Consider the following 57,671-nt stretch of genomic DNA (forward strand, 5'->3'; position numbering starts at 1 on the left):
TGCACACCTACATAAATAGTTTGCATGTTTGGTACAACGTTAGTATACGGACTCACTAATGGGTTTGCTTGTGCATCAGCATCGGCTTGTGTGAAATAATACGTTACAGCGTATGCTGGATTACCGCCTGAAATTTCGTTGTTTTTTAGGGTTAAATCTATTTCTGTTATTCCATCTGGTGTACCGTCGTCACAAACTTCTAGTGGTGTTGGTACGACTATGGTTGGTAGTGGATTAATTATAACTGTATTTGAATCAGTTAAAGCACTAGTACAAGTTGTTGTTGGATTATTTATAGACTCTAAAGTCATCGTTTGATCTACAGTTGGAGCTACTATTGTAATAACAGATTCTCCTGCAGCATCAAGTGTAGTTTGTAAAGTTCCTCCTCCATTAATATTATAATCTACAATATTACCAGAAACTCCTGTAATAGTAAATACAGCATCTTCACCTATACAAACAGCTGTATTACTAGTAAGTGTTACTGTTGGATTTGCAAGCACTGTAACGGTTGCAGTATCTGTTAAAGTTCCAAAACAAGAAGTAACCGGATTAGTTACTGTTTCCAACAGAATAGTTTGATCTACTGTTGCAGCCGTAATTGTTACAATCGCTTGACCTGTTGCATCAATAGTTACTTGTTGCGTAGCACCTCCATTAATTGTATAGTCTACAACATCATCTGTAGTACCATTAATAGTAAAAATTGCATCTGCTCCTGAACATATATCTGTATTTGTTGTTAAAGATGTTATAACTGGATTAGCTCCTATAGTTACAGTGTTAGTTTCGGTTAAAACACTTGAACATGTAGTCGCTGGATTAACAATAGATTCTAAAGTAATAGTCTGATCAACTGTTGCTCCTGCAACAGTTACCACTCCTTCTCCAGCGGCATCTAATGTTACCTGCAATGTTCCTCCTGCATTAATATTATAATCTACAACATTACCAGCATCTCCAGTAATTGTAAATATTGCATCTCCTCCAGAACAAACACTTGTATTACTTGTCAATACAACTGTTGGATTTGCATTAACTACAACAGTTTCCGTATCTGTTAAAGCAGCAGTACATGTTGTAACTGTATCTACAACAGATTCTAATGTTATTACTTGATTTGTAGTTACTCCTGTAACAGTTATTACCGCCTGTCCAGCAGCATCAAGAGTTACTTGTTGCGTAGCTCCTCCATTTATATTATAATCTACAACATGATTAGCTGTACCAGTAATTGTAAATATAGCATCCTCACCAGAACAGATATCAGAGTTCGTTGTTAAAGATGTAACCTCCGGACTTGGGTTTACAATAAGATCAAATTCTCCTAAAGGATCTGTAGTTACATTAACGCATGTAGCATCTGCTGTTAAGGCCACTCTAACAAAAATAGGCTGCGGATTACTTGTGTTATCATATAAACTTACTAAAGCATTTACACCAGCAGCTGCGTCTGCTAGAGATGCATAATAAGTTACTGTATAATCTGAAGCTGATTGCGTTCCTAATATTATTAAGTTTTGAGATTCTAAATCAAAAGACTCAACACCATCATTAGAAATATCATCACAAAGCACCATATCCAATGCTGGATTGATTACTGGCTGTGCAGTAATGTTTAATGTAAACGAATCTGTTTCAAAACAACCCGAAGTTAAATATTCTATTCTAACAAATATTGTTTGAGGCGTTCCTATTATAGCTGTTGAAGAATAAGTTGTTGGATTAGGAATCTCATTATTTTCACTATCTGCATCCGCCTGGGTCTCATAATATGTAATAATTTGGTCTGCAGGATTAACCGCTGGTCCATTTATTACAGCATCATTTTCTGTTAAATCGAAAATATAAGGTGGAGCTCCTGGGTTACATAAAAATAAATTATCAGGTGCTGCTGTTATAATTTCTGGCAACACATCAATACAAACTGTTTCTTCGTATTCACATCCAAAATCATCTGTAGTTCTATAAGTATAACAATATTGTCCGGCTGCTGGAGGAGCTACCGTAATAGTATTTCCTGTAGTAACAGTTATTGTTGGATCAGCATCCCATCCTTCTGTTACAGTTGTTGGTGTAAAAGATAATTCTGGTGGTTGTAAGTTTGGATCAAACTGTATACTCCAAGAAAAGATAAAACCATTATCTGCTCCTAAATTATCAATAATTTGAATACACCAATCACCATTTAACGGGCTACCTAAAAGTGTATTTAAACTACCTTCTGGTAAATATGTTCCTGGTGCTATAGAGTTACCTGCCGGATTACTACCTGCATTTATTGTTGGTCCGTTTTCTAAAGTTACCGTTCCTGCTGTAGAAAAACAATAATCTGCTCCAACTCCTGGTGTATTAGTACCATCATCATTGGCTCCACCAAGATAAGTACCTCCACCTCCTGGGTATTGTTTTAAAACGGCTACTGCTCCAGTAGGACTAATAATATTAATATCTAAATCTCCTAAATAAGAGTGTTCCATGTTAACACATATACCTACAATTTGATTTATGTCTGTTAACGTTTGAGCAGAATCGTAACAATCTACAGTAACACATGTTGAATAAGAAGCACCATTTCCATCTGGTAAAAATGTTGTCCCACTAACTGGCGGTGTACAATCATTTATAAACTCGGTTGGAGTCACAACTCCTGTTATAGTTGTAGTGTCACCATAACACAACACATCACTCACTGCTTGAGTACCAGTAAAATCTGGTTCTGTACCAACTTGAATAACTTGATTAATTAAGTTTGTATTTGAACAACCTGTTCCAGGTGCTGGATCTGTATTGGTATCCGTAATATTTAAATTTACAATATAAACTCCAGGATTAGGATAAGAAAATGTTGCTGTTTGTCCAGCCATAGTATTACCATCTCCTAAATCCCACTCGTAAGTAGCTCCTGTTCCATCTACAGAAAAATCCCCACTACCACTAAGTGTAACGTCTTCACCCGGACAAACCCAAATGTAACCGTCTCCATTTGGAGCTGGTGTAGAACTATCTAATTGAGAAACTATTGTTTGACAAGGTTCAAAACAAGAAATAGTTGCTGCCCAACCTGTAGTTGTAGCAGTACCGTCTGAAGTAAACACTATAGTTATACAACCTGTTGCATTATTAGGGGTTGCAGATACAAAACCTGGATTATTTGCTGCTCCTGCTCCAGAATAAGTTCCAAAGTTATTAGCAGTAATATCATCTCCATCATAAAAAGTAATTGTATCACTTCCTGTTTGTGTACTAAATGCTGTAAAATCAAGTTGAACTAGATTTCCAGCAACATCAGGACAGATAGTAAGTGTAAAATTCTCACCATCACCATAGTTTGCTGCTGCTCCTCCAGAATCATATAAAGTACCAGAGCATTGTGTTATTGTTCCTGTTTGCATCAAAACATCTTGAGCCAATGCAACAGTCGAAATAAATAAAAATGTAATTAATAAAGTAAACTTATTCATTGTTGTTTTTTTTATTGGTGTTGAGATAGTATTACGATGAAAAAATCAGTGTTCAGAATCCTATAAATTCTTGAGCCTCTTCCGTGAATCTCAAGATTATATTTTAAAATATTAAAGGTGTTTTTATTATAAGAAGTATCGAAAACTAATTCTGAATTATAAGCATTAAATAATCCTGCATCGGTTAAAGTTTTATACTTTTCAGTATTACCTACTAATTCTGGCATTTCTTTAATAACAATTCTATTTCTAAGTAAGTTTTTTAAATCTTTCAATTTTTGTGGCCTATCTAACACATAAGCATCTAATTTATCTGCATAAACTTCTTTAAGAAAAGAAAGTTCTTGTGATGTTAATGGTGCCTTAACATTGTCATTATATTTAACCAACTTAAGTGGTTGCATTTTTGAGGATTGTGCAGTTACACTAAAGATGCTAATTGCAAACAATAAGGCAAAGCTGTAAAGTAGTTTGATTTTCATATATAAATACCGTTTTTAAGATGCTAAAAATAGCAAAAAATAATTAACTTTTTGTTAATATTCAATGTTCTAAAATTATAACAACTTAAATATAAAAACTCCTACCTTGTTGCACTCATTTTTTTATTACTTATCTTTGCAGACTTAATGAAATTTGGCTTATACACTCCACGTTTTATTAAAATAGTATCATTAAAATGAAGCCCTTTTAGTCTACTTTATTTTAGTGTATTAAATATGACTATAGCTAGAATTTGAACAGATGAAAATTGAGAATACTACAAACGACGAGTTAGGAGAAAACCATGTAGGAACATCTACAGATACTCCAATGGCGGCTGATGCCTTTAAGCTTTCGGACAAAGAAAAAATAGAAATAATAAAAGGCGATGTTCGTCATATTATGGAAACGTTAGGACTAGACTTAACAGACGACAGTTTAAATGGCACACCAAATCGTGTTGCTAAAATGTTTGTTAATGAAATTTTTGGAGGTCTAGACCCAGAAAAAAAACCAACAGCATCGGTTTTCGATAATAAATATAAGTACGGAGAAATGCTTGTAGAAAAAAACATTACAGTTTACTCTACTTGCGAGCATCATTTATTACCAATTGTTGGTAGAGCACATATTGCTTACATATCTAACGGTACTGTTGTTGGCTTATCTAAAATGAATAGAATTGTAGATTATTTCTCAAAACGTCCTCAAGTACAAGAACGTTTAACTATTCAAGTAGTAAAAGAACTTCAAAAAGTATTAAATACAGATGATGTTGCTTGTGTTATAGATGCTAAACATCTATGCGTAAACTCTCGTGGTATTCGCGATATTGAAAGTAGTACAGTAACTTCAGAATTTGGTGGACAGTTTAAAAACAAAGAAACTAAACGTGAGTTTTTAGATTACATTAAATTAGAAACTAAATTCTAAAAAGCAAAATAATTAGAACTTCTTTTAAAAGAAAACTATAAAATTATTAGCTTAGACGTCGAAATCTATAACTAATAAATTAACGCATTCGAAAATCACTTTTTAAACAAAGTCTTTTTCAGCTTTATATTATACAACATGCAACTTTACAAGAATCAACACATAAAAGTCTATAATTCTTTAACCGGAAAAAAAGAACCTTTCGAAACTATTACAGAAGGAAATGTTGGTATGTATGTTTGCGGACCTACAGTTTATAGTAATGTACACTTAGGAAATGTAAGAACATTTATGTCTTTCGATATGGTGTTTCGTTACCTAAAACATTTAGGTTATAAAGTACGTTACGTTAGAAACATTACAGATGCTGGACATTTAGAAAATGATGCAGATGCTGGAGAAGATAAAATTACTAAAAAGGCTCGTTTAGAAGAAATTGAACCTATGGAGATTGTACAGCGTTATACTGTAGATTTTCATAATGTATTAAACCAATTTAACTTCTTACCTCCTAGTATCGAACCTACTGCAACTGGTCATATTATAGAGCAGATTGAACTTATTAGCACTATTATAGATAATGGTTTTGGTTACGAAGTAAATGGATCTGTTTATTTCGATGTTCATAAATACAACGAGACTAACAATTACGGTATTTTAAGTAAACGTAAGCTTGAAGATTTAATACACAATACACGTGCTCTGGACGGACAAAGTGATAAAAAAAATCCACAAGATTTTGCACTTTGGAAAAAAGCAGAGCCTACACATATTATGCGTTGGCCATCGCCTTGGAGCGACGGTTTCCCAGGTTGGCATTTAGAATGTACAGCCATGAGTACAAAATACTTAGGCGAACAATTCGATATTCATGGTGGTGGAATGGATTTAAAATTCCCTCATCACGAATGTGAAATTGCACAAAACCAAGCTGCAAAAGGAAAATCACCAGTAAATTACTGGATGCATGCAAACATGTTAGAACTTAACGGTTCTCGCATGAGTAAATCTACAGGGAACTATATTAATCCTGCCGAATTACTTTCTGGCAAAAACGACATTCTATCTAAAGCCTACAATCCAAATGTAGTACGCTTTTTCATGATGCAATCTGCATATAGAAGTGTTTTAGATTTAACAGACAATGGATTATTGGCCAGCGAAAAAGGTTTTAATCGTCTAATGAATGCTGTTGATGATTTAGATAATTTAAAAACTTTAAACGCTTCTTCTTTCGATGTTAAAGCATGGAAACAGACTTGTTACGATGCCATGAACGACGATTTTAATACTCCTATTTTAATCGCCAACTTATTCGAAGCCGTAAACCATATTAACGCTGTAAAAGAAGGAAGCAAAACCATTTCTAGCGAAGATTTAGAAGTATTTAAAAGCGCATTACACACATTTGTTTTCGAACTATTAGGCTTAAACAATGCAAAAGATTCAGCCGAAGGCACAGAAAAACTTTCTGGAGCGGTAGAATTACTTATAAAATTAAGACAAGAAGCTAGAGCGAATAAAGATTTCGCTTTGTCCGATCAAATTCGCGACGAACTAGCCGAAGTTGGCATAACTTTAAACGACAGCAGAGAAGGCACAACCTTTTCTACAAACTAGTCCGTAGACTGTCATTCCTGCGAAGGCAGGAATCCAAAAAAAAAAAAAGGTTCCTACCTTCGTAGGAATGACAAATATTGTGAAAAAAATATTAATAGCACCTTTTCTATTTATAATAAAAGTATATCAAACTTTTATATCTCCATTTACACCAGCCACGTGTAGATACCAACCAACCTGCTCTCATTACACAAAAGAAGCTCTAGAAAAGCATGGTTTTTTAAAAGGCATGACATTGAGCATAAAACGTATTTTTAGTTGTCATCCTTGGGGAGGCAAAGGCTATGACCCAGTTCCGTAATTATTTTTAGGGCGTTCCTTTTTACTTATAACTTACAAGGTGAAAAACCTTGAAAGCTAGCAAAAAGTCAGGCTCTCAAGGCTCGCTTTTTTTCGAAAATAAAAAAAGAGCTCAAACAAACCTTTCCATCCTTAACGCGCATACCAATGGTTTTGTTTAAAATAAACATTGTGGTTTTGTTAATGATTTGTGATATACTAAAATAAATAGAGCATAAATACTATATTTACAATCACAAAAAACAATCTATGTATTTATTAGAATTCAACTGGAATCCTATAACAGGAATTGATATTATTGGGAATTTCAAAATTCATTTTTATAGTCTAATGTGGGTTTCTGCATTTGTTGTAGGATGGCATATAATGAAACGCATTTTTAATAGAGAAAATGTAAACATCGAATATCTTGATCCTTTATTTATCTACACCGTTTTAGCAACTATGCTAGGCGCACGTTTAGGTCATGTTATTTTCTATCAACCAGAATTATTTTCTCAAGATTTCTTTAGCGTTTTCTTACCATTCCATTTTAATCCAAGATTTGAATTTTCAGGATTTTCAGGACTCGCAAGTCATGGTGCTGCAATAGGTATTATTGTTGCCATGTATTTATACAGAAGAAAGTATAATTACAAATCTTTAATGTGGATTTTAGACCGCATTGTAATTCCAGTAGCTTCGGGTGCTGTATTTATTAGAATTGGAAACTTTATTAATTCTGAAATAGTAGGTAAATTATCTGGAGATTTTCCATTAGGAGTTCGTTTTATACAAGAAGAATACACTAAAGGTGAAATTGTAAAACTAACAGGAATTGCAGACTATAAAGAAGCATATCGTGCCGTTTCTAACGACCCTAAATTTATAGACTTATTACAAGCTGTTCCTTATAGACATCCTGCACAATTGTACGAGTCGTTTTGCTACATTTTTGTATTCTTAATTCTATTGTACTTCTACTTAAAAACTAACAAAAACAATCAACCAGGTTTCTTATTTGGTCTCTTTTTAGTATTACTATGGACGGTTCGTTTCTTTGTCGAATTTGTAAAAATTGCACAAGTAGATGGACGAGATGATTATATTTGGTTTATGAATACTGGACAAGTATTAAGTATTCCTTTTATATTAATTGGTTTATACTTTATGTTTATTTACAAACAAAAATCTAACTACAACTAATGAAGACATTTAAAATAGCAATACTATTATTAAGTTTTAGCTTAACTATTATAGCTTGTAAAAGCGAACCAAAATCTATTAAGCAACCCGAAGTTACTTTTACTAAAGAAGGTGAGCTTACATTATACAAAACTACAGCAGATACTATTATAGCCAAGCTAGACATTGAAATTGCAAAGACACCTTTTGAAATTGAAACAGGTTTAATGTATCGCGAATCGATGAAAAAGAACCAAGCGATGTTGTTTGTTTTTAACGAAATTAGAGAGCGTAATTTTTACATGAAAAACACACGTTTTCCTATTGACCTTATCTTTTTAGACCATAACAAAAAGGTGGTTAGTTTTCAAGAAAACGCACAACCATTTAACGAAGCTTCTTTACCATCTAATGCTTTAGCACAGTTTGTACTAGAGGTTAATGCTGGTTTAGCCGAAGAATGGCTATTAGAAGTTGGTGACAGAATGGACTATTTTGTATTTAAGATTGAAGAGTAATGGAACAAAAAGTTGTAGAAATAGAACAGTCTAATAAACACTCTATTTTTACAACTCAATTTATACCTAAAAATTCTAACGCTAAAAGTATTGTAATATCATCTGCAACAGGTGTTTTACAATCTTACTACGCTAATTTTGCCGAATATTTTTGCGCTCTAGGTTTTACAGTTTATACTTTTGATTATTCTGGTATTGGATTATCTCATGGTAAAGGCGTAAAAAATAACACTTCTAACTTATACGATTGGGCTTCTAATCAAGCATCAATTTTACGTTTTGCAAAGTCGAAAAATCCTGAACATAAGATTACACTAATTACGCATAGTATTGGTGGGCAACTTATTGCTTTTAACAAAAATATTAAGCTTGCCGATTTTATTATTACTGTTGCTTCGCAATCTGGTTATTGGAATCTTTTTAAGGGTTTAGAAAAACCAAAGATGTTCTTATTCTGGAATGCTGTTATCCCAATTGCAAATTCTTTATACGGATATTTTCCTGCAAGAAAACTAAAGCTTTTCGAAAACCTTCCAAAGCGTGTTGCTTACCAATGGCGGGTTTGGGGAAATAGAAAAAACTACTTTTTATATACTGCTAAAAAAGAAGATTTACACCTAGACTCTATTACTTGCTCTATTAAAGTTTTAAGTTTTCCCAATGATGCATTTGCGCCAAAACAAACGGTAGATTGGTTATCTAAGCTTTTTACTAATGCTAAAGTAGAGCGATTACATTTAGAACCCGAAGTATTAAATGTACCAGATATTGGACATTTTGGCTTTTTTAGAGAGCGTTTTAAAACCTCTCTTTGGCTAATAACAAAAGAATGGATTGAAAGCAATACTTAGGCTAATGCGTTAAGGATGGAGCAATTGTTGGAGCTCCTTGAAAAGAGCGACTTGCGAGAGCCTGACCTTGCTTTTCGCAAGGGAACGCCCAAAAGAAAACCATTGAATTCTATTGTACGTTTGTTATAAATAAAAAAAAGCCTTTCAGTATAAAACTGAAAGGCTTTTTAATATTAAGGAATTTAAGAATTATGCTTTCGCTCCTTCTTCTAATTCTTCTTCTTTTACTTTGTCTCTTAATGCATCTGCAGCATCTCCTTTAACTGAATCGAACATAACTGGTGTTGCGATAAATAAAGATGAGTATGTACCTACAACCACACCTACAATTAAAGCAAACATGAATCCTCTAATAGATTCTCCACCAAATATAAAGATGGCTAATAATACTACTAAAGTAGTTAAAGAGGTGTTTAATGTTCTACTTAATGTAGAGCTTAAAGACTTGTCGATAACTTTACCGAATTCCCAATCTGAATGTTCGTTAAAGTACTCACGAATTCTATCGAATACTACAACCGTATCATTTAACGAGTAACCAATTACGGTAAGAATCGCTGCTATAAAGGCTTGATCGATTTCTAATGAGAATGGCATAAACTTGTATGTAATAGAGAATACTCCTAATACGATTAATACATCGTGGAATACTGCTGCTACTGCACCAAGTGAGAATTGCCATCTTTTAAAACGGAATAAGATATAAAGGAATACTACAATTAATGATCCTAAAACAGCCCAGAAAGACTCTTGCTTGATATCATCTGCAATTGTTGGACTTACTTTATACTTCTTCATTAAACCTGCTGTTTTACCTTCTTTATTAGAGATAAAATCGGCATAGCTCATTCCATTTAAATGTGGTTGTAAAGCATTGAATAAGATTTCTCTCATTTCATTATCTGCTTCTTCTGATGCTTCGTCAATTCTAAATTTAGTTGTAATTTTTAACTGGTTATCGTCACCAAAAGTTTTAGCATCTGCACTACCAAAAATCGCTGGATCTGATAATGTAGCACTTATTTCTGAAGAACTTACTGGCTGATCGAAACGTACTTGGTAAGTTCTACCACCTTTAAAATCTACACCTTGATCTAATCCGTTAGTAAATAATGATGCTAAACTTCCAAGAATTAATACTCCTGAAATGATGTAAGCTAATTTACGTTTCTTTAAAAACTCAATATTGATGTTTCTAAATAGGTTTTTAGTAATTCCTGTAGAGAAATCTAATTTACCACCTCTGTTAACATACCAATCTACAAGTAATCTTGTAATAAAGATTGCTGTAAATAAAGAAGTACCAATACCTACTAATAAAGTAGTTGCGAAACCTTTAATTGGTCCTGTACCAAATAAGAATAAAATTAAAGCAGTTAAACCTGTTGTAATGTTGGCATCCAAAATAGAAGACAATGCATTACTAAATCCGTCTTTTACAGCAGATTTTTGGTCTTTACCTTTTCCTAATTCTTCTCTAATACGTTCGAAAATAAGTACGTTTGCATCTACAGACATACCTATTGTTAATACAATACCTGCAATTCCAGGTAACGTTAATACAGCTCCTAATCCTGATAAGATACCAAAGATTAATAAAATGTTTAATGCCATTGCAACATCTGCAAATGCACCTGCTTTACCATAGTAGAAAAACATCCATATTAATACTAATGCTAATGCAATTAAAAATGACATTGTACCACTATCGATAGCTTCTTGACCTAAAGTTGGTCCAACCTCATCACTCTGGATAATACTTGCTCTTGCTGGTAATTTACCTGCACGTAAAACGTTAGATAAATCGATCGCTTCGTTAATTGTAAAGTCTCCAGAAATCTCTGAACGACCTCCTGCAATTTTACCTCTACTAATTCCTGGAGCAGAATACACAACATTATCTAAAACAATAGCAATGTTACTTCCTTCTTTGTATGCACGATCAGTCATTTCTTCCCAAGTTTTAGATCCCGCAGCATCCATTTGCATGTTTACAACTACTCTATTTGCTGAATCGTAACCTTCTCTTGCATCATCAATACTACCATGTAATGGTGGTACATTATCTCTGTTACCTTCTAAAACGTGTAAAGTTGTTACTTCACTATCTTTTTTAGGCTTTTCGAATACAAATTTTATATTCTTTGCAGCTGCTGGACGCATTGCGATAGCCTCTTTAGAATTTAACATTTCTAATACTTTCTTCTGGTCTGTAAGTTTTACTAAACCAGCTCCAGAATAATATCCTGTAGAGTTTACTGCAACTAAATCGTAAAACGGATTAACAACTACTGCTGTTTCGTCTTCTGCTCCAGTTAAATCTCCAATAATATCATCTGCAGTTTCTTCTCCTGCTTCTTGAGTAGCATCTGCTTCAGTATCTACTGCAGCAGTTTCTTGTTTCGCTTTTAAAGCGTTGTTTAAATCGTTAAAGTACTGACCTAAATCTTGTGCTTTGTAACCAAACCAAAATTCTAATTCTGCTGTTCCTGTAATTAATGCTTTTGCACGCTCTACATCTTTAACACCTGGTAACTCAACTAAAATACGTCCAGAAGAACCTAAACGTTGAATGTTTGGAGATGCAACTCCAAATTGGTCAATACGTGTACGTAATACTTGTAATGCAGAGTTTATAGACTCATCTATTTTTTTAGATAATGCTGATTTTACATCAGCATCACTCATTCCAATTTTTACAGTTCCAGCTTCTACTAAAGAACGTGTTCCAAAGATATCTGGAGATGCTAATTTTTTATCTCCTTTAATAGCATCGAAAGCTACGTAGAAAGACTCAATATAATCATCTTGAGAGTTTGTTTGTAAAATATCAGCATCATCTAATGCTTTGTTAAACACAGGATCTTTTGTGTTATTTGCTAATCCTTTTAAGATATCTCTTACAGATACTTGTAAAATTGCTTCTAAACCACCTTTAAGGTCAAGACCCAATTTCATTGCATTGTCTTTAACCTTAGCGTAATCTTCACCTAAAAACACGCTTTCTGTTACTCCAGAAAGAGAATCAAGGTAGTTTGCTTCAAACGCTTTACGTTTCTCTTTAAAGTCTTCAACATCTGTACTAAATTTTGCTGCAGCTATTTCTTCTGCGTTTTTCTCGATCGCATTGTTTTTAAACGAGAAAGACAATTGGTAAATACTTACCAGTCCAAATAAAACTGCGAACAGCTTTACTAATCCTTTATTTTGCATTGTTTTGTTATTTGCGTCAGTTTTTAATTTCTATTTCTTTAATCGAAGCTGACAATTGTTAGTAATGGTTTTAATATTAATGGATAGTTTTCTGTATCAATTATGAAAACTATAATTTTGAAACAATAACTACAGCCGAAGCTTTACATTACTATTTCAAAAAACGTTTATTATTTAGGAAGTTTTATAATACTATTCCTGTTACGAAACTGGTCCAGCTCGACATTCAGGAATTTGGTGAGGAATATTGTTTATTGCAATTGCAATAGTTTTGTTTTGTTTGTAAGCAACTAGTACTTCTATATTTTTTTCGGCTGAAGTAATCTCTGTTGCATAAAGAAATACGTTTGGATTTGAAAATCTGTCGTAATCTTGCTTAAGTTCGAACATTAGCTTTCCACCAGACCCGAAACCTGCATCACTACTTTTTGTGATTTCGAAAACATCGAGATTGTAAGTTTGTTCTTTTGGGAAGTCTGACTGATTATCTTCTTGAGAAGCATAATCGACTGCTAGTGCGGTTGCAGCTAAAGCATCTTTTACGTTAGCAACTGTAATATCACTAAAGTATGAAATTACTAAGCGTCCATTGGATTCTTCTCGAATGTCTACTTTAGAAACACCTATTGTTTTTAATTGCTCTTTTACATTAGCAATAGCAAGCTTAGCTTCGTTTGAAGATATGGTCGTACTAGAAAACTGTAATACAACCTCTTGGTTTGGAATCGTCAAATTCTCTTGACATGCACCAAACAAAGCGAGTATTACAATTAAAGTACCAAAATACCATTTCGTCTTCATGCGCCAAATATAAAAAATTTAAGGCTGTATTACTACTGTCTTTGTATAAATATTACAGTGTTAAATCACTTTAAATCAACTTATAAAGTCTAATAAAAATAAAAAACCTCACAATTCTATTATTGTGAGGCTTCTTTAATGTATTGTTTAAAATTTGTAAGACTTATAAATCTTGCAAGTTTCTATTATATACTTATTATAATTCTAATAATCCATTAGTTTTCTTAACACCTTCAGCAGACTCTGCTAATTTTGCTTTTTCAGCATCTGTTAAGCTAATTTCAACAATTTTTTCAATTCCGTTAGCACCTAAAACACAAGGTACTCCAATTGCTAAATCATTTAATCCAAATTCTCCAGCTAATAAAGCAGAACATGGGAATATTTTTTTAGTATCACAAGCAATTGCTTGAACCATTGCAGATACTGCTGCTCCTGGTGCATACCAAGCAGAAGTTCCTAATAAACCTGTAAGCGTTGCGCCTCCAACTTTAGTATCTTGAACTACTTGTTCCATTCTTTCTTCAGATAAAAACTCTGAAACAACAACACTGTTTCTTACCGCTTTACCTATTAATGGCACCATACCTTTATCGCTATGTCCACCAATTACCATTCCATCCACATCGCTAATAGGTGCTCCTAAAGCTTCAGCTAAACGATACTTGAAACGTGCAGAATCTAAAGCGCCACCCATACCAATAATTCTATTTTTTGGTAAACCTGTAGTTTTATGCACTAAATATGTCATTGTATCCATTGGATTAGACACTACAATAATAATTGTATCTGGAGAATGCTTAATTAAGCTAGCAGATACCATTTTTACTATTCCTGCATTAATACCAATAAGCTCTTCACGAGTCATACCTGGTTTTCTAGGAATTCCTGAAGTAATTACACAAACATCAGAACCTGCTGTTTTAGAGTAATCGTTTGTACTTCCTGTTATTTTTGTATCGAAACTGTTTAATGAAGCGGTTTGCATTAAATCCATTGCTTTACCTTCGGCAAAACCTTCTTTAATATCTAAGATTACAACTTCGCTTGCGAAATCTTTAATAGCAATATATTCAGCACAACTTGCACCTACTGCTCCTGCTCCAACTACTGTTACTTTCATTTTAATATATTTTTAGTTTGTGTATAAATTTAAAGTACGAATTTACAAATTTTGCTTCAAAAAACGGTTAAAAACTAGACTTTTAAAAGCTGAAATTCATTCCTACTGAAGCACTATTAAAATCTGCAATAGTATAAGCTGCGTTTAAACCGAAAAAACCTAGACTTAAATTAGCTCCAACTGTTGTTAATACTCCTGTAGTATCCGATTTTATTGAGAATGGATCTTTTATTTCATCAGAATAAACAGTTTGACCTAGAACTTCACCAGAAACACGATATGTTCCTAGTAGATCTGTCGTATTCTTTCCGCTTAAATAACCAACAGAAGCATAAAAATTAATTATTTTTAGTTTTGTGCCAACTATTAATTGGTATAACATTGTATTGGTTTCAGTCTCAATTTGCTGATTTTCTCCATCTACAACTCCTGTATCTGTAAAATCGTAACTACCATCTAAATGCGTATAAGCTATTAATCCAGATATTGATATTGGAAGCACTTTATCTGCTGGTAAAAAAGAGGTGAAATCTTGCTGTATTCCAAAACCGTATAATCCTACTTTTACATCTTCTTGATCAACTTTTGGAAAATAACGTCCTTTTATCTGCGTTCCTTTAAAAGGAGAAAAACTAGCTTGTAAGAATGCCGTTGGCACTAAATTTATGTTTGCAGAACCTATTCCTGTTGGAAGCTCTAACTCTGTTGTTTGCTCTCCAAATATAGGATCATCATATGTTACCTCAACAAAAATAGCTGGATCATTATGTCCTAAAGCTGTCGATACCGGCTTACTCGTACTACCGTCTTGAAAACGTATGTTTTCGTAATCGTTAGTATCTAATATAAACTGCTTGTCTACATCATTAATAAAAGTTCCATTACCAATAATTGAAAGCTCGAAACCAAAACGTTTTGGTGTTTTTGCATTATTAAACCAACCTGTGTTAATACCATAAGCCAAACCATCGTTTGCAGGTTTTATATAATTTGCAGAAAAACGTTCTGCATCTGCTACACCAGCAGCTAATAATTGATCTAAATTATCTTGCGCGTTAGTACTTAAAGTCGAAACTAAAGCAACTACAATTAATCCTATTTTTTTCATTTTAATATATGTTTAGATTTGGGTTCTACATTTATTAACGCAAAAACACCTTCAATAGTTTTACTGAAGGTGTTTTTTTAGTTTTATTTTAAGTGCTATGCATCAATATTTGCATAAACAGCATTCTTTTCTATAAACTCACGACGCGGTGGCACTTCGTCTCCCATTAACATTGAGAATACTCTATCTGCCTCTACTCCGTTATCAATTTGAATTTGACGTAATGTTCTAAACTCAGGATTCATTGTAGTATCCCAAAGTTGCGTTGCATTCATCTCACCAAGACCTTTATAACGTTGTATTTTTGCTCCATCACCATATTCAGCCATAAGCGCTAAACGTGCTTCGTCATCCCAAGCGTATTGTTTTTTAGCTCCTTTTTTAACTAAGTATAAAGGTGGTGTTGCTATATAAATATGTCCGTTCTCTATTAATTCTTTCATGTATCTAAAGAAGAACGTTAAAATTAAAGTTTCAATATGTGAACCATCAATATCGGCATCACACATGATTACTATTTTATGGTATCTTAATTTTGAAAGGTTTAATGCTTTACTATCTTCTTCGGTACCTATTGTTACACCCAAAGCAGTAAATATATTTTTAATCTCTTCGTTTTCAAAAACCTTATGCTTCATGGCTTTTTCAACATTAAGAATCTTACCACGTAATGGTAAAATAGCTTGGAACGCTCTATCACGACCTTGCTTTGCAGTACCACCTGCCGAATCTCCCTCGACAAGATATACTTCACATTTTGCAGGATCTTGCTCAGAACAATCAGATAATTTTCCAGGCAAACCACCTATACTCATTACTGTTTTACGCTGTACCATTTCACGAGCCTTTTGTGCTGCGTGACGTGCTTGAGCTGCTAAGATTACTTTTTGTACAATAACTTTAGCATCGTCTGGATTTTCTTCTAAATAATCAGATAACATTTCTGACACCGATTGACTTACCGCTGCAGAAACTTCTCTGTTTCCTAATTTAGTTTTTGTTTGTCCTTCAAACTGTGGCTCTTGAACTTTTACCGAAATAATAGCTGTTAAACCTTCACGGAAATCGTCACCAGCAATATCAAACTTTAATTTGTCTAACATACCAGACTCATCCGCATACTTTTTAAGCGTATGTGTTAAACCACGTCTAAAACCAGAAAGGTGTGTACCACCTTCATGTGTATTAATGTTGTTTACATAAGAGTGTAAGTTTTCTGCATATGATGTATTATAAATCATTGCAACCTCAACAGGCACTCCATTTTTTTCACCTTCAAAAGAAATAACATCTTTCATTAAAGGTTCTCTTGATGCATCTAAAAACTTGATAAATTCTTTTAATCCTTCTTCAGAATGAAACGTTTCTCCTTCAAAAGAGCCATCTTCTTTAGTAAAACGCTTATCAATTAAATGTACTGTAATACCTTTATTTAAATACGCTAACTCACGCATTCTACTAGCTAATGTATCATAGTTATATTCTAAAGTTTGAGTAAATATTGTTGCATCTGGTCTAAAAGTAACTGTTGTTCCTCTTTTATCTGTATCCCCAATTGCTTTTACAGGATATAAAGCTTTTCCTTTAGAATACTCTTGTTCCCAAATTTTACCATTTCTAAAAACAGTAGCTGTTAAGTGTTCTGATAATGCATTAACACAACTTACACCAACACCGTGAAGTCCACCAGATACTTTATAAGAATCTTTATCGAACTTACCACCTGCACCAATTTTAGTCATTACAACCTCTAGTGCCGAAACGCCTTCTTTTTTGTGTAAATCTACAGGAATACCACGACCATCATCTTCTGTAGTAATCGAGTTATCTTCGTTAATAGTTACTGTAATATTATCACAATGTCCAGCTAAAGCTTCATCAATAGAGTTATCTACAACCTCGTATACCAAATGGTGCAATCCACGTACACCAACATCTCCAATATACATTGAAGGACGCATACGTACATGCTCCATACCTTCTAAGGCCTGGATACTATCTGCAGAGTAATTATGCTTATTAAACTCTTCTTTCTTTTCGCTCATATATGTATTATTTTATATTGCTTTATTTAATTTTATTGAAACTGAAAAACTGATTTTTCAGCGACAACCAAATATACGAAAACATTAAGGCCCTACAACGTTGTTTAACGAATTAGCCTATTTTTTATTAACAATTGTTGATTTTGAGAAAGTCGCTTAAATCGCTTAAAAATACCCTTAAATTTAATTTTGCGTGTTTTTTATTCTTCGTAAAAACAAAAAATCAAAAAAATCGCTAAAACATGCGCTATTAAAATCTCGTTTTTGATTACAAATCTCTAAAACAGTATAATAATTAACATTTAATATTATGATTTTAACCAACCCGTAATACTCATTCTAGAAGTATTAGTCACTAAAACTTCATGCTCGATCTCATTACTTTTAAAGAAAACACATTTAAGATTATCTGGAGAAATTATATCGATTCCAGTTTCTTGATATAGTTTTAATTCTCCACCGTCTTTAGACAACCAACCACTATTTAAGTACATGATTATAGAAAAAACGCGACTATTATCAGTTTTAAACTGATCTATATGCTTTTTATAAAAAGCACCTTTTTCGTAGAGTGCATAATGAAATTCGTAACTTTTTATTCCGGCAAAGCAAGTTTGATTGAGATACAACACGAATTCGTCTATTAAACTGAAGAATTGCTTCTCATAAATATTATTATCTGCTTTATTCAACCAAAAAATCTTATCTCTTCTTATAGAATTATCGTGATTAAACAAATGAGAATTAGCAATACCTGCTAAACTTAAAGCCTCATTTTCGTAAAGTGATAATAAATTTGATTTTAATTGAAAAGCTAAGTCTTCATTTAAAAAAGCTTTAGATATACCTACACGCTTTTCTAAAAAGCTTGAGATAATTTCCTCGAAGTGCGTTTGCACTAGGTTATTTAAAAAAGAATGTTAAAATTACTATATATTTCATAACACAAGTTATTTAATTACAGCAATTTTGTTAAAAAACAAAACCGCTCTATTAGAGCGGTAAATGTATGCTAAAAAACGGTATGCACTTTCGTTTATTGATAGTATTTAATTTGTAATAAAAATAACAGACTCTACCACTCTTCCTAGAGAACCAAACACGTATTAATATGCTTTATCATGCACATTTGCAATGGCACGACCAGAAGGTTCGTTCATGTTCTTAAATGCCTCATCCCACTCTAAAGCAATAGCTGTACTACAAGCTACACTTGCCTCTTGAGGCACACTTAATGCTGCAGCATCACTTGGAAAGTGCTCTTCAAAAATTGAACGGTAATAGAATTCTTCTTTATTTTGAGGTGTTTGTATTGGGAATCTATATGCTGCATTCTCCATCTGCTCATCTGTTACTACTGCATCTACAACTTCTTTAAGCGTATCGATCCAGCTATACCCAACACCGTCGCTAAACTGCTCCTTTTGCCTCCACGCTACACTTTCTGGCAACATGTCTTCAAATGCTTTACGTATAACCCATTTTTCCATGCGTTCTCCGTTAATCATTTTATCTTGAGGGTTGATGCGCATTGCAACATCCATGAACTCTTTATCTAAAAATGGTACACGTCCTTCAATTCCCCAAGCTGCTAAACTTTTGTTAGCTCTTAAACAATCGTACATGTGTAATTTATCTAATTTTCTAACCGTTTCTTCATGAAACTCTTTTGCATTTGGCGCTTTATGAAAGTATAAATAACCTCCAAAAATCTCGTCGGCACCTTCACCAGATAAAACCATTTTAATACCCATAGACTTAATAACTCTTGCCATTAAATACATTGGTGTACTTGAACGAATAGTTGTGATGTCGTAAGTTTCAATATTATAAATTACATCTTTTATAGCATCTAAACCTTCTTGGATTGTAAATTTTATTTCGTGATGTACAGTTCCAATATGGTCTGCAACTTTTTGAGCAGCTGCTAAATCTGGAGAACCTTCTAATCCTACTGCAAATGAATGCGTTTGTGGATACCAAGCTTCTTTTTCATCTCCAGTCTCAATACGTTTTTGTGCATATTTTTTTGCTATTGCTGATACTACTGAAGAATCTAAACCTCCAGAAAGTAACACTCCATAAGGAACATCGCTCATTAATTGTCTGTGCACAGCAGCTTCTAAAGCCTCTTTTACCTCAGCAATACTTGTTTCGTTCTCTTTAACTGCATCATATTCACTCCAATCTCTTTTGTACCATTTTACATATTCACCATCTTTACTAGACATATAATGTCCTGGAGGAAATAATTCTATTTTAGTACAAATACCTTCTAAAGCTTTTAACTCTGAAGCAACATAAAAAGTTCCGTTTTGATCCCATCCTATATATAAAGGAATGATTCCCATATGATCTCTTGCAATAAAATACTCGTCTTTCTCTGTATCGTAAATAGCAAATCCAAAGATTCCATTCATTTCATCTACAAAGTCAACTCCTTTTTCTTGGTATAAAGCCAAGATAACTTCGCAGTCACTTTCTGTTTTAAAATCGTACTTACCTTCAAATTGCTTACGTAATTCTCTGTGATTGTATATTTCACCATTTGCCGCTAATACTAATTTATTATCAGGACTAAATAACGGTTGTTTTCCAGAAGCTGGATCTACAATTGCTAAACGCTCATGAGCTAAAATAGCTTTATCATCACTATAAATACCAGACCAGTCTGGTCCACGATGACGAATGGTTTTAGACATTTCTAAAACCTGAGGTCTTAAATCTTCACTTTTTTGTTTAAGGTCGAAAGCACATACAATTCCACACATAACTTATATCTTTTAAATTCTTTTTATTATTGATTGTGAAGCAAATATTAAATTAATGTTTCATTTTTAAAACACATAACCCTTAAATGCTTTCATATTAAAACTAAAATTAACATTTTAAATATTAAATGAAATTATTTCAATTGAATTTTACGAAAAAAGATTTAAAATTAAAATTCAGAAAACAAATTATTAAGCTATTGTAAGAAACAACAAAGATAAAAGCACTAAAATTCACAAAACATTAAATAAACGACATAAAAAAACACGCTTCTTTCAATAAAAAAGTAAGCGTGTTATTTATTATAAATAGATAGAGAATCCCTAAAACCAAGGATCATCTATTTTAAGGAATATTTAAATACTTATGTGTCTGTAAAGAGACTTTCCATTTTGGGTTAGCCATAACGTAATCTACAATTAAAGGTACCATTGTATCTCGCTTACTCCATTCTGGTTGCAAATATAAAATACAATCTCCATTTACTTTAGCAGCTTGCTCTTCCGCGAAGCGAAAATCGTCCTTATTAAAAATAATACATTTTAGTTCGTTGGCATTATCGTAAACGCCTTGTGTTGGGAGTTTCATCTTTTTTGGAGACAAACAAATCCAATCCCATTGTCCAGACAACTCATAAGCGCCAGAAGTTTCAATATGAATACTCATATCTTCGGCTTTTAACTGCTTTGTTAACTCCGTCATGTCCCAAGTTAATGGCTCACCACCTGTAACTACAATAGTCTTGCTGTATTTTTTTGCATTTGCAACAATTTGTTCAATTCCTGTAGGAGGATGTAATTGTGCATTCCAACTTTCTTTAACATCGCACCAATGGCAACCAACATCACAACCACCAATTCTTATAAAATAAGCAGCAGTACCTTTATGGAATCCCTCACCTTGTATGGTATAAAACTCCTCCATTAAAGGTAACATTTTTCCTTGATTTACTAAATCTTGAACTTCTTCCGTCATAGCTTGCAAAGATAGAAATTAAGTTAATCTTTTAAGTCTTTAATTATTCTAATTATTTTTTCTAATTTCGCTTCAATAGCAAAAAATAATTCCCTCAACTAATTCTTAATGAAAAACAATTTTCTGTCCCTATTAATAGCATCCTTACTTTACACATCCTCTATTTACTCACAAGTTGCAATTGGCACAACAAATCCTGACGATGGCTCTGCGCTTCAAGTAGATAGTACAACTGGAGCTTTTGTTCCGCCAAGAATGACTACAGACGAAATGAACTTAATTACTACGCCTTTAGTAGGTTCCTTAGTTTTTAATACTTCTGTAAATTCTTACTTTGTATACAAAAACGCAGCATGGTCTAGCTTAACAAATAGTTCAATAATTTTAAATAAAAGCTTTTCTTCTAACAATAATGCATTAGAAACTTCAAACAATACTTATACAAATTTTCCTATTGGAGTGAATGATGTTATTGCTACCAATACAAATATTTATGAAGTTGTTAGTAATGGTGTTGTAAAAATAAAAGAAAGTGGAAATTATTTATTCACTGCCTCACTTTCAACTAGCAATATGCCAAGCGGGAATAAAAAGTACATTTTAGGCATTTATAAAAACAATGCTTTAGTAGCTTATTTATCCAGAGGCTTTTCTAGCTTACCAAGTCAAGACTATTGGGGAACTAGTGGAAATGTAATGTATCCTTTTTCTGCAAATGATCTTGTTAAATTCCGTTATGTTTTAAATAATGATGGGAATACATTAAATGCGAAGTTTATCAATTTTGGGATAACTAAACTTGATTAAATTTTAACAATTTAAAACTATAAAATTATTTGTTTGCAGTTTTTAAATCATATTTTTTTCTTCATTTTTTTTACTATATTTTTATACAAAATAAATAAACATGAGCAGACAAGACGAATTCTTTAAACATATCACAGACGGAAACACCACCAAAGGTGAGTTTATAACCTTAGGTTCTGCAATGTTAGATGGCGAAACCATTAAAGATGCTTTTGTAAAAATCCCTTTAAAAACCATGAATCGTCATGGCTTAATTGCTGGAGCTACTGGAACTGGAAAAACAAAAACACTTCAAGTTCTAGCTGAGAATTTAAGCGAGAAAGGCATTCCTGTTTTGCTTATGGATATAAAAGGTGATTTAAGTGGATTGGCGCAACCAAGTCCTGGTCATGCAAAAATAGACGAACGCCATGCTAAAATTGGTTTAGACTTCGAAGCCAAAGGCTTTCCTGTAGAAGTAATGTCTCTGTCTGAACAAGACGGTGTACGTTTACGCGCTACAGTTATTGAATTTGGACCAGTTTTACTCTCTCGTATATTAGATTTAACAGACACACAATCTGGTGTTGTTGCTGTAATCTTTAAGTATTGCGACGATAATAAACTACCTCTTTTAGATTTAAAAGATTTCAAAAAAATACTACAATACGCTACCAAAGAAGGAAAAGAAGAGTTTTCTGATGAATATGGTAGAATATCAAGTGCTTCTACCGGAGCTATTTTACGTAAAGTTGTAGAAATAGAACAACAAGGTGGAGACTTATTTTTTGGAGAAAAGAGTTTTGAAGTTGAAGATTTATTAAGAACAACAAGAGACGGAAAAGGTTATATAAATATTATTCGTTTAACAGATGTTCAAGATAAACCAAAACTGTTTTCAACATTCATGTTAAGTCTTTTAGCCGAAATTTATGAAACTATGCCTGAGCAAGGCGATTCTGGAAAACCAGAATTAATAATGTTTATAGACGAAGCCCATTTAATTTTTAATGAAGCCTCTAAAGCATTATTAAGTCAAATAGAAAGTATTGTTAAATTAATACGTAGTAAAGGCGTTGGTTTATACTTTGTTACTCAAAATCCAACCGATGTCCCAGAAGGTGTATTAAGTCAGCTTGGTTTAAAAATACAGCATGCTTTACGTGCTTTTACTGCTAAAGACAGAAAAGCAATTAAACTTGCTGCACAAAACTATCCTGATACAGATTATTATGATACTGCTGAAATTCTAACTTCTCTAGGAACTGGAGAGGCATTAGTATCTGCATTAGACGAAAAAGGGCGTCCTACTCCATTAGCTGCCACTATGATGCGTGCTCCAATGAGTCGTATGGATGTATTAACTAAAACTGAGTTACAAAACTTACTTGACGACTCTAAACTAGTATTAAAATACAACGAAGAGATCGATAGAGAAAGTGCTTACGAAATGCTTAACAAAAGAATTGACAAAGCAGAAGAAGCAAAAATTAAAGCCGATGCTAAAGAAGAGAGAGAAGAGGCAGCAACTAAAGCTAAAAAAGCAAGCAGAACGACAACAAGAAGGAGAAGCACAGCACAAAATCCAATTATTAAAGTTTTAACTAGCGCTACTTTTATAAGGAGTGTTTTTGGCATCTTAAAAAAGATGATGTAAAAAGTAAAGCTAATTCTGGTCCTTACCAAAAACAAATAACACAACCCAAATATTATATCACAAAAAAGTTTCCGTATTTGCGGAAACAAAAGCAAATAACACCAATGAAAAAAATAGTTTTTACTCTACTTACAGTTTCTATACTAATGACATCTTGCAACACAGAAGTCAACCCTTTTTCTATATCTAAGCATAATATTGGCTTATTAACAGATTCTACTCAAGTTAAAGACCTTGAAGCTATTTTTGCAAAAGATTCTATTGTAAAAAAGATAGCCGGAGACGAGTTTTTAGGAAATGTAAATGATATTTTAATTTTTGAAAAAGGCGGAAAAAAACTATTAGAATTATCACCAACAGAAGCTTTAGACTCTACTGCAACTATTGGCACAATTAAAGTATTAGATTCTCGTTACAAAACAGAAACAGGAATTACAACATTAAGTACATTTGGAGATATTAAAGTAAAACACAAAATATCTAGTATAGAAAACACCTTACGAAACGTTGTGATTTTAGTAAACGAAAACAATACTTTTTTTACTATTAGCAAAGAAGAATTACCTGGAGAATTACGTTTCGATATGTCTAAAAAAATTGAAGCAGCTAATATTCCCGATACTGCAAAAATTAAATACTTTATGGTTGGTTGGTAAGTTAATTTCTATTAAGTTATAGACTATTAAAAACTAAAAATCTTTTTTTAAATAAGAAACAAAAACCATAACTTAATGAATCCTCTTTTTTCAAAACTTCTAATAGACGTTGCCCGTAAAAGAATAGAAAAAAAGCAGCTAAAAAAGGAGGCCACAACGACTCAAGACATCAGCCTAGTTGTTAACAACATAAAGGTAGAGATAAGTCATGCTATAAAAGAATCTCTTTTTATAATTATTGGCGTTTTTTCTGCTGGATTTGGACTAAATGGTTTTTTATTACCTAACCGTTTTATAGATGGTGGAGCTACTGGAATTTCTTTATTAATTCAAAACATAACCTCTTTATCACTTGGCGTTTTATTACTAATAGTTAATATTCCTTTTCTATTATTAGCCACACGAACTATTAATACAAAATTTGCTGTAAAAAGTTTTATAGCTATAACTTTTTTAGCCGTTGTAGTGCATTATGTAGATTATCCAACTATAACCGATGACAAGTTATTAATTGCCGTTTTTGGCGGCTTTTTTTTAGGCTTAGGAATTGGTATGGCAATGCGTGGTGGTAGTGTTATTGATGGTACAGAAGTTTTAGCTATTTATTTAAGCCGTAAATTCTCGCTAACTATTGGTGATGTTTTACTCTTAATTAATATTGTTATTTTCTCGGTTGGCGCTTATACACTTTCTATTGAAACTGCTTTATATGCTATTTTAACATACTTAGCTGCTGCAAAAACCGTTGACTTTGTTGTAGATGGTGTAGAAGAATATGTAGGTGTTACTATCATTTCTGAACACCACGATGCTTTACAAGACATGATTACAAACAAATTAGGTCGTGCTTGTACTATTTACGCTGGAAAAGGAGGCTATAATACCAAAGAAAAAGGCTATAATAAAGACATTATTTATACCATTGTAACAAGACTAGAACTTGCCAAATTACACACCGAAATAGATAAAATAGATAAAAGTGCTTTTATTATTATGGGCATTGTTAAAGATTTAAGAGGTGGAATGATTAAGAAAAAACCACTTAAATAGTATTTTTTAAATTGAAATTAATATGAAAAACAAAAAATATACTATCCAAAACAGTCCGTTTGTTGTACCTACAACCGATGGCAAGGTTATAGAAGAACATTTTGGACAAGCAACAGACGGTAATAAAGACATTAGTATTGCACATATGATTGCTCCTGCTGGTTGGAGTGAACCTTTTCAAACACCCGAATTCGATGAATACACTTATATAATAAAAGGGAAAAAGCAGTTTATTATTGATGGTGAAGAAATTATTTTAGAAGCCGGACAATCTATTAAAATAGAAAAAAACACTCGCGTACAATATTCAAACCCATTTACTATTGCTTGCGAGTACATTGCTATTTGCACACCTGCTTTTTCAATGGATTTGGTAAATAGAGAATAATAGTATTTCTTATTAAAACAATTACAATAATTCTAAACAAGATCTAGTATAGATGTCTAATACAATAATAAAAATTATAGGTAACTCTTTAAATGCCATAAGTTATATTTCTCCAAAATATGCTTCGGATAAAGCATTAGATTTATTTGCTACTCCAAGAAAAGGACGCGTTTTAGAGAAACAAAAAGCTTTTTTAGACTCGGCAGAAACACATCAATTAAAACATGAGAATCTTAATATCTTAACCTATAATTGGAAAGGTACAGGAAAAACTATATTACTCGCTCATGGTTGGGAAAGTAATACACACCGTTGGGAAGTTTTAATTAATCAACTAAAAGCATTAAATTATAATATTATTGCACTCGATGCTCCTGCACATGGCGCTTCTAGCGGTAAACAGTTTAATGCCGTTATGTATTCAGAATGTATTCACCTTGTTGCAGAACATTATAAAACGGACATTATAATTGGACATTCGGTTGGCGGAATGGCTACAGGTTTTTACCAAAATAAATATCAGAATAAAAATTTAGAAAAACTTATTTTACTTGGAGCACCTTCTGAATTTACAGGCGTATTTAAACGCTATGTAGATATGATGGGTTATAATAAACGTATTGAAAACGGACTAAACAATTTAGTTTTAAAACGTTTTAACAATCTACCGTCTTACTTCTCTTTAGCTACTTTTGCTAAAAACATAGATACTAAAACACTTATTATTCACGATGTTGAGGATAAAATCATCCCATATAATGATGCTGAGATGATTGCAGAAAACCATAAAAATGCTACTTTTATCACTACAAAAGGATACGGACACGGTTTACGAAATGAGATTGTTAACAATCATATTCTAGAATATATCGCTAGTTAAATTGTAACTTTGCATTATGGAAGAAAAACTTACTAGACTTAATAAATACCTCAGCGAGGCAGGTTATTGTTCACGTCGCGAAGCAGATAGACTTATAGATGCTGGACGCGTAACCATTAATGGATCTGTTCCAGAATTAGGAACAAAAGTAACCCAAAACGATGTTGTAGAAGTCGATGGTAAATCGATTACAGAACGTAAAGCAGATTTTGTATATCTCGCTTTTAATAAACCTGTAGGTATTGTTTGCACAACCGATACTCGCGTTGAAAAAGACAACATTATTGATTATATAAAATATCCTAAACGTGTTTTTCCTATTGGTAGATTAGATAAACCTAGTGAAGGTTTAATTTTTCTTACAGACGATGGAGACATTGTAAACAAAATTTTACGTGCAAGTAACAATCACGATAAAGAATATATTGTAACCGTAGACAAACCAATATCGCAAACGTTTATTAAACGTATGGCTGGAGGTATTTATCTTGAAGACCTAGATAAAACAACTAAAAAATGTACGGTTAGAAAAATAGACTCTCATACTTTTAGTATTATTCTAACACAAGGTTTAAACAGACAAATTAGACGTATGTGCGAATATTTAACTTACGAAGTTACCTCGCTTAAACGTACTCGAATTATGAATATTAAGCTTGATGTCCCTGTAGGTGAATACCGTGAATTTACTGCTGATGAATTAAAGACTTTAAATATGCTTTTAGTAGATTCAGACAAGCACTACAAAGAATCTAAACAAGATATCAAGTCTACAGAAACTAAAGAAACAAACAAAATTCATTCTATTAATAGAAGAAAAGAGTAATACTATTTAACGTTATAAATTATGTCACAATTATCGCCATTTCACATTGCCATTCCTGTTCATAATTTAGCTGAATGTCGTGTATTCTATCGCGACATTTTAAACTGTGAAGAAGGTAGAAGTAGTGATCATTGGGTAGATTTTAACTTTTTTGGGCATCAATTAGTCATCCATTATAAAGCACAATCTTTAGAAGAAACTAAAACCAATACTGTAGATGGTAAACATGTACCTGTTCCGCATTACGGTGTTGTTTTACCTTGGGATAGTTTTCACGCTTTCGCGGAAGACCTAAAACTTAAAAACATTAAGTTTATTATAGAACCATACATTCGTTTTGAAGGCTTAGTTGGAGAACAAGCAACAATGTTTTTTAAGGATCCTGCAGGTAATGCTTTAGAGTTTAAAGCATTTAAAGATAGAAGTCAGTTATTTGCTAAATAGTTTTTTAACTTTATCAGTAATAAAAAAAGGCAAATAGATAACTAGAAAATAAGGGATTAAAATCATCTCAACCACTATTAAATACGTTGGCCAATCTCCTAAATAATCTAAAGCAGATGCTGAATTCGGCTTTTTATTTAAATAAGAATAATTAGCATCTAAAAGATAATTAACACCAAAAATAGCAAGCATATACACTTGTATAGCTAAAAAAGACTTAAACATACTCTTCCATGTTGGTCTCATTTTAAAAACAAAAATCGCATAAAAAATAACAACTATTAACCCTAAATGTGCTATCCAATAACGAAAGTAATCTAAACTTGGAAAACCTACCGAAATGTCTGGTGTAATTACACCTTGAGAAGTTCCTGCGATAATCCAAAATAATAAAATTTCGAAAAGCCAATATTTTCTACTATTGGTAAAAAGGAAAATAAAAAGCGCCATAAAACTACATAGAAACAATGGCAAATCTGTTACTAGATTATAGTTTCCTTTTATAATAAGATTTACATGAAATACTAAAACTGTTAAAGACACAAAAAGACCTACACCTTTAAAAACAAGCTCTTGTTGCTTATTATTAAATCTGTTTTTAGAGAACCATATTAGAATAGTTGCAAAAACTAAAGCAACTACAATTGGAATAATATGCTGAAGGCTTCCTATTTCTACAGAGCCAATATAATTTAGTTTAGAAAGAATCACGTTACGAATATACTTAATGAATTTTAAAAACGATTAATAATAAATTTGAATGAACTTCTCATTGAGCTAAAAAAAAATCGAATTATAACATGAGTTACAATTCGATTTTATATTGAAATAAAAGAACCTATTAAAATGAGTTCTTTTAATAACCTATTAAATATTTGCTCTGTGACGCTCTCTTGCTAATAATGTGTTTTTTAATAACATTGCAATTGTCATAGGTCCTACTCCACCAGGAACTGGTGTTATAAAACTTGCTTTTTTACTTACATTTTCAAAATCTACATCTCCAGTTATTACATAACCTTTTGGGTGCGATTCGTCTGGAACACGTGTAATACCTACATCTATAATTACTGCATCATCTTTTACCATTTCTGCTTTTAAGAAATTAGGAACGCCTAATGCCGAAATAATAATATCTGCTTGAGATGTAATTTGTGTAATATTTTTTGTGTGACTATGTGTTAGTGTTACTGTAGAGTTTCCTGGAAATCCTTTTCTTCCCATTAATATACTCATTGGTCTTCCAACAATATGAGAACGCCCAATAACAACAGTGTGCTTTCCTTTAGAATCTACATTATATCTATCTAATAACTCTAAAATACCAAATGGTGTTGCAGGAATAAAAGTAGACATATCTAATGCCATTTTTCCAAAATTCATTGGATGGAAACCATCAACATCTTTATCTGGATTTACAGCCATTAATACTTTTTGAGTATCTATTTGCTCTGGTAAAGGCAATTGAATAATAAATCCATCGATGTTGTCATTATTATTTAATTCTTCAATTTTATCTAATAACTCAACCTCACTTGTAGTGTTAGACAAACGCACCATTGTAGACTCAAAACCAACACGCTCGCATGCACGAACTTTACTACCAACGTAAGTTAAACTTGCGCCATCATTACCAACGATAACAGCAGCTAAATGCGGTACTTTTTCGCCATTAGCTTTCATTTTATCAACTTCAGCTTTGATTTCGTTTTTAATATCGTTACTTACTTTTTTACCGTCAAGTATAGTCATTATTGTATTACTTTAATTGGTTGCCTTTATCTAGTATACTTTTTATTATAAATTAAAAAACAGAATTACTTCATATTTTTCATTGCATTCATCATTGCTTTTCCTTTCCCACCTTGCATCATCTTCATCATTTTGCTCATTTGATCGAACTGCTTTAAAAGTTGATTTACTTGTGTTACAGAAGTTCCAGATCCTTTTCCAATTCGCTTTTTACGACTTGCATTAATTACCGAAGGATTCGTTCTTTCTTGAATAGTCATAGAATGAATAATAGCTTCAATATGCTTAAAAGCATCATCGTCTATATCTACATCTTTCATCATTTTTCCTGCTCCAGGAATCATGCCTACAAGATCCTTCATGTTACCCATTTTCTTAATCTGCTGAATCTGCTTTAAGAAATCATCAAATCCGAATTGGTTTTTAGCAATTTTCTTCTGTATTTTTCTTGCTTCTTCTTCGTCAAATTGCTCTTGAGCTCTTTCAACTAAAGATACAACATCTCCCATTCCAAGAATACGATCTGCCATACGTGAAGGATAGAAAATATCTATAGCTTCCATTTTTTCACCTGTACCAATAAACTTAATTGGCTTGTTTACTACAGATTTAATAGAAATTGCAGCTCCACCACGAGTGTCACCATCTAATTTTGTTAGAATTACACCATCAAAATTTAAGACATCGTTAAAGGCTTTTGCTGTGTTTACAGCATCTTGACCTGTCATAGAATCCACTACAAATAGTGTTTCTTGAGGCTCGATAGCTTTATGTATGTTCGATATTTCTGTCATCATGGCTTCATCTACAGCTAGACGACCAGCTGTATCAATAATTACCACGTTATGTCCATTTTCTTTTGCATGTGCAATACCTGCTAGTGCAATGGCAACTGGATCTGTATTACCTTTATCGCTATAAACATCTACTTTTATTTGATCTCCTACTACGTGTAATTGATCTACAGCTGCCGGACGGTAAACATCACAAGCAACTAATAAAGGTTTCTTTGTCTTTTTAGTTTTTAAGAAATTTGCTAATTTTCCAGAAAATGTTGTTTTACCAGAACCTTGTAAACCAGACATTAAAATAACAGTTGGAGTACCAGAAAGGTTTATACCTGCTGCATCTCCTCCCATAAGCTCGGTTAATTCGTCTTTAACGATTTTAACCATTAACTGTCCAGGTTGTAATGTTGTTAATACATTAGCTCCTAATGCTTTCTCTTTTACGCGATTGGTAAAATCTTTAGCTATTTTAAAATTAACATCGGCATCTAAAAGTGCTCGGCGCACTTCTTTTAAAGTTTCGGCAACATTAACTTCTGTAATGCTTCCGTGACCTTTTAATACGTGTAGCGCTTTATCTAACTTTTCACTTAAATTATTAAACATATTCTTTTAGTATTCTGTAATCAGTTTGCAGTAGGCAGCCTGACTCATTCTTAAGATTCGCAAATTTAAGTATTTGTAGTGTATTTTTAAAGTTTCAACTCATATAATATTAAACCAAAAAAAGAGCCTCTTAAAACAAAGGCTCTTTAGTATAAATAATCAACTAAAAAAAGTAATTATGACGTTACTTTAAACTGTAAGCTAATTGGTATATAAAATAACAAAAAGGCTTATTATCATCTAATTACACTTCAAAATTTCTTCACACTAATTAGATATGTTAAAATTCTAAATCGCAATTCTATTATGCTTATTTTAATTGCTATATCTAATACTAAAACAATTTACTTTCAAAAATTCCTAGCTCTGTATTTGTTTTTTTTTACATTTAGAAAGTTTTTAGAAACACCTATGGCAAAAAATTTACATGATAATATTTGTGACGAAATTCGCTTTAACGCGTTGTTTAAAAAACATGCAAAAGACTTAAGCAACTTCCTCTACTATAAATTTGGAGACCATTTAAATCCAAAAGACAAAACACAAGATGCTTTTATAAAATTATGGCAGAATTGCAAAAAGGTAACACCTGAAAAAGCTAAAAGCTATCTTTTTACTATTGCGAACAACTTAATGCTAAATGAAGTAAAGCATCATAAAATTGTTTTAAAACATCATCTAACAAAGCCCAAACATTACACTAACGAGTCTCCAGAATTTGTAATGGAAGAACAAGAGTATAATGAAAAACTACAAACAGCACTTTCTAATTTAACCAATGCACAGCGTGTTGCTTTTATGATGAATCGTGTAGAAGGAAAAAGACATAAAGAAATAGCTGAGCTACTTGGCATAAGTACTAAAGCAGTAGAAAAACGTATTTATGGTGCTCTAAAAAAACTACGTCAAGATATTAAGGAGCTCTAAATGATGGTAACTTTTAAACAATGGTAGGGATTTTTAATATATAGTTGTTATATACTTGAATAAGAATTATGGAACGAGAAGATTTAATAAAAAAATGGTTAGACAATAACCTTAGTTCTCAGGAGCTTGAAGCTTTTAAACAGCTTAAAGACTTCGATGAGCTAACTAGGTTAGATGCTGCTTTACAGCAATTTAAACCTCAAGAATTTGAAGACGATAAAGAATTAGAAAAATTAAACCTTGCCTTAAAAACAAAATCTAAAAAACAAAATAACTGGTTAAATCCTTTTATGCGTGTAGCAGCAATTTTAGCTATTTGTGTTGGGGCTTACTATTACACTACTACATTAGATACTAATATAGCAACCGAATTTGCACAAAAAGAAAGTATTGTTTTACCAGATAATTCTCAAGTAAAACTTAATGCAAAATCTACTTTAGCTTTTAATAAAAACAGTTGGGAAGACTCTAGAAATCTTGACCTAATTGGAGAAGCTTATTTTAAAGTTGCCAAAGGCTCTAAGTTTACAGTACATACAACGGCAGGAGATATTTCTGTTTTAGGCACTGAATTTAATATTAATAATAGAAATAATCTTTTTGAAGTTATTTGTTATGAAGGTTCTGTAAAAGTAGAACACAACAAAACTAGTCGTGTTTTAAAACCCGGAGAAAGCTTTTTAATACTAGACAATAAATTAGTTGAAAGACCAAAAACTAATGATACTAGTCCGTTATGGATTAACAATGAATCTTATTTTGAAAGCATACCTTACACTCAAGTAATAGCAGAGTTTGAAAGACAATACAATGTTACATTTAGCGTTAATAACATAGACACTAACGAAGTGTTTACAGGTGGTTTTGCGCATAATAATTTGGATATTGCATTGCAAGCCATTACTATTCCGCTTAACTTAGCCTATACGAAAAACAACAATAAGATATCGCTAAAGCGTGAGTAAAAAAATTACGTTCACTCTCTTAATTATCCTATTCTTTTTTAGTTTTATTAGTGTGAACGCTCAAACTTTTAAAACTGAAACAATTCCTCTTGCAACAGTTTTAAAAGCTTTAGAAAAACGTTTTGATATTAGGTTTACCTATGCAGACAAAACTACAGAAGGTGTAAAAATCACAGAACCTTCTACACTACTTTCTTATAATGATGCAATAACTTATCTAAGAACAAATACCAATTTAAACTTTAAAATTATAAATAGTCGTTTTGTTGCCATTGCTCCTAGTAAAAAAAGAACAAGACCTATTGAAGCACTTGAGGAAGTACAATTAAACACTTATTTAACAACTGGTATTACTAAAACAAAAACCGGAGAAGTTGTTTTAAATCCAGACGAGTTTGGTATTCTTCCTGGATTAATAGAAGCTGATGTTTTACAAACGGTACAAGCTTTACCTGGTGTTTTAAGTGTAGACGAATCGGTCTCTAACCTTAATGTTCGAGGTGGTACTCACGATCAAAATTTAATTCTTTGGGATGGTATAAAAATGTATCAATCTGGTCATTTCTTCGGATTGATTTCTGCCTTTAATCCTAACTTAATTTCTAATGTAGTTATATCTAAAAATGGTACAAGTGCCTTATATGGCGATGGTGTTTCTAGCACAATAGATATGCGTTTGGATACTAACACAAATAAAGAAAGTTCTTATGGGTTAGGTTTAAATTTAATCCAAGCCGATGCCTTTACAAAGTTAAAATTACAAGATAATATGGAATTGCAGTTATCTGCAAGACGCTCGATTACAGATGCTGTAAATACTCCAACTTATCAGCAGTATTTTGATCGTATTTTTCAAGATTCGGACATTGATAATACTTCAGAAGGCAATGGAAATTCAACATCAAACGAAAACTTTTATTTTTACGATATAAGTGCAAAATTGCTGCATGATCTTTCTTCTAAAGATAAATTAAGACTTAGTTTTACTACTGTTTTTAATGCATTAGATTATCTAGAAAACAGCTCTACAGATGCTTTAATTAGCGGAATTACACAACGAAATCTCGCAGCTGGACTAAACTACAATAGACAATGGAGTTCATTTATAAGTAGCGAAGTACAACTAAACGTCTCTGATTATAAACTAAATGCTACAAATTTTGATATAGAAAACAACCAACGTTTGCTTCAAAATAACGCAGTTAAAGATTATGGTATAACATTTCAACTTAAACTAGATTTTAATGAACGTTTACGTTGGACAAATGGTTACCAGTACTCTCAAGTAAGTGTCAACAATTTAGAGGAAATAAACAATCCAGAATATAGAAGTGATATGGAACATGAGGTTAGTACACACTCCACTTTTAGTGAATTCACTTTTTCTTCTTACAATAATAGAACACATTTAAAAATTGGTACTAGAAGTAATTATTATAAACCTTTTAATGTATTATTACTAGAACCACGCTTAAGTTTCAATCATAAATTTCTAAAACATTTTAAAGTTGAATTATTAGGGGAGTTTAAAAGCCAAGTTACTTCTCAAGTAATAGACCGCCAAAACGATTTTTTAGGCATAGAAAAACGCCGTTGGGTATTAGCGAATAATACTACTCTACCAATTATAGAAAGTAAGCAAACCTCTATTGGTTTACATTACAACAAAAACAAGCTTTTAGTAAGTGTAGAAGCGTTTATAAAGCATGTAGATGGTATAACTACAAAAAGTCAAGGTTTTCAAAACCAATATCAAAATGTAAATGCAATAGGAAATTACGAAACTAAAGGCATCGATTTTTTAATAAATAAACAATTTAATGCGTTTAGCTCTTGGTTAAGTTACTCTTTAAGTAATAACGATTATTCATTCCCAACACTAAACAATGCGCAAGCCTTTGCAAATAATACTGCTGTCTCTCATGCTTTAACTTTTGCAGGTACTTACGCTGTTAACAATTTAAAACTGGCATTAGGCTTTAATTGGAATTCAGGAAAACCCACTACTACTCCTAACAATTTAGAACCTGTTTTTGATAATAATATTAACTACAACACTGCTAACAAAACCAATTTGGACGATTATTTTAGAACCGATTTTTCTGGAACTTATAATTTAAATTTAGCCCGAAATACGAAAGCAGAAATAGGTTTTTCGATTTGGAATATACTTAACCGTAAAAACACACTTAACAGCTACTACATTTTAAACGAAGATGAATCTATATCTAAAATTGAAAACAAATCTCTTGGCTTTACTCCTAATTTGAGTTTTAGAGTTCGTTTTAAATAACATACATTTGTTTAATACATATTACACTTTTGTCAAAATCCAACAATAATGAAACAAGTATTACAAACTTTAATAGTCCTTTTTACTTTTAGTATTTCTTCTTTAAGTGCACAAACATATAACTCGTATTATAACTCTGTTGTTACAGATGTTTCTTCTTCAAACATATTAGCCGATTTAATAACATTCGAAAATTTTGGTCTTAAAGATGTTGGATCTACAGCGATAAGCAATGCTCAAAACTGGATTACAACAAGGTATCAAGACTTAGGTTATACAGATATAGTCGAGCAACCTTTTAGCTACGGAGGTAATACAACTAATAACATTATTATTACCAAAACAGGCTCTGTGTACCCAAACACATTTCTTATAATAGATGCACATTACGATACTATAAACGGAACGGGAACAAATGACAATGGAAGTGGTACTGTACTAATGATGGAATTAGCCAGGTTACTAAAAAATGTGAATACAGAATATTCTATAAAATTTATTCATTTTAGTGGTGAAGAAGATGGATTAATAGGAAGTAATTATTATGTAAATAATACGGTAATACCAGATAATCTAGATATTTCATTAGTACTTAATATAGATGAAGTTGGAGGCGTTAATGGTTTAATAAACAATATTATTGTTTGCGAAAATGACCAAGACAACACACCAAGCGCTAACAATGCTGCTTCTGCTGCTTCTACAACTATTATGGCTAATTGCTTTGGATTATATTCTAATTTAGCTACCGAGATTTCTTATGCTTATGCATCAGACTATGTGCCTTTTCAAAATAATGGAGAGATAATTACTGGTCTTTACGAAAAAAATGAAACTCCATATGCTCATACTAGTTCAGACACTTTAGCAAATATGGATGTAAACTATCTTTTTGAAGTTACTAAAGGTGCATTAGGTGCTGCTTTAGAGTTTGCTGTTGGTATAAATAGTTTAGATGTTACTACTTTTAGCAAAGACAGTACTATTAGCTTCTATCCAAATCCTTCTTCGGGAAAGTTTAATATTAAATTAAACGAAAATATAGTTGAAAATTTTGAGCTAATAGTCTTAGATATATTAGGAAAAGAAGTTTATAAATCTAAAATAAACAACCAAATAGAAACTATAGATTTAAGTTTTTTAAATAAAGGTGTTTATTTAGCTTCTCTAAAAAATGATAAGGCTAGAATTACAAAAAAGTTAGTAATTCAATAAAACTAAAAACACGTTTTATCAAAAAATGATATAGCTTACATCTCTCTTTTATATCTATACCTTTCTTTGTATCTTAATTAACGATTCTGATTTGTAAACAATTACATCTCTAAACTTCAAATTTCAATGACTTACAATAAAATTATTGAACGTCTCTACAGCCTAAAAGATACTGATAAAGTAATCTTTAAAGAGCAAAAATTTGGAGTGATTTCAATTAATTCTTTAGGTATTTATCATAAAGATTTAAAGATTATCGCCAAAGATATTGGAAAAAACAACGAGCTTGCATTACAACTTTTTGATAGCGGAATCTACGAAGCACGACTATTATGTAGTAAAATGTATAACCCAAAAGATATTACAGTACCGTTAATGGAAAAATGGGTTAAAACATTCGAAAACTGGGAGATTTGCGACAGCTTCTGTATGGGCCTTTTCTCTAAAAGCGAATTTGCTATTCCTAAAATAATAGAGTGGACTGAAAGAGTTCCTGAATTTGAAAAAAGAGCAGGATTTACAATCTTAGCTTCTTATTGCATGGCTAATAAAACAGGTGAAAACGAATTATTTGAACCCTTTTTTCAAATAATAAAACGTGAAGCAAACGATGAAAGACAGTATGTTAAAAAAGCTGTAAACTGGGCATTACGAAACATTGGAAAACGCAATATAGACTTGAATAAAAGAGCTATAAATACTGCTCAAGAAATACTAATGTTTAATAGTAAATCGGCACAATGGATTGCAAAAAATGCATTGTCAGAATTAAAAAAAGAAAACATTAGAATGTCTGACTATCCTAGAAGCATATATCGTAAATAAAAAAATACGTGAAGTTAAATTACTAACAACACGTATTCTTTATATTCTACTTATTATTATTCTGTAAAACTTATTTAATCTCTAATTAATGGCATAGTGCTACATCTAAGTAGTCCTTCTTGTTTAGAGATTTCGGCATAAGGGACTTCTTCAACCGTAAAACCATTATCACGTAACCAAGTATTTAATCTTGTAAAGTTTTTCTCAGAGACAATAACATCTTCAGAAATTGAAAAAATATTACTATTCATGTTATACATTTCTTCTTTAGAAATAATAAAACAATTTTCTTTTCCGAAGTAATTTAACAACCACTCATACTCTTCCTCTTCAAGAAAACCTTCTTTGTGTAAAATGGCTTTGTTGGTCCCAATTGGTTGAAAACAGCAATCTAAATGTAATGCATTGTCTCTTGGGTTGGTTTGTGATTTTCTTAAGTTAAAAGACTTAACTTTTTTATGTGGAAATGTTTTTTCTAAAAATTCAACACCTTGTCGATTGGTTCTTGCAACAATATAATCGGCATAATCTGCTTCTCTATAGGTACCTACAAAAATATAATCGTTCCATAGCATAACATCGCCACCTTCTATATGTACTTCTTCTTCTGGCCTAATAACCTTGGCAGGATTTACTTGGTCTATTACATATTGAATAGCATCCAGTTCATTCTCACGCTCTGGTAATATATTTGCTTTTACAAAGACATCGTCTATTACAAAAGCGATATCTCTAGCAAAAATTTGATTACAATCTTCAATTAATTCAGGTCTATAAACCTTAATGTCGTACTTTTTAAAAATAGCAGCAACTGCTTCCATTTCTTTAACCATATCTGCTTCCACAGGATAAGTTCCTGCTTTAATATGAAGAGCAGATTTTGGATCGTAAGCTTCATCTAAACTTGGTGTTGGACCATTACTTACAGCTGTACCTAAAACAACAGCTCTAAGCCGTGATGTTTCGTTTTTAACATTGAGTTTTAACATGATTCTAATATGTAAAAAAGCTCCATAATTTCTTATGAAGCTTAATATGAAATTTATTAAATATTATCTTTTTTCAATAGTTTTGAAATCTCTAAGGTTTTCACCAATATAAATTTGTCTTGGACGACCAATTGGTTCTTTACGCGCACGCATTTCTTTCCATTGTGCAATCCAACCTGGTAAACGACCTAAAGCAAACATTACAGTAAACATTTCTACAGGAATTCCCATAGATCTATAAATAATACCTGAATAGAAATCTACGTTTGGATATAATTTACGTTTCACAAAATACTCATCGCTTAATGCTTCAGAAGCTAAACCTTTAGCTATATCAAGTACTGGATCTTCAACACCTAAATCTGCTAACACTTCATCTGCAGCAACTTTAATAATTTTTGCACGAGGATCAAAGTTTTTATAAACTCTATGACCAAAGCCCATTAAACGGAAAGGATCTTCTTTGTCTTTAGCCTTAGCCATAAACTTTTTTGTATCTCCTCCATCTTCTTTAATAGCTTCTAACATTTCTAATACTGCTTGGTTTGCTCCACCATGTAAAGGTCCCCAAAGTGCAGAAATACCAGAAGATATAGATGCAAATAATCCTGTGTGTGCAGAACCTACTATTCTTACTGTAGAAGTAGAACAGTTTTGCTCGTGATCTGCATGTAAGATTAATAACTTATCTAATGCGTTTACTAAAATTTCGTTTTGTTTGTAATCTTCATTAGGTTTAGAGAACATCATTTTTAAAATGTTTTCTACATAACCTAAAGAACTATCTCCGTAATTTAATGGCAATCCATTTTTCTTACGCATAGTCCAAGCGACTAATACAGGAAATTTACCCATTATTTTACAAACAGTCTTATACATCTCTTCTTCAGAATCTACATTTACTGAAGATGGATTAAAGGCTGTTAAAGCACTTGTTAAAGAAGACAACACTCCCATTGGGTGAGCCGACTTTGGAAAAGCGTCTATTATTTTTTTAATATCGTCATCTACTACAGATTGCTCCTTAATATCTGCATTAAATTTATCTAATTGTTCTTGAGTTGGTAACTCTCCAAAAATTAACAAGTAAGCTACTTCTAAAAAATCTGCTTTCTCTGCTAATTCTTCAATAGAATAACCTCTATATCTTAAAATCCCTTCTTCTCCATTTAAAAAAGTGATTGCACTTTCACAGGCTCCTGTGTTTTTATAACCAGGATCTATAGTTGTTACACCACCTGTTACAGCTCTTAGTGTTTTAATATCTATTGCAACTTCATTTTCTGTTCCTACTATTAAAGGAAACTCATGCTTTTTTCCGTCGATTTCTAACGTAGCAGTTTTTGACATATTTTTATTGAATTTTTACTTGTTTATGCGGAATGCTAATTTACAAAATAAGTCGGAATTTTTAAAGCTTATTTACAAGGATTTAACAATTAAGATATTGATAAAAGTTATTGTATAAAAAAAGCCTTTTAGTTATTTACTAAAAGGCTTTAAATTTTAATTAGATAATTAATGTTTATCCTATTTTAAATGCATTCATTTTAGGGTAGTAAGCAACTTCTCCTAGTTCTTCTTCGATACGTAATAATTGATTGTATTTTGCCATACGATCACTACGTGAAGCAGATCCTGTTTTAATTTGTCCACAATTTAAGGCTACCGCTAAATCTGCAATAGTATTATCTTCTGTTTCACCAGATCTATGAGACATTACAGAAGTATAACCTGCATTGTGTGCCATATTTACTGCTGCAATCGTTTCTGTTAAAGTTCCAATTTGGTTTACTTTAATTAAAATAGAGTTTGCAATATCCTTTTTTATACCTTTAGATAAACGCTCTACATTAGTTACATATAAATCGTCTCCAACTAACTGTACTTTATCTCCAATTTGTTCTGTTAAGTATTTCCAACCATCCCAATCGTTTTCGTCCATACCATCTTCAATAGAGATAATTGGATAATTACGAGATAATTCAGCTAAATAGTCTGCTTGTTCTTTACTAGATCTTATTTTACCTGTTTCCCCTTCAAATTTAGAATAATCATATTTTCCGTCTACATAAAATTCTGCTGCAGCACAATCTAATGCAATCATTACATCATCTCCTAAAGTATAACCTGCATTGTCAACAGCCTTTTTAATAGTATCTAATGCGTCTTCAGTTCCTCCTTCTAAGTTAGGTGCAAAACCACCTTCGTCTCCTACTGCAGTGCTTAATCCTCTATCGTGTAATACTTTTTTGAGGTTATGAAAAATTTCTGTACCCATTTGTAATGCATGAGAAAAACTCTCTGCTTTAACAGGCATAACCATAAATTCTTGAAATGCAATTGGTGCATCACTATGAGAACCACCATTAATAATATTCATCATTGGCACAGGAAGTGTGTTAGCACTTACACCACCTACATAACGATATAATGGCATCCCTATTTCTGCTGCTGCTGCTTTAGCAACTGCTAAAGATACACCTAAAATAGCGTTTGCTCCTAACTTAGATTTGTTTGGAGTACCATCTATTTCACACATTAATGTGTCGATATAATTTTGTTCAAAGACGTTTACTCCTAAAAGTTCTTCAGCTAATATAGAGTTTACATTATCTACTGCTTTAGTAACTCCTTTTCCCATGAATTTATCTCCTCCGTCACGTAACTCTACAGCTTCATGTTCTCCAGTTGATGCTCCAGATGGTACTGCTGCTCTTCCTACAAATCCATTCTCTGTTTCTACATCTACTTCTACTGTTGGATTTCCTCTTGAATCGAAAATTTGTCTTGCGTGAACATTAATAATTATACTCATAATTGGTGTTTTAATTTTTTGTTTTACCTCTAAATTTACGGTTTAATTTTTTGTTGTATATACTATTTATATCAGAATTAAATAAAAATTCCTCTATAACGTTTTAGTAAAATAAAATAAGCAACAGAAAATACATTCTATTGCTTATTTGATATTAGTTTTTTTGAATATTCTTTATAAATTCATCAAATAAATACGAAGAATCATGTGGTCCTGGACTTGCTTCTGGGTGATATTGAACTGAAAACACATTTTTAGATTTCATTTTTACACCAGCAACAGTATTGTCGTTTAAATGTACATGAGTAATTTCAACATCGCTATGTGCTTCTGTTTCTTCTCTATTAATAGCAAAACCATGGTTTTGAGATGTAATTTCACCTTTTCCTGTAATTAGATTTTTTACAGGATGATTTATACCTCTATGTCCATTGTGCATTTTATAAGTTGAAATACCATTTGCTAATGCTATTACTTGATGCCCTAGGCAAATGCCAAATAATGGTAAATCTCTTTTTATAATTTCTTTAGCTACCTCTTGAGCTTCTATTAATGGTTCTGGATCTCCAGGACCATTAGATAAAAAGTAACCATTAGGCTTAAAAGCTTCTAAATCTTCAAACTTAGAATTATAAGGAAAGACTTTTACATAAGCACCTCTCTTTACTAAATTTCTTAAGATGTTCTTTTTTATACCAATATCTAAAGCAGATATTCTAATAGAAGCGTTTTCATCACCAACAGTATATGCTTCTTTGGTAGATACTTTAGATGCCAATTCTAAACCATTCATGTTTGGAGTATCTGCTAGTTGCTTTTTAAGAGCCTCAATATTATCTACGTCTGTAGATATAACAGCATTCATAGCTCCATTATCACGAATGTAAGCAACTAGAGCTCTGGTGTCTACATCTGAAATTGCTAAAAGATTATTTGTGTTTAAAAAATCTTCTAAAGAACCATCGGCAGCATCGCGAGAAAAATCATAGCTGAAATTCTTACAAATTAAGCCAGCAATTTTTACAGAATCTGATTCTACCTCTTCATTATTTACACCATAGTTACCAATATGTGCATTGGTAGTAACCATTAATTGTCCATAATAAGATGGGTCTGTGAATATTTCTTGATAACCTGTCATTCCAGTGTTAAAGCATACTTCACCAAATGCACTACCCTCTTTACCTACAGCTTTACCATGAAAAATGGTTCCATCTGCTAATAAGATTAATGCCTTTTTTAATTTTTGATATTTCATTTGTATAGTAGTTGTGTCAAAAAGTTTAGCAAAATTGCATAAAAAAAAGGATAAACTAAAATAGTTTATCCTTTTTATATTAAATGCTTATTAACATTTATTCTTCTTCTTCATTAGTTGCTTTAGTCTCAACTGGAGCAGCTGTTGCTTTTCCACCACGACGGCTTCTACGAGTAGTTTTCTTAGCTTTCATATCAGCATTATAGATTTCATTGTAATCTACAAGCTCAATCATTGCCATGTCAGCGTTATCACCTAAACGATTACCTAACTTGATAATTCTAGTGTATCCACCTGGACGATCTCCAATTTTAGCTGCTACATCTCTAAATAATTCTGTAACTGCTTCTTTTTGACGCAATTTAGAAAACACTAAACGACGGTTGTGTGTCGTATCGTTTTTAGATTTAGTTATCATTGGTTCAACAAAACCTTTTAAAGCTTTTGCTTTTGCAACAGTTGTGTTAATACGTTTGTGCTCTATTAAAGAACAAGCCATATTAGCTAACATTGCTTTTCTGTGAGCCGTTTGACGACCTAAATGGTTTACTTTTTTTCCGTGTCTCATGACATTTGTTTTATCATCTTGCTACTAAACTCAATTATCGAGGAGCAAAATATGATTAATTATTTATTGTGTTGATTAAATTTTAGAGTGTATATATTATATAATAAACACACTCTAAATACCTAATCTTTATCTAATTTGTATTTTGATAAGTCCATTCCGAAATTTAAACCTTTTACATTTACAAGCTCTTCAAGCTCTGTTAAAGATTTTTTACCGAAGTTACGGAACTTCATTAAATCATTTTTGTTAAAAGATACTAAGTCTCCTAATGTATCTACTTCTGCAGCCTTTAAACAGTTAAGTGCACGTACAGATAAATCCATATCCACTAACTTAGTTTTAAGTAACTGTCTCATGTGAAGAGATTCTTCATCATAAGTTTCAGTTTGTGCTATTTCATCAGCTTCTAATGTAATACGCTCATCAGAGAATAACATGAAGTGGTGAATTAACGTTTTTGCTGCTTCAGTTAAAGCGTCTTGAGGCGTTATAGATCCATCAGATTGGATTTCGAAAACTAATTTTTCGTAATCTGTCTTTTGCTCTACACGGTAATTCTCAATGCTATACTTAACATTTTTTATTGGTGTATAAATTGAATCTATAAAGATTGTTCCAATTGGTGCTGAAGCTTTTTTATTTTCTTCTGCAGGAACATAACCTCTTCCTTTTTCAATTGTAATTTCCATTGTTACATTTACTTTAGGATCTAAATTACAGATTACTAAATCTGAATTTAAAACTTGAAATCCTGAAATGAATTTTTGAAAATCACCTGCTGTAATTTTATCTTGCCCTGAAATAGAAATAGAAACAGACTCGTTATCTACATCTTCTATTTGACGCTTAAAACGCATTTGCTTTAAGTTCAAAATAATTTCAGTTACATCTTCTACTACACCAGCAATTGCTGAAAATTCGTGATCAACGCCTTCTATTCTAATAGATGTAATTGCAAATCCTTCTAAAGAAGATAATAAAACTCTTCTTAGAGCATTTCCTACTGTTAGTCCGTAACCTGGTTCTAGTGGTCTGAATTCGAATTTACCTTCGAAATCAGTAGAATCAATCATGATTACTTTATCGGGCTTTTGAAAATTAAATACTGCCATTTTTTTCTTCGTTTTAATTGTTATTTAGTTGCGCGATTTAAAAGTTTGAAGATCACTTAAAAATCCTTTGGCTAAATACCAATATGATTATTTATTATTTAGAGTATAATTCTACGATGAATTGCTCATTAATATTTTCTGGAATCTGGATTCTAGCAGGAACAGAAACGTAAGTTCCTTCCTTTGTAGCGCTATTCCATGTAATCCATTCGAAAACATTACTTGAGTTTGATAATGATCTTTCAATAGTTTCAAGAGATTTAGACTTTTCTCTTACAGCTACAACATCACCAGCTTTTAATTGGTAAGAAGGCACATTTACCAACTCTCCATTTACTGTAATATGTCTGTGAGAAACTAATTGTCTACCTGCACTTCTTGTAGGAGCAATACCCATTCTAAACACTACGTTATCTAATCTAGACTCACATAATTGTAATAAAACTTCACCTGTAATTCCAGGAGATGCAGTTGCTTTCTTGAACATATTTCTGAATTGCTTTTCTAATACACCATAAGTATATTTAGCTTTTTGCTTTTCCATTAATTGGATTGCATATTCAGATTTTTTACCACGACGACGTGCGTTTCCATGTTGTCCTGGTGGGTAATTTCTTTTTTCGAAGGCTTTGTCATCTCCGAATATAGCTTCACCAAATTTACGAGCTATTTTAGTTTTAGGACCAGTATATCTTGCCATTTTAAATTGTTTTTTTGAGAGTGCTTGGTGAATTAAGGTCTTAATCTTATCCTTCGACTAGCGTTGATCTCTCGTTGATACTTGTTAATAATATTTTTTCAGTTCGCAAATTTACACAAAAAAATTAACATCAACTATGTAAATAGTTGATATTAATTTATCTGATTTGCTTACTAGTATTACGTTTAAAAAAACGTAATTATACTCTTCTACGTTTTGGAGGACGACATCCATTATGTGGTAATGGTGTAACATCAATAATTTCTGTTACTTCAATACCTGCATTATGAATAGAACGGATAGCAGATTCTCTACCATTTCCTGGACCTTTTACGTAAACTTTTACTTTCTTTAGACCAGCTTCTTTAGCTACAGCCGATGCATCTTCTGCACATAGTTGAGCTGCGTAAGGTGTGTTCTTTTTAGAACCTCTAAATCCCATTTTACCAGCAGATGACCATGAAATAACATCACCTTTCTTGTTTGTTAATGAGATAATAATGTTGTTAAAAGAAGCAGTAATGTGAGCTTCTCCAACAGATTCAACTATAACTTTACGTTTTTTAGTTGCTTTTGCATTTGTCTTTGCCATATTTCTATAGTTCTAAGTAGTTAGTTGATAGTCGCTAGAATCCTAAACCTAAATAATTTCAAACAGATTCTTTCCAACGTCTAAACACTAAAGACCAAATTTCTAATTATTATTTAGTTGCTTTTTTCTTATTAGCAACAGTTTTTCTTCTACCCTTTCTGGTTCTAGAGTTGTTTTTAGTACGTTGACCTCTTAAAGGTAAACCAGCTCTATGACGTATACCTCTGTAACATCCAATATCCATTAATCGCTTAATGTTTAATTGTGTTTCAGAACGTAATTCGCCTTCAATTGTAAATGTTCCAACGGCATCACGAATGGCTGCTATTTGATCATCGTCCCAATCTTGAACTTTAATACTTTCGTCTACTTTAGCTGTTGCTAAAATTTCTTGTGATCTGCTTCTACCTACTCCGTAGATATAAGTTAATGAGATCACTCCTCTTTTGTTTTTTGGTATATCTACACCTGCAATTCTAGCCATAATTATCCTTGTCTTTGTTTGAATCTAGGATTCTTTTTGTTAATGACATAAAGTCTACCTTTTCTACGTACGATTTTACAATCTACGCTTCTCTTTTTAACTGATGCTCTTACTTTCATCGTAATTAGTATCTATAAGTTATGCGAGCCTTAGTTAAGTCATAAGGGCTCATTTCTAATTTCACTTTATCACCTGGTAACAACTTAATATAATGCATACGCATTTTACCAGATATATGTGCTGTCACAATGTGACCGTTTTCTAATTCTACACGGAACATAGCATTTGATAATGCTTCTATAATTGTTCCGTCTTGTTCTATTGCTGCTTGTTTTGCCATATATATTTTTTTTAGTAATCTATTTGCAAATACCTTGCCTAGATTTCTAAACCTTATTTACATTAAGCTACTGCTTTTCTGTTTTTACCAGTTTTCATTAAGCCGTCATAGTGTCTATTTAACAAATAAGAATTTACTTGTTGCATAGTATCAATTGCTACTCCAACCATAATTAATAATGATGTTCCACCAAAAAATAATGCCCAACCAGATTGCACTCCCATTAATTTGAAAACAAAAGCTGGGAATATAGCTATTAAAGCTAAAAATATTGAACCTGGTAAAGTTATTTGAGACATAATCTTGTCTAAATATTCTGATGTTTCAGATCCTGGACGTATACCTGGTATAAAACCACCGCTACGTTTTAAATCGTCTGCCATCTTATTTGTTGGTACAGTAATCGCAGTATAAAAATATGTGAATATTATAATTAATAAAGCAAATACAACATTATACCATAATCCAAACATATCAGAGAAATTTGCAACCATCCATTGACCGGTTGTAGTTTCTTTTAATAAAGATGAACCACCAATTAATCCTGGTACAAACATAATAGCTTGTGCAAAAATAATTGGCATTACTCCAGAAGCGTTAAGCTTTAATGGAATAAATTGTCTAGCTCCTCCAAATACATTTTTCTCATATCCACCTGTAGCAGATCTTCTAGCATATTGAACAGCAATTTTTCTAACAGCCATTACTAATAATATAGATCCTGCTATGATAGCAAACCAAATTAATATTTCAAAAAGAATCATCATTGCACCATTACCTGAAGTAAATCTAGCACTCATGTTCTGTAAGAAAGATTTTGGTAATGTAGCAATAATTCCTACCATAATTAATAAAGAGATTCCATTACCGATACCTTTATCTGTAATTTTTTCTCCTAACCACATTGCAAAAATACAACCTGTTACTAATATTACTATAGATGAAAAGTAGAATACGCCACCTTGACCTAACAAGAATGCAGAATCAGGAATACCAAACATTGGGCCTAAACTTGCTAGATAACCTGGTGCTTGTACTAAACAAATACCTATGGTCAACCATCTTGTAATCTGAGTTATTTTCTTCTGTCCACTAGCTCCTTCTTTTTGTAATTTCTGTAAATAAGGAATTGCTATTCCCATTAACTGAACTACAATAGAAGCAGATATGTAAGGCATAATACCTAAAGCAAAAACTGATGCGTTTGCAAAAGCTCCTCCTGTAAAGGCATTTAATAAACCAAATATACCTCCACCATCAGCTTTACCTTGCAGGCTAGCTAATTGTGAAGCATCTATTCCTGGTAAAACAACTTGTGCACCAAAACGATAAACTAATAATAAACCTAAAGTAAATATGATTCGGTTTCTTAGTTCTTCGATTTTCCAAACATTCTTTATCGTTTCTATAAATTTCATATTCTTTAGTAGGTCTTATAAAGTTGCAGCTTCTCCACCAGCAGCTTCAATAGCAGCTTTTGCAGTAGCAGTAAATTTATGTGCAGTTACAGTTAACTTCGTTTTTAACTCTCCTCTTCCTAAGATTTTAACTAGCTCATTTTTACCAGCTAAACCTAAAGAAACAATTGTTTCAAAATCTAAAGTATCCTTAATTTTCTTATCATCAACTAATTTTTGTAAAGTATCTAAGTTAATACCTTGATGTTCTTTACGGTTGATATTTGTAAAACCAAACTTAGGTACACGTCTTTGAAGTGGCATTTGACCACCTTCAAAACCAACCTTCTTAGAATAACCAGAACGAGATTTTGCTCCTTTGTGACCACGTGTAGCAGTACCACCTTTACCAGAACCTTGTCCTCTACCTATTCTTTTTCCTTGGTTTTTTACTGAACCTTCTGCAGGTTTTAAATTACTTAAATTCATTTTTCAGTATATGTTATTTAGCTCCTTCTACAGAAACTAAGTGATTAACTTTTCTAATCATTCCTAAAATATTAGGAGTGTCTTCGTGCTCTATAGTTTGTCCCACCTTCTTTAATCCTAAAGCTAACAATGTTAGCTTTTGTCTTTTAGTACGGTTGATCGCGCTCTTAACTTTCGTTACTTTTATCTTTGCCATTTCTGTAAATATTAACCGTTAAAAACTTTCTCTAAAGATATACCTCTTTCACGAGCAATAGTTTGAGCACTTCTTAACTGCAATAATGCATCAAAAGTAGCTTTTACTACGTTATGTGGATTAGAAGATCCTTGAGATTTAGATAATACATCGTGAACTCCAACTGCTTCTAATACAGCTCTCACAGCTCCACCAGCAATTACTCCTGTACCAGGAGCTGCAGGGATGATGTTTACTCGTCCTCCACCGTATTTACCTTTTTGTTCGTGAGGTAAAGTTCCATTTATAATAGGAATACGTACAAGGTTCTTTTTAGCATCTTCAATAGCTTTTGCGATTGCACTAGCTACATCTTTTGATTTTCCTAAACCATGACCTACCACACCTGCTTCATCACCAACCACAACGATTGCTGAAAATCCAAATGCTCTACCACCTTTTGTTACTTTAGTAACTCTTTGCACACCAATTAAACGATCTTTAAGATCTAACCCACTTGGTTTTACTAACTCTGCGCTTCTGTATTTTTTATACATAATTTCTTAGAATTTAAGTCCTGCTTCTCTAGCTCCTTCAGCTAATGATTTTACTCTACCATGATATAAATAACCACCTCTATCAAAAGCGATAGTATTTATTCCAGCTTTAATTGCTTTTTCGGCTATTGACTTCCCTACTAATGTAGCGGCATCACTTTTGTTACCTTTTACAGAACTAATATCTTTATCTCTTGAAGATGAAGCTGCTAAAGTTTTACCAGTAACATCATCAACAACTTGAGCATAAATTTCTTTATTACTTCTAAAAACAGCTAATCTAGGTCTAGCTTCTGTACCAGAAACAACCTTACGAATTCTGCTTTTAATTCTTAGTCTTTTTTCGTTTTTTGTTAACTTCATAACTTAATTATTATGCTGATTTACCAGCTTTTCTTCTTAGTATTTCACCTACAAACTTAACTCCTTTACCTTTATAAGGCTCTGGTGGTCTAAATCCGCGAATTTTCGCAGCTACTTGTCCAACAAGTTGTTTGTCATGAGATGTTAACTTAATGATTGGATTTTTACCTTTATCTGAAACTGTTTCCACTTTCACTTCTGGTGCAACACTTAATACAATGTTGTGAGAAAAACCTAAAGCTAACTCTAATCTGTTACCTTGGTTACTTGCTCTATATCCTACTCCTACTAGCTCAAGCTCTTTTGTCCATCCTTTAGAAACACCATCAATCATATTATTGACAAGTGATCTATATAAACCGTGCTTTGCTTTACTTTCCTTATTGTCTGAAGGACGTGTTACTAACACATTTCCTTCTTCAATTTTAACTTCTACAGTATCGTAAGATTGAGATAATTCTCCTAACTTACCTTTTACTGTAATAACGTTATCTTTTACATCTATAGTAACTCCTTCTGGAATTGCCACTGGATTATTTCCTATTCTTGACATCTCTTTCTTGTTTTATAGATTAGTAAACGTAACATAAAACTTCACCACCAACATTCTCACGCTGAGCTTGCTTTCCTGTCATTACTCCGTGAGAAGTAGAAACAATTGCAATACCCAAACCGTTAAGGATACGAGGTAGTTCTGTTGAACTAGAATACTTACGTAAACCAGGCTTACTGATTCTTTGTAACTTTCTAATTACTGGTTCTTTAGTTTCTTTATTGTACTTAAGGGCAATTTTAATTGTTCCTTGTACTGAAGAATCATCGAACTTGTAACTTAAAATATATCCTTGATCGAATAATATTTTAGTTATGTCCTTTTTTAAATTTGATGCAGGAATTTCCACTACTCTATGGTTAGCACGCACTGCGTTTCTAACTCTTGTAAGGAAATCTGCAATTGGATCTGTATACATATATATTAATTTGCGGACTTGGTTTTCACAATATCGTGAACCTTAGACCAATTTAAAATTTTACCAACTTGCTTTTCTAACGCCTGGTATTAAACCTTGGTTAGCCATTTCTCTAAATGTAACACGAGAAATACCAAATGTACGCATGTAACCTTTTGGTCTTCCTGTTAACTTACATCTATTATGCATACGAACTGGAGATGCATTTTTAGGTAACTTTTGTAATGCTTCATAATCGCCAGCTGCTTTTAAAGCTTTACGTTTTTCTGCATATTTCGCTACTGTTTTAGCTCTTTTCACCTCGCGGGCTTTCATTGATTCTTTAGCCATAACTTAGTTTTTTTGAAAAGGTAAACCTAATTCTGTTAATAATGATTTTGCTTCTTTATCAGTTTCTGCAGAAGTTACAAATGTAATATCCATACCAGAAATTCTATTGATTTTGTCAATATCTAATTCTGGGAATATTATTTGCTCAGTAATTCCTAAATTGTAATTACCTCTTCCATCAAAACCTTTTGCTTTAATACCACTGAAATCTCTAACACGTGGTAAAGCAGAAGTTACTAAACGGTCTAAAAATTCGTACATTCTTTCTCCTCTTAACGTAACCATAGCACCAATTGGCATACCTTTACGTAATTTGAAAGCTGCAACATCCTTTTTAGACAAAGTAGCTATCGCTTTCTGTCCTGTTATAGTTGTTAACTCGTCTAATGCGTAGTCAACTAATTTCTTATCTGCAACTGCAGCACCTACTCCTCTAGATAATACTATCTTTGTAAGTTTAGGTACTTGCATTACATTACTATAACCAAATTCTTCTGTAAGAGCTGCAACTACTTTGCTTTTATACTCTTCTTTAAGTCTAGGTGAATATGCCATAACTATATTACTTCGTTTGATTTTTTTGAAAATCTTACTTTCTTTCCGTCTTCCATTCTATATCCTATTCTTGTAGCTTCTCCTTTAGAAGTTAACAATGATAAGTTTGAAATTTGGATAGGAGCTTCTTTTTCAACGATTCCTCCTTGAGGACTTTGTGCACTTGGTTTAGTATGTTTCTTTACCATGTTCACGCCCTCAACGATCGCCTTGTTCTTATCGGCTAATACTTTTTGTACTTTACCTTCTGATCCTTTATGATCTCCAGCAATTACTTTTACAGTATCTCCAGATTTTATTTTAAGCTTTGTCATCTTTATAAATGTCTTAAAGCACTTCTGGTGCTAATGATACAATTTTCATGAATTGTTTATCACGAAGTTCTCTAGCAACAGGTCCAAATACACGTGTTCCTCTCATTTCACCCGTTGGGTTTAAAAGTACACAAGCATTGTCATCGAATCTAATATAAGATCCATCTGGACGTCTTACTTCTTTTTTAGTACGTACAACTACTGCTGTAGAGACTGCTTTTTTCTTAATGTTTCCATTAGGAGTTGCATCTTTTACAGAAACAACAACTTTATCACCTACAGAAGCATATCTTCTTTTAGTACCACCTAAAACGCGGATTACTAAAACCTCTTTTGCTCCAGTGTTATCTGCTACTTTTATTCTTGATTCTTGTTGTACCATAATTACTTCGCTCTTTCAATTATTTCAACTAATCTCCAACATTTAGATTTAGATAAAGGTCTTGTTTCCATGATCTTTACTGTATCTCCAATGTTACAGTCGTTTGTTTCGTCGTGTGCTACGTATTTTTTCGTTTTTAAAACGAATTTTCCGTACATAGGATGTTTTACTTTTTTTACTTCGGCAACAACGATTGATTTCATCATTTTGTTACTAGTAACTACTCCTATACGTTCTTTTCTTAAGTTTCTTTTTTCCATCTTTCAGCAGAATTATTGTAATTCTCTTTTAGTTAATTCCGTTGCCAATCTTGCTACATCTCTTCTTACAGAACGTAATTGGATTGGGTTATCTAAAGGAGATATTGCATGTGCCATTTTTAGGTCTGAATAACTCTTCTTTGTTTCACTAAGTTTCTCTTGTAACTCAGCTACAGATAATTCTTTAATTTCTGATTGTTTCATAATATCAAATAAATTATGCTTCGTAATCTCTAGCGATTAAAAACTTTGTTTTTACAGGTAATTTTTGTGCTGCTAAACGTAATGCTTCTTTTGCTACGTCTAATGGCACACCTCCTATTTCAAAAAGGACTCTACCTGGTTTTACTACTGCTGCCCAATATTCTACGGCACCCTTACCTTTACCCATACGTACTTCAAGAGGTTTCTTTGTAATTGGCTTATCTGGAAATATTTTAATCCAAAGTTGCCCTTCTCTTTTCATGTGACGTGTAGCTGCGATACGTGCTGCTTCTATTTGACGCGAAGTTAAAAAGTTCGAGTCTAGTGATTTTATTCCAAAAGTTCCGTTTGATAGTTGGTGCCCTCTTCCGGCATTACCTTTCATACGTCCTTTTTGTTGCTTACGAAATTTTGTTCTTTTAGGCTGTAACATTTTTCTTGTTCTTTAAAAAATTACTTTCTACGACGAGATTGATTCTTATTATCTCTTCCGCCTCGTCCACCTTTTCCTTGCTTCTTAGATAATCCAACAAGAGGAGAAAGTTCTCTTTTACCATATACTTCACCTTTCATGATCCATACTTTAACACCCAATCTACCATAAGTAGTATGTGCCTCAACTAAAGCATAATCAATATCGGCTCTAAATGTAGATAAAGGTATACGTCCATCTTTGTAGTGTTCAGAACGTGCCATTTCAGCTCCATTTAAACGACCACTAATTTGGATTTTAATCCCTTCAGCGTTCATACGCATAGTAGCAGCAATAGCCATCTTAATTGCACGTCTATATGAAATTCTATTTTCAATTTGACGAGCGATACTTGTTCCTACTAAAAACGCATCTAATTCAGGTCTTTTAATCTCAAAGATATTGATCTGAACTTCTTTACCTGTAATTTTCTTAAGTTCTTCTTTTAACTTGTCTACCTCTTGACCGCCTTTTCCGATAATAATACCAGGTCTAGCAGTTGTGATAGTAACGGTTACAAGCTTTAAAGTTCTCTCAATTATTACTCTACTTACACTAGCTTTTGATAAACGTGCGTGAACATACTCTCTGATTTTATAATCTTCAGCAAGTTTGTCTCCATAATCGTTACCTCCGTACCAGTTAGATTCCCATCCTCTGATAATTCCTAAGCGATTTCCGATTGGATTTGTCTTTTGTCCCATATCTATCTTAGCTTTGTGTATTATTGTTAGCTCCAACTACGATTGTTACGTGGTTAGAACGCTTTCTTATTCTGTGTGCACGACCTTGAGGTGCTGGACGCAATCTTTTTAACATAGATCCTCCGTCAACTCTAATCTCTTTAACAAAAAGTTCAGCTTCTTCTATAGATGCATCTTCGTTTTTTGCTTGCCAGTTTGCAATTGCAGATACTAACAATGTTTCTAAACGTTTTGATGCTTCCTTAGAACTAAACTTTAATATGTTAAGTGCTTTTTCCACGCGTTCACCTCTTACTAAATCGGCTACTAAACGCATTTTTCTCGGTGATGTAGGACAGTTATTAAGTTTAGCAAAAGCAATTTGCTTTTTACCTTCCTTAATAGCGTCTGCCATTTGTTTTTTACGACTTCCCATAGCTTACTACTTTTTACCTTTATTTTTAGCACCAGCGTGACCTCTAAAAGATCTTGTTGGTGAAAATTCTCCTAATTTATGACCTACCATGTTCTCAGTAACATATACTGGAACAAATTGACGTCCATTGTGTACTGCTATTGTTTGACCAACAAAATCTGGAGTAATCATACTTGCTCTTGACCAAGTTTTGATTACTGTTTTTTTGTTGTTTTCAACGTTAGTAGCAACTTTCTTCTCTAATTTATAATGAACGTAAGGTCCTTTTTTTAATGATCTTGCCATGTCTTATTTTTTTCTACGTTCGATTATATATTTATTACTTGCTTTAGTTTTAGAACGAGTTCTAAATCCTTTAGCAGGTATACCGTTTCTTGAACGTGGATGTCCTCCAGAAGATTTACCTTCACCACCACCCATTGGGTGATCGACTGGATTCATTACAACTGGTCTAGTTCTTGGTCTTCTACCTAACCATCTTGATCTACCTGCTTTACCTGAAACTAACAATTGGTGATCTGAATTAGATACTACTCCAATTGTAGCCATACAAGTAACCAAGATTAATCTTGTCTCACCTGAAGGTAATTTTACAGTTGCAAATCTACCATCTCTTGCCATTAATTGAGCAAAAGCACCAGCACTACGAGCCATAACAGCTCCTTGCCCTGGACGTAACTCTATACAAGAAATGATTGTACCTAATGGTATGTTTGCTAAAGGCATTGCATTTCCAATTTCTGGATCTACATTTTCACCTGAAACAATAGTTTGTCCAACTTGCAAACCATTTTGAGCAATGATATAAGTTTTCTCACCATCTTGGTAATTTAATAATGCGATAAACGCTGTACGGTTAGGATCATATTGAATTGAAGCAACTTCAGCAGGAATACCTGCTTTAGTTCTCTTAAAATCGATAATACGATACCTTTTCTTATGACCACCACCTTTGTAGCGCATAGTCATACGACCTTGACTGTTTCTACCACCTGAACGTTTTTTCGGAGCTAATAAACTTTTCTCCGGCTTATCAGTTGTAATGGCGTCAAATCCATTTACAACTCTAAATCGCTGTCCTGGTGTGATTGGTTTTAATTTTCTTACTGACATTTGTCTTTTAATTACATGTTAGTGTATAAATCAATTATCTCACCTTCCGCCAGTTGTACTATCGCTTTTTTCTTTGCGTTAGTTTTACCATGTTGAATACCAGTTTTTGTAAACTTAGTACTTCTATCTGGACGGACATTTATAGTACGAACTTTTTCAACAGAAACTCCATAAGCAGCTTCCACTGCTTTTTTAATTTCTACCTTGTTCGCCTTTGTTTTCACGAAGAAACTGAAACAGTTGTTTAATTCACTGTTTGCAGTAGCTTTTTCTGTGATTATAGGTTTAATTAAGATACTCATTTTGTTTCTTATTTACTTAGATTCGTTACAATTCCTTCTAAAGCTCCTTCTAAAAGCACTACTCGATTTGCATTTAAAATCTTGTAAGTGCTTAATTCTGAAGACATTACTACTTCAGAGCCTTTTAAATTGCGTGACGACAAATATACATTATTATTCGTAGCACCCAACACAAAGAGTGTTTTTTTGTTTTGTAAGTCTAAAGCTTTCAAAATATTAGTGAAATTTTTAGTCTTTGGAGAATCAAAACTGAAGTCTTCTAAAACAACAATTGCTTCTTCACTTGCCTTAATACTAAAAGCTGATTTACGAGCTAATCTCTTAAGATTTTTATTAAGTTTGATTGAATAACTTCTAGGTCTTGGTCCGAACATACGTCCACCTCCTCTAAAAACACCCGACTTAATAGAACCTGCACGAGCTGTACCTGTTCCTTTTTGTTTTTTAATCTTACGTGTTGATCCAGTAATCTCAGCTCTTTCTTTGGATTTGTGAGTACCTTGTCTTTGGTTTGCTAAATATTGTTTAACATCCAAATACACTGCATGATTATTAGGCTCAATAGCAAAAACATCGCTAGAAAGGTCTGCCTTTCTACCTGTTTCTTTTCCGTTTATATCTAAAACTGCTACTTTCATTATTTTCTAATAATTACATAAGCGTTTTTATGGCCAGGAACACATCCTTTAACCACAAGTAGATTCTTTTCAGCAACTACCTTTAAAACTCTTAAATTTTGAACTTTTATAGTGTCTCCACCCATTCTTCCTGCCATCTTCATTCCTTTAAAGACTCTTGCTGGATAAGATGCAGCTCCAATAGATCCTGGCGCTCTTAAACGGTTATGTTGACCGTGAGTAGCTTGACCTACACCACCGAAACCATGACGTTTTACAACACCTTGAAATCCTTTACCTTTTGATGTTCCTGCAACATCAACAAATTCACCTTCTTTAAAGTGATCCACAGTGATTGCATCACCTAATTTGTACTCCTCATCAAAATCTTGAAATTCTACGATTTTGCGTTTTACAGAAGTTCCTGCTTTTTTCACGTGACCTAAGTCCGCTTTAGTAGCACTTTTTTCTGTCGCGTCATCGAAACCAAGTTGAATAGCTGTATAGCCGTCAACCTCTTCAGTTCTGACTTGGGTAACGATACATGGTCCAGCTTCGATTACTGTACATGGAATGTTTTTTCCATTTTCATCGAAGATGCTGGTCATACCGATTTTTTTTCCAATTAACCCAGACATAATTATTATTTATTTGTTATTATTATATATTAAAAAACATTCAAGGCCGAAAATACGTTTCAGCCTTGAATTGTATTTTTCCGTTTTTCCTTCGCACGCAGCTTAGGACATGTAAAGTTTAAACTTAAACTTTGATTTCTACTTCAACACCACTTGGCAACTCTAATTTCATTAGAGCATCAATAGTTTTAGAAGATGAAGAGTAAATATCTAATAATCTCTTGTAAGAGCTTAATTGAAATTGTTCTCTCGACTTCTTATTAACGTGAGGTGAACGTAATACAGTGAAAATTTTCTTGTGTGTTGGTAATGGAATAGGTCCAGTTACAACAGCTCCAGTACTCTTTACTGTTTTTACAATCTTATCAGCAGACTTGTCTACTAAGTTATGATCGTAAGACTTTAATTTTATTCTAATTTTTTGACTCATTTTCTTAACTTTTTAAGATTGTTCTCCTTTAGCTGCTTTAATAACATCTATAGAAATATTTGAAGGTGTCTCTGCATAATGTGAAAACTCCATTGTTGAAGTTGCACGTCCTGAAGATAATGTTCTTAATGTAGTTACATAACCAAACATCTCTGATAATGGCACAGTAGCTTTTACAGTTTTTGCACCAGCTCTATCTCCCATATCACTTACTTGACCTCTTCTTCTATTTAAATCACCTACAATATCACCCATGTTTTCTTCTGGTGTGATAACTTCTAGCTTCATAATAGGCTCCATGATAACAGCTTTAGCAGCTTTAGCACAGTTTTTAAATCCTAATTTTGCAGCTAATTCGAAAGATAATTGATCTGAATCCACATCGTGATATGAACCATCTCTTAATGTTACTTTCATAGCATCAACTTCGAAACCTGCTAGAGGTCCGTTAACCATTGCCATTTTAAATCCTTTTTCAATAGAAGGTATAAATTCTTTAGGAACATTACCACCTTTTATAACAGATTCAAATTGTAATCCGATAACACCTTCATCTGCAGGTTCAACTGTAAATACAATATCAGCGAATTTACCACGACCACCAGATTGTTTTTTATAAACTTCTCTATGATCAGCTGATTGTGTAATAGCTTCTTTATATTCAACTTGAGGTTGACCTTGATTAACT

General features: G+C 32.6%; 66 protein-coding genes (1 of these 66 running past the window's edge). 19 read left to right on the forward strand and 47 right to left on the reverse strand.

Translation table 11 applies throughout. From position 1 onward, the window contains the following. The coding region (locus Q0935_RS13100) for a PKD domain-containing protein (protein ID WP_299386985.1) at positions 1-3,467 on the reverse strand (3,467 nt) is incomplete at its 3' end. 11 nt (positions 3,468-3,478) lie between these two features. Beyond that, the gene (locus Q0935_RS13105) at positions 3,479-3,949 is read right to left on the reverse strand and encodes a hypothetical protein (protein ID WP_299386988.1); all 471 of its coding nucleotides are present in this window, start codon (positions 3,947-3,949) and stop codon (positions 3,479-3,481) included. A gap of 262 nt (positions 3,950-4,211) precedes the next feature. On the opposite strand from Q0935_RS13105, the gene folE reads away from it, so the two are divergent. The 6 genes from folE (at position 4,212) to Q0935_RS13135 (ending at position 9,336) form a co-directional block, all read left to right on the forward strand. Then, positions 4,212-4,883 carry a GTP cyclohydrolase I FolE gene (folE, locus tag Q0935_RS13110; RefSeq protein ID WP_299386992.1) on the forward strand — a complete coding sequence of 224 codons (672 nt, stop codon included), beginning with the start codon at positions 4,212-4,214 and terminating at the stop codon, positions 4,881-4,883. Positions 4,884-5,021: 138 nt separating this feature from the next. Continuing rightward, the gene (gene cysS / locus Q0935_RS13115; RefSeq protein WP_299386997.1) at positions 5,022-6,503 is read left to right on the forward strand and encodes a cysteine--tRNA ligase; all 1,482 of its coding nucleotides are present in this window, start codon (positions 5,022-5,024) and stop codon (positions 6,501-6,503) included. 79 nt (positions 6,504-6,582) lie between these two features. Continuing rightward, on the forward strand, positions 6,583-6,804 hold the full coding sequence (gene yidD / locus Q0935_RS13120; RefSeq protein ID WP_299254251.1) for a membrane protein insertion efficiency factor YidD: 222 nt from the start codon (positions 6,583-6,585) through the stop codon (positions 6,802-6,804). Positions 6,805-7,052: 248 nt separating this feature from the next. After that, positions 7,053-7,988 carry a prolipoprotein diacylglyceryl transferase gene (gene lgt / locus Q0935_RS13125; protein ID WP_299387001.1) on the forward strand — a complete coding sequence of 312 codons (936 nt, stop codon included), beginning with the start codon at positions 7,053-7,055 and terminating at the stop codon, positions 7,986-7,988. Beyond that, complete coding sequence (locus tag Q0935_RS13130; protein WP_299387006.1) at positions 7,988-8,485, forward strand: DUF192 domain-containing protein; 498 nt, start codon at positions 7,988-7,990, stop codon at positions 8,483-8,485. The genes lgt and Q0935_RS13130 overlap by 1 nt, the downstream gene beginning before the upstream one ends. Beyond that, positions 8,485-9,336, forward strand: a complete 852-nt coding sequence (locus Q0935_RS13135) for an alpha/beta hydrolase (RefSeq protein ID WP_299387011.1) — start codon at positions 8,485-8,487, stop codon at positions 9,334-9,336. Before Q0935_RS13130 ends, Q0935_RS13135 begins: the two co-directional genes overlap by 1 nt. A 189-nt stretch (positions 9,337-9,525) precedes the next feature. Here the strand turns inward: Q0935_RS13135 and secDF are convergent, their stop codons facing one another. From secDF to Q0935_RS13175, 8 genes are all read right to left on the reverse strand, one after another. After that, a complete protein-coding gene (secDF, locus tag Q0935_RS13140) occupies positions 9,526-12,549 on the reverse strand; it encodes a protein translocase subunit SecDF (RefSeq protein ID WP_299387016.1) in 3,024 nt (1,007 codons plus the stop codon). Positions 12,550-12,750: 201 nt separating this feature from the next. Further along, on the reverse strand, positions 12,751-13,350 hold the full coding sequence (locus tag Q0935_RS13145) for a hypothetical protein (protein ID WP_299387019.1): 600 nt from the start codon (positions 13,348-13,350) through the stop codon (positions 12,751-12,753). 196 nt (positions 13,351-13,546) lie between these two features. Further along, positions 13,547-14,473, reverse strand: a complete 927-nt coding sequence (locus Q0935_RS13150; RefSeq protein WP_299387024.1) for a malate dehydrogenase — start codon at positions 14,471-14,473, stop codon at positions 13,547-13,549. A gap of 82 nt (positions 14,474-14,555) precedes the next feature. Beyond that, positions 14,556-15,581 carry a DUF6588 family protein gene (locus tag Q0935_RS13155; protein ID WP_299387027.1) on the reverse strand — a complete coding sequence of 342 codons (1,026 nt, stop codon included), beginning with the start codon at positions 15,579-15,581 and terminating at the stop codon, positions 14,556-14,558. 95 nt (positions 15,582-15,676) lie between these two features. Continuing rightward, complete coding sequence (gene gyrB / locus Q0935_RS13160) at positions 15,677-17,626, reverse strand: DNA topoisomerase (ATP-hydrolyzing) subunit B (RefSeq protein WP_299387031.1); 1,950 nt, start codon at positions 17,624-17,626, stop codon at positions 15,677-15,679. Positions 17,627-17,934: 308 nt separating this feature from the next. After that, on the reverse strand, positions 17,935-18,525 hold the full coding sequence (locus tag Q0935_RS13165) for a 2OG-Fe(II) oxygenase (protein ID WP_299387036.1): 591 nt from the start codon (positions 18,523-18,525) through the stop codon (positions 17,935-17,937). Positions 18,526-18,732: 207 nt separating this feature from the next. Beyond that, positions 18,733-20,397, reverse strand: a complete 1,665-nt coding sequence (asnB, locus tag Q0935_RS13170) for an asparagine synthase B (protein ID WP_299387040.1) — start codon at positions 20,395-20,397, stop codon at positions 18,733-18,735. Between the two features lie 346 nt (positions 20,398-20,743). Then, a complete protein-coding gene (locus tag Q0935_RS13175; RefSeq protein ID WP_055435748.1) occupies positions 20,744-21,373 on the reverse strand; it encodes a 7-carboxy-7-deazaguanine synthase QueE in 630 nt (209 codons plus the stop codon). Positions 21,374-21,481: 108 nt separating this feature from the next. Here Q0935_RS13175 and Q0935_RS13180 point away from each other — a divergent pair, with 108 nt between their 5' ends. The 8 genes from Q0935_RS13180 (at position 21,482) to Q0935_RS13215 (ending at position 28,060) form a co-directional block, all read left to right on the forward strand. Then, on the forward strand, positions 21,482-22,180 hold the full coding sequence (locus Q0935_RS13180) for a hypothetical protein (protein ID WP_299254213.1): 699 nt from the start codon (positions 21,482-21,484) through the stop codon (positions 22,178-22,180). Positions 22,181-22,280: 100 nt separating this feature from the next. Continuing rightward, complete coding sequence (locus tag Q0935_RS13185) at positions 22,281-23,816, forward strand: helicase HerA-like domain-containing protein (RefSeq protein WP_299387048.1); 1,536 nt, start codon at positions 22,281-22,283, stop codon at positions 23,814-23,816. Positions 23,817-23,920: 104 nt separating this feature from the next. Further along, complete coding sequence (locus Q0935_RS13190) at positions 23,921-24,472, forward strand: hypothetical protein (RefSeq protein WP_299387052.1); 552 nt, start codon at positions 23,921-23,923, stop codon at positions 24,470-24,472. Between the two features lie 75 nt (positions 24,473-24,547). Then, positions 24,548-25,522: a YitT family protein gene (locus tag Q0935_RS13195; protein WP_299254204.1), complete on the forward strand. Its 975-nt coding sequence runs from the start codon at positions 24,548-24,550 to the stop codon at positions 25,520-25,522. A gap of 22 nt (positions 25,523-25,544) precedes the next feature. Further along, a complete protein-coding gene (locus Q0935_RS13200) occupies positions 25,545-25,910 on the forward strand; it encodes a cupin domain-containing protein (RefSeq protein WP_299254201.1) in 366 nt (121 codons plus the stop codon). A 52-nt stretch (positions 25,911-25,962) separates the two neighbouring features. Beyond that, a complete protein-coding gene (locus tag Q0935_RS13205) occupies positions 25,963-26,790 on the forward strand; it encodes an alpha/beta hydrolase (RefSeq protein WP_299254198.1) in 828 nt (275 codons plus the stop codon). A gap of 16 nt (positions 26,791-26,806) precedes the next feature. Beyond that, positions 26,807-27,616, forward strand: a complete 810-nt coding sequence (gene rluF, locus Q0935_RS13210) for a 23S rRNA pseudouridine(2604) synthase RluF (RefSeq protein ID WP_299387057.1) — start codon at positions 26,807-26,809, stop codon at positions 27,614-27,616. Positions 27,617-27,637: 21 nt separating this feature from the next. Beyond that, entirely contained in the window at positions 27,638-28,060 is a 423-nt protein-coding gene (locus tag Q0935_RS13215) for a VOC family protein (protein WP_299387060.1), read from the forward strand. Here Q0935_RS13215 and Q0935_RS13220 read toward each other — a convergent pair. From Q0935_RS13220 to ffh, 3 genes are all read right to left on the reverse strand, one after another. After that, the gene (locus Q0935_RS13220; RefSeq protein WP_299387064.1) at positions 28,046-28,771 is read right to left on the reverse strand and encodes a TIGR02206 family membrane protein; all 726 of its coding nucleotides are present in this window, start codon (positions 28,769-28,771) and stop codon (positions 28,046-28,048) included. The two genes, Q0935_RS13215 and Q0935_RS13220, sit on opposite strands and share 15 nt — an antisense overlap. Positions 28,772-28,927: 156 nt before the next feature. Next, positions 28,928-29,812 (reverse strand): bifunctional 5,10-methylenetetrahydrofolate dehydrogenase/5,10-methenyltetrahydrofolate cyclohydrolase, encoded by an 885-nt coding sequence (locus Q0935_RS13225; RefSeq protein WP_299387068.1) that lies wholly within the window; start codon positions 29,810-29,812, stop codon positions 28,928-28,930. A 65-nt stretch (positions 29,813-29,877) separates the two neighbouring features. Then, complete coding sequence (gene ffh / locus Q0935_RS13230) at positions 29,878-31,206, reverse strand: signal recognition particle protein (protein ID WP_055435738.1); 1,329 nt, start codon at positions 31,204-31,206, stop codon at positions 29,878-29,880. A gap of 411 nt (positions 31,207-31,617) precedes the next feature. Here ffh and Q0935_RS13235 point away from each other — a divergent pair, with 411 nt between their 5' ends. The 5 genes from Q0935_RS13235 to Q0935_RS13255 all read left to right on the forward strand — a co-directional run bounded on the left by Q0935_RS13235 (position 31,618) and on the right by Q0935_RS13255 (position 37,431). Next, complete coding sequence (locus Q0935_RS13235) at positions 31,618-32,133, forward strand: sigma-70 family RNA polymerase sigma factor (RefSeq protein ID WP_299254181.1); 516 nt, start codon at positions 31,618-31,620, stop codon at positions 32,131-32,133. 68 nt (positions 32,134-32,201) lie between these two features. After that, positions 32,202-33,098 (forward strand): FecR family protein, encoded by an 897-nt coding sequence (locus tag Q0935_RS13240; RefSeq protein ID WP_299254179.1) that lies wholly within the window; start codon positions 32,202-32,204, stop codon positions 33,096-33,098. A 52-nt stretch (positions 33,099-33,150) separates the two neighbouring features. Then, positions 33,151-35,391: a TonB-dependent siderophore receptor gene (locus Q0935_RS13245; protein ID WP_299387074.1), complete on the forward strand. Its 2,241-nt coding sequence runs from the start codon at positions 33,151-33,153 to the stop codon at positions 35,389-35,391. A 48-nt stretch (positions 35,392-35,439) separates the two neighbouring features. Continuing rightward, positions 35,440-36,606, forward strand: a complete 1,167-nt coding sequence (locus tag Q0935_RS13250; RefSeq protein ID WP_299254170.1) for a M28 family peptidase — start codon at positions 35,440-35,442, stop codon at positions 36,604-36,606. A 126-nt stretch (positions 36,607-36,732) separates the two neighbouring features. Continuing rightward, the gene (locus Q0935_RS13255) at positions 36,733-37,431 is read left to right on the forward strand and encodes a DNA alkylation repair protein (protein ID WP_299387078.1); all 699 of its coding nucleotides are present in this window, start codon (positions 36,733-36,735) and stop codon (positions 37,429-37,431) included. A 74-nt stretch (positions 37,432-37,505) separates the two neighbouring features. Here the strand turns inward: Q0935_RS13255 and Q0935_RS13260 are convergent, their stop codons facing one another. From Q0935_RS13260 to fusA, 34 genes are all read right to left on the reverse strand, one after another. Further along, positions 37,506-38,420, reverse strand: coding sequence for a dimethylarginine dimethylaminohydrolase family protein (locus Q0935_RS13260; RefSeq protein WP_299387082.1), 915 nt, complete (start codon positions 38,418-38,420; stop codon positions 37,506-37,508). A 63-nt stretch (positions 38,421-38,483) separates the two neighbouring features. Continuing rightward, a complete protein-coding gene (locus Q0935_RS13265; RefSeq protein WP_299254161.1) occupies positions 38,484-39,770 on the reverse strand; it encodes a citrate synthase in 1,287 nt (428 codons plus the stop codon). A 175-nt stretch (positions 39,771-39,945) separates the two neighbouring features. Beyond that, positions 39,946-41,238, reverse strand: coding sequence for a phosphopyruvate hydratase (gene eno / locus Q0935_RS13270; RefSeq protein ID WP_299387086.1), 1,293 nt, complete (start codon positions 41,236-41,238; stop codon positions 39,946-39,948). 154 nt (positions 41,239-41,392) lie between these two features. Continuing rightward, a complete protein-coding gene (gene carA / locus Q0935_RS13275) occupies positions 41,393-42,496 on the reverse strand; it encodes a glutamine-hydrolyzing carbamoyl-phosphate synthase small subunit (protein ID WP_299387090.1) in 1,104 nt (367 codons plus the stop codon). A gap of 97 nt (positions 42,497-42,593) precedes the next feature. After that, positions 42,594-43,064, reverse strand: a complete 471-nt coding sequence (rplQ, locus tag Q0935_RS13280; RefSeq protein WP_055435725.1) for a 50S ribosomal protein L17 — start codon at positions 43,062-43,064, stop codon at positions 42,594-42,596. A 122-nt stretch (positions 43,065-43,186) separates the two neighbouring features. Beyond that, on the reverse strand, positions 43,187-44,179 hold the full coding sequence (locus tag Q0935_RS13285; protein WP_055435724.1) for a DNA-directed RNA polymerase subunit alpha: 993 nt from the start codon (positions 44,177-44,179) through the stop codon (positions 43,187-43,189). 94 nt (positions 44,180-44,273) lie between these two features. Further along, complete coding sequence (gene rpsD / locus Q0935_RS13290) at positions 44,274-44,879, reverse strand: 30S ribosomal protein S4 (RefSeq protein WP_299254151.1); 606 nt, start codon at positions 44,877-44,879, stop codon at positions 44,274-44,276. Positions 44,880-45,078: 199 nt separating this feature from the next. Next, positions 45,079-45,471, reverse strand: coding sequence for a 30S ribosomal protein S11 (rpsK, locus tag Q0935_RS13295; protein WP_055435722.1), 393 nt, complete (start codon positions 45,469-45,471; stop codon positions 45,079-45,081). Between the two features lie 109 nt (positions 45,472-45,580). Further along, on the reverse strand, positions 45,581-45,955 hold the full coding sequence (gene rpsM, locus Q0935_RS13300) for a 30S ribosomal protein S13 (RefSeq protein ID WP_055435721.1): 375 nt from the start codon (positions 45,953-45,955) through the stop codon (positions 45,581-45,583). Between the two features lie 2 nt (positions 45,956-45,957). Continuing rightward, positions 45,958-46,074: a type B 50S ribosomal protein L36 gene (gene ykgO, locus Q0935_RS13305; protein WP_076732133.1), complete on the reverse strand. Its 117-nt coding sequence runs from the start codon at positions 46,072-46,074 to the stop codon at positions 45,958-45,960. 5 nt (positions 46,075-46,079) lie between these two features. Then, positions 46,080-46,295 (reverse strand): translation initiation factor IF-1, encoded by a 216-nt coding sequence (gene infA / locus Q0935_RS13310; RefSeq protein WP_007094967.1) that lies wholly within the window; start codon positions 46,293-46,295, stop codon positions 46,080-46,082. A gap of 62 nt (positions 46,296-46,357) precedes the next feature. Continuing rightward, positions 46,358-47,713 (reverse strand): preprotein translocase subunit SecY, encoded by a 1,356-nt coding sequence (gene secY / locus Q0935_RS13315; protein ID WP_299387097.1) that lies wholly within the window; start codon positions 47,711-47,713, stop codon positions 46,358-46,360. Positions 47,714-47,728: 15 nt separating this feature from the next. Then, complete coding sequence (gene rplO, locus Q0935_RS13320) at positions 47,729-48,181, reverse strand: 50S ribosomal protein L15 (RefSeq protein WP_299254137.1); 453 nt, start codon at positions 48,179-48,181, stop codon at positions 47,729-47,731. 13 nt (positions 48,182-48,194) lie between these two features. Further along, positions 48,195-48,377, reverse strand: a complete 183-nt coding sequence (gene rpmD / locus Q0935_RS13325) for a 50S ribosomal protein L30 (RefSeq protein ID WP_055435718.1) — start codon at positions 48,375-48,377, stop codon at positions 48,195-48,197. An 11-nt stretch (positions 48,378-48,388) separates the two neighbouring features. Next, the gene (gene rpsE / locus Q0935_RS13330) at positions 48,389-48,913 is read right to left on the reverse strand and encodes a 30S ribosomal protein S5 (protein ID WP_055435717.1); all 525 of its coding nucleotides are present in this window, start codon (positions 48,911-48,913) and stop codon (positions 48,389-48,391) included. Between the two features lie 6 nt (positions 48,914-48,919). Beyond that, positions 48,920-49,276 carry a 50S ribosomal protein L18 gene (rplR, locus tag Q0935_RS13335; RefSeq protein ID WP_299254130.1) on the reverse strand — a complete coding sequence of 119 codons (357 nt, stop codon included), beginning with the start codon at positions 49,274-49,276 and terminating at the stop codon, positions 48,920-48,922. A 10-nt stretch (positions 49,277-49,286) separates the two neighbouring features. Beyond that, positions 49,287-49,829 carry a 50S ribosomal protein L6 gene (gene rplF / locus Q0935_RS13340; protein WP_299254127.1) on the reverse strand — a complete coding sequence of 181 codons (543 nt, stop codon included), beginning with the start codon at positions 49,827-49,829 and terminating at the stop codon, positions 49,287-49,289. A 19-nt stretch (positions 49,830-49,848) separates the two neighbouring features. Continuing rightward, positions 49,849-50,247: a 30S ribosomal protein S8 gene (rpsH, locus tag Q0935_RS13345; protein ID WP_055446727.1), complete on the reverse strand. Its 399-nt coding sequence runs from the start codon at positions 50,245-50,247 to the stop codon at positions 49,849-49,851. Between the two features lie 60 nt (positions 50,248-50,307). Continuing rightward, on the reverse strand, positions 50,308-50,577 hold the full coding sequence (rpsN, locus tag Q0935_RS13350) for a 30S ribosomal protein S14 (RefSeq protein WP_299254120.1): 270 nt from the start codon (positions 50,575-50,577) through the stop codon (positions 50,308-50,310). A gap of 3 nt (positions 50,578-50,580) precedes the next feature. After that, a complete protein-coding gene (gene rplE / locus Q0935_RS13355; protein ID WP_299254117.1) occupies positions 50,581-51,132 on the reverse strand; it encodes a 50S ribosomal protein L5 in 552 nt (183 codons plus the stop codon). A 2-nt stretch (positions 51,133-51,134) separates the two neighbouring features. Beyond that, on the reverse strand, positions 51,135-51,446 hold the full coding sequence (gene rplX, locus Q0935_RS13360; protein WP_034061899.1) for a 50S ribosomal protein L24: 312 nt from the start codon (positions 51,444-51,446) through the stop codon (positions 51,135-51,137). Between the two features lie 13 nt (positions 51,447-51,459). Then, positions 51,460-51,828 carry a 50S ribosomal protein L14 gene (gene rplN / locus Q0935_RS13365; protein WP_013869034.1) on the reverse strand — a complete coding sequence of 123 codons (369 nt, stop codon included), beginning with the start codon at positions 51,826-51,828 and terminating at the stop codon, positions 51,460-51,462. A gap of 2 nt (positions 51,829-51,830) precedes the next feature. Further along, positions 51,831-52,088: a 30S ribosomal protein S17 gene (rpsQ, locus tag Q0935_RS13370; RefSeq protein ID WP_013869035.1), complete on the reverse strand. Its 258-nt coding sequence runs from the start codon at positions 52,086-52,088 to the stop codon at positions 51,831-51,833. A gap of 12 nt (positions 52,089-52,100) precedes the next feature. Next, on the reverse strand, positions 52,101-52,292 hold the full coding sequence (rpmC, locus tag Q0935_RS13375) for a 50S ribosomal protein L29 (RefSeq protein ID WP_013869036.1): 192 nt from the start codon (positions 52,290-52,292) through the stop codon (positions 52,101-52,103). Between the two features lie 13 nt (positions 52,293-52,305). Continuing rightward, a complete protein-coding gene (gene rplP, locus Q0935_RS13380) occupies positions 52,306-52,725 on the reverse strand; it encodes a 50S ribosomal protein L16 (protein WP_055435711.1) in 420 nt (139 codons plus the stop codon). Between the two features lie 20 nt (positions 52,726-52,745). Beyond that, complete coding sequence (gene rpsC / locus Q0935_RS13385) at positions 52,746-53,468, reverse strand: 30S ribosomal protein S3 (protein ID WP_055435710.1); 723 nt, start codon at positions 53,466-53,468, stop codon at positions 52,746-52,748. Positions 53,469-53,475: 7 nt separating this feature from the next. Next, positions 53,476-53,883 (reverse strand): 50S ribosomal protein L22, encoded by a 408-nt coding sequence (gene rplV, locus Q0935_RS13390; RefSeq protein WP_055435709.1) that lies wholly within the window; start codon positions 53,881-53,883, stop codon positions 53,476-53,478. A 6-nt stretch (positions 53,884-53,889) separates the two neighbouring features. Further along, the gene (gene rpsS / locus Q0935_RS13395) at positions 53,890-54,168 is read right to left on the reverse strand and encodes a 30S ribosomal protein S19 (protein ID WP_100996944.1); all 279 of its coding nucleotides are present in this window, start codon (positions 54,166-54,168) and stop codon (positions 53,890-53,892) included. 3 nt (positions 54,169-54,171) lie between these two features. After that, positions 54,172-54,996 (reverse strand): 50S ribosomal protein L2, encoded by an 825-nt coding sequence (gene rplB, locus Q0935_RS13400; protein ID WP_055435707.1) that lies wholly within the window; start codon positions 54,994-54,996, stop codon positions 54,172-54,174. Positions 54,997-55,007: 11 nt separating this feature from the next. Continuing rightward, positions 55,008-55,298 (reverse strand): 50S ribosomal protein L23, encoded by a 291-nt coding sequence (rplW, locus tag Q0935_RS13405; RefSeq protein ID WP_055435706.1) that lies wholly within the window; start codon positions 55,296-55,298, stop codon positions 55,008-55,010. 8 nt (positions 55,299-55,306) lie between these two features. Next, the gene (rplD, locus tag Q0935_RS13410) at positions 55,307-55,936 is read right to left on the reverse strand and encodes a 50S ribosomal protein L4 (RefSeq protein WP_055435705.1); all 630 of its coding nucleotides are present in this window, start codon (positions 55,934-55,936) and stop codon (positions 55,307-55,309) included. Beyond that, positions 55,936-56,553: a 50S ribosomal protein L3 gene (gene rplC / locus Q0935_RS13415; RefSeq protein WP_299254085.1), complete on the reverse strand. Its 618-nt coding sequence runs from the start codon at positions 56,551-56,553 to the stop codon at positions 55,936-55,938. Before rplC ends, rplD begins: the two co-directional genes overlap by 1 nt. Before the next feature lie 124 nt (positions 56,554-56,677). Further along, positions 56,678-56,983: a 30S ribosomal protein S10 gene (rpsJ, locus tag Q0935_RS13420; RefSeq protein WP_007650482.1), complete on the reverse strand. Its 306-nt coding sequence runs from the start codon at positions 56,981-56,983 to the stop codon at positions 56,678-56,680. Between the two features lie 12 nt (positions 56,984-56,995). Then, a protein-coding gene (gene fusA, locus Q0935_RS13425; RefSeq protein WP_299254082.1) for an elongation factor G crosses the window boundary here: on the reverse strand, positions 56,996-57,671 show its final stretch. The gene runs 1,451 nt beyond the window's last position; 676 of the gene's 2,127 nt are visible here — the last part of the coding sequence; its start codon lies beyond the right edge, outside the window; the stop codon is at positions 56,996-56,998.

The organism is uncultured Lacinutrix sp. (assembly GCF_947500605.1).
Taxonomy (GTDB): domain Bacteria; phylum Bacteroidota; class Bacteroidia; order Flavobacteriales; family Flavobacteriaceae; genus Lacinutrix.

Coding starts and splice junctions, on each gene's coding strand:
- infA (WP_007094967.1), bottom strand. CDS start 46,295: ATGGCAAAACAAGCAGCAATAGAACAAGACGGAACAATTATAGAAGCA.
- rplX (WP_034061899.1), bottom strand. CDS start 51,446: ATGACAAAGCTTAAAATAAAATCTGGAGATACTGTAAAAGTAATTGCT.
- rpsD (WP_299254151.1), bottom strand. CDS start 44,879: ATGGCAAGATATACTGGTCCTAAAACTAAAATAGCTCGTAAATTTGGT.
- Q0935_RS13250 (WP_299254170.1), top strand. CDS start 35,440: ATGAAACAAGTATTACAAACTTTAATAGTCCTTTTTACTTTTAGTATT.
- rplQ (WP_055435725.1), bottom strand. CDS start 43,064: ATGAGACACGGAAAAAAAGTAAACCATTTAGGTCGTCAAACGGCTCAC.
- folE (WP_299386992.1), top strand. CDS start 4,212: ATGAAAATTGAGAATACTACAAACGACGAGTTAGGAGAAAACCATGTA.
- carA (WP_299387090.1), bottom strand. CDS start 42,496: ATGAAATATCAAAAATTAAAAAAGGCATTAATCTTATTAGCAGATGGA.
- secDF (WP_299387016.1), bottom strand. CDS start 12,549: ATGCAAAATAAAGGATTAGTAAAGCTGTTCGCAGTTTTATTTGGACTG.
- Q0935_RS13260 (WP_299387082.1), bottom strand. CDS start 38,420: ATGTTAAAACTCAATGTTAAAAACGAAACATCACGGCTTAGAGCTGTT.
- rpmC (WP_013869036.1), bottom strand. CDS start 52,292: ATGAAACAATCAGAAATTAAAGAATTATCTGTAGCTGAGTTACAAGAG.
- rplO (WP_299254137.1), bottom strand. CDS start 48,181: ATGAATTTAAGTAATTTAAAACCTGCAGAAGGTTCAGTAAAAAACCAA.
- rplN (WP_013869034.1), bottom strand. CDS start 51,828: ATGGTACAACAAGAATCAAGAATAAAAGTAGCAGATAACACTGGAGCA.
- Q0935_RS13265 (WP_299254161.1), bottom strand. CDS start 39,770: ATGTCAAAAACTGCTACGTTAGAAATCGACGGAAAAAAGCATGAGTTT.
- rplW (WP_055435706.1), bottom strand. CDS start 55,298: ATGAGTATCTTAATTAAACCTATAATCACAGAAAAAGCTACTGCAAAC.
- rplC (WP_299254085.1), bottom strand. CDS start 56,553: ATGTCTGGGTTAATTGGAAAAAAAATCGGTATGACCAGCATCTTCGAT.
- Q0935_RS13130 (WP_299387006.1), top strand. CDS start 7,988: ATGAAGACATTTAAAATAGCAATACTATTATTAAGTTTTAGCTTAACT.
- rpmD (WP_055435718.1), bottom strand. CDS start 48,377: ATGGCAAAGATAAAAGTAACGAAAGTTAAGAGCGCGATCAACCGTACT.
- rpsH (WP_055446727.1), bottom strand. CDS start 50,247: ATGTATACAGATCCAATTGCAGATTTCCTTACAAGAGTTAGAAACGCA.
- ykgO (WP_076732133.1), bottom strand. CDS start 46,074: ATGAAAGTAAGAGCATCAGTTAAAAAGAGAAGCGTAGATTGTAAAATC.
- Q0935_RS13145 (WP_299387019.1), bottom strand. CDS start 13,350: ATGAAGACGAAATGGTATTTTGGTACTTTAATTGTAATACTCGCTTTG.
- rplB (WP_055435707.1), bottom strand. CDS start 54,996: ATGTCAGTAAGAAAATTAAAACCAATCACACCAGGACAGCGATTTAGA.
- Q0935_RS13285 (WP_055435724.1), bottom strand. CDS start 44,179: ATGGCAGTATTTAATTTTCAAAAGCCCGATAAAGTAATCATGATTGAT.
- Q0935_RS13255 (WP_299387078.1), top strand. CDS start 36,733: ATGACTTACAATAAAATTATTGAACGTCTCTACAGCCTAAAAGATACT.
- rplV (WP_055435709.1), bottom strand. CDS start 53,883: ATGGGAAGTCGTAAAAAACAAATGGCAGACGCTATTAAGGAAGGTAAA.
- rpsC (WP_055435710.1), bottom strand. CDS start 53,468: ATGGGACAAAAGACAAATCCAATCGGAAATCGCTTAGGAATTATCAGA.
- rpsK (WP_055435722.1), bottom strand. CDS start 45,471: ATGGCAAAGACAAATGCAAAAGCAACTAAAAAACGTAAAGTTATAGTT.
- Q0935_RS13235 (WP_299254181.1), top strand. CDS start 31,618: ATGGCAAAAAATTTACATGATAATATTTGTGACGAAATTCGCTTTAAC.
- Q0935_RS13200 (WP_299254201.1), top strand. CDS start 25,545: ATGAAAAACAAAAAATATACTATCCAAAACAGTCCGTTTGTTGTACCT.
- cysS (WP_299386997.1), top strand. CDS start 5,022: ATGCAACTTTACAAGAATCAACACATAAAAGTCTATAATTCTTTAACC.
- rplR (WP_299254130.1), bottom strand. CDS start 49,276: ATGAAGTTAACAAAAAACGAAAAAAGACTAAGAATTAAAAGCAGAATT.
- Q0935_RS13185 (WP_299387048.1), top strand. CDS start 22,281: ATGAGCAGACAAGACGAATTCTTTAAACATATCACAGACGGAAACACC.
- rpsS (WP_100996944.1), bottom strand. CDS start 54,168: ATGGCAAGATCATTAAAAAAAGGACCTTACGTTCATTATAAATTAGAG.
- Q0935_RS13135 (WP_299387011.1), top strand. CDS start 8,485: ATGGAACAAAAAGTTGTAGAAATAGAACAGTCTAATAAACACTCTATT.
- secY (WP_299387097.1), bottom strand. CDS start 47,713: ATGAAATTTATAGAAACGATAAAGAATGTTTGGAAAATCGAAGAACTA.
- Q0935_RS13175 (WP_055435748.1), bottom strand. CDS start 21,373: ATGACGGAAGAAGTTCAAGATTTAGTAAATCAAGGAAAAATGTTACCT.
- Q0935_RS13150 (WP_299387024.1), bottom strand. CDS start 14,473: ATGAAAGTAACAGTAGTTGGAGCAGGAGCAGTAGGTGCAAGTTGTGCT.
- ffh (WP_055435738.1), bottom strand. CDS start 31,206: ATGTTTAATAATTTAAGTGAAAAGTTAGATAAAGCGCTACACGTATTA.
- Q0935_RS13180 (WP_299254213.1), top strand. CDS start 21,482: ATGAAAAACAATTTTCTGTCCCTATTAATAGCATCCTTACTTTACACA.
- rpsE (WP_055435717.1), bottom strand. CDS start 48,913: ATGTATAAAAAATACAGAAGCGCAGAGTTAGTAAAACCAAGTGGGTTA.
- Q0935_RS13105 (WP_299386988.1), bottom strand. CDS start 3,949: ATGAAAATCAAACTACTTTACAGCTTTGCCTTATTGTTTGCAATTAGC.
- asnB (WP_299387040.1), bottom strand. CDS start 20,397: ATGTGTGGAATTGTATGTGCTTTCGACCTTAAACAAAAAAGTGAAGAT.
- lgt (WP_299387001.1), top strand. CDS start 7,053: ATGTATTTATTAGAATTCAACTGGAATCCTATAACAGGAATTGATATT.
- Q0935_RS13205 (WP_299254198.1), top strand. CDS start 25,963: ATGTCTAATACAATAATAAAAATTATAGGTAACTCTTTAAATGCCATA.
- rplP (WP_055435711.1), bottom strand. CDS start 52,725: ATGTTACAGCCTAAAAGAACAAAATTTCGTAAGCAACAAAAAGGACGT.
- Q0935_RS13240 (WP_299254179.1), top strand. CDS start 32,202: ATGGAACGAGAAGATTTAATAAAAAAATGGTTAGACAATAACCTTAGT.
- eno (WP_299387086.1), bottom strand. CDS start 41,238: ATGAGTATAATTATTAATGTTCACGCAAGACAAATTTTCGATTCAAGA.
- Q0935_RS13190 (WP_299387052.1), top strand. CDS start 23,921: ATGAAAAAAATAGTTTTTACTCTACTTACAGTTTCTATACTAATGACA.
- Q0935_RS13155 (WP_299387027.1), bottom strand. CDS start 15,581: ATGAAAAAAATAGGATTAATTGTAGTTGCTTTAGTTTCGACTTTAAGT.
- rplF (WP_299254127.1), bottom strand. CDS start 49,829: ATGTCAAGAATAGGAAATAATCCAGTGGCAATTCCAGAAGGAGTTACT.
- rluF (WP_299387057.1), top strand. CDS start 26,807: ATGGAAGAAAAACTTACTAGACTTAATAAATACCTCAGCGAGGCAGGT.
- Q0935_RS13215 (WP_299387060.1), top strand. CDS start 27,638: ATGTCACAATTATCGCCATTTCACATTGCCATTCCTGTTCATAATTTA.
- rpsM (WP_055435721.1), bottom strand. CDS start 45,955: ATGGCTAGAATTGCAGGTGTAGATATACCAAAAAACAAAAGAGGAGTG.
- rplD (WP_055435705.1), bottom strand. CDS start 55,936: ATGAAAGTAGCAGTTTTAGATATAAACGGAAAAGAAACAGGTAGAAAG.
- Q0935_RS13225 (WP_299387068.1), bottom strand. CDS start 29,812: ATGACTATACTTGACGGTAAAAAAGTAAGTAACGATATTAAAAACGAA.
- gyrB (WP_299387031.1), bottom strand. CDS start 17,626: ATGAGCGAAAAGAAAGAAGAGTTTAATAAGCATAATTACTCTGCAGAT.
- rpsN (WP_299254120.1), bottom strand. CDS start 50,577: ATGGCTAAAGAATCAATGAAAGCCCGCGAGGTGAAAAGAGCTAAAACA.
- Q0935_RS13195 (WP_299254204.1), top strand. CDS start 24,548: ATGAATCCTCTTTTTTCAAAACTTCTAATAGACGTTGCCCGTAAAAGA.
- rpsJ (WP_007650482.1), bottom strand. CDS start 56,983: ATGAGTCAAAAAATTAGAATAAAATTAAAGTCTTACGATCATAACTTA.
- rplE (WP_299254117.1), bottom strand. CDS start 51,132: ATGGCATATTCACCTAGACTTAAAGAAGAGTATAAAAGCAAAGTAGTT.
- rpsQ (WP_013869035.1), bottom strand. CDS start 52,088: ATGGAAAAAAGAAACTTAAGAAAAGAACGTATAGGAGTAGTTACTAGT.